This window comes from Pseudomonas sp. NPDC098740 (genome assembly GCF_044760065.1).
GTDB lineage: Bacteria > Pseudomonadota > Gammaproteobacteria > Pseudomonadales > Pseudomonadaceae > Aquipseudomonas > Aquipseudomonas rossensis.
The window spans coordinates 121,483-179,153 of sequence record NZ_JBIWAM010000006.1; the positions used below are offsets into that span (position 1 = coordinate 121,483).

General features: G+C 58.6%; 35 protein-coding genes and 1 pseudogene (2 of these 36 only partly in view). 18 read left to right on the top strand and 18 right to left on the bottom strand.

Annotated features, from left to right (window positions below; all coding sequences use genetic code 11):
- Positions 1 to 15: the end of a MepB family protein gene (locus ACIQU2_RS09790; protein WP_403140228.1), read on the top strand. 486 nt of this gene lie to the left of the window's left edge; 15 of the gene's 501 nt are visible here — the last part of the coding sequence; the start codon falls outside the window, past its left edge; its stop codon occupies positions 13 to 15.
- A 108-nt stretch (positions 16 to 123) separates the two neighbouring features.
- Here ACIQU2_RS09790 and ACIQU2_RS09795 read toward each other — a convergent pair whose 3' ends face one another.
- Positions 124 to 1,422, bottom strand: a complete 1,299-nt coding sequence (locus tag ACIQU2_RS09795; RefSeq protein WP_403140230.1) for a mechanosensitive ion channel family protein — start codon at positions 1,420 to 1,422, stop codon at positions 124 to 126.
- Positions 1,423 to 1,615: 193 nt separating this feature from the next.
- Between ACIQU2_RS09795 and ACIQU2_RS09800 the strand changes: the two genes are divergently transcribed.
- Complete coding sequence (locus ACIQU2_RS09800; RefSeq protein WP_008153197.1) at positions 1,616 to 2,962, top strand: DEAD/DEAH box helicase; 1,347 nt, start codon at positions 1,616 to 1,618, stop codon at positions 2,960 to 2,962.
- Between the two features lie 70 nt (positions 2,963 to 3,032).
- On the opposite strand, the gene ACIQU2_RS09805 is transcribed toward ACIQU2_RS09800, so the two are convergent.
- Positions 3,033 to 3,308: a hypothetical protein gene (locus ACIQU2_RS09805; RefSeq protein WP_403140231.1), complete on the bottom strand. Its 276-nt coding sequence runs from the start codon at positions 3,306 to 3,308 to the stop codon at positions 3,033 to 3,035.
- Between the two features lie 292 nt (positions 3,309 to 3,600).
- On the opposite strand from ACIQU2_RS09805, the gene ACIQU2_RS09810 reads away from it, so the two are divergent.
- From ACIQU2_RS09810 to ltrA, 8 genes and pseudogenes are all read left to right on the top strand, one after another.
- Positions 3,601 to 5,307: a ShlB/FhaC/HecB family hemolysin secretion/activation protein gene (locus ACIQU2_RS09810; protein ID WP_403140232.1), complete on the top strand. Its 1,707-nt coding sequence runs from the start codon at positions 3,601 to 3,603 to the stop codon at positions 5,305 to 5,307.
- Between the two features lie 25 nt (positions 5,308 to 5,332).
- On the top strand, positions 5,333 to 18,574 hold the full coding sequence (locus ACIQU2_RS09815; protein ID WP_403140235.1) for a hemagglutinin repeat-containing protein: 13,242 nt from the start codon (positions 5,333 to 5,335) through the stop codon (positions 18,572 to 18,574).
- Positions 18,575 to 18,590: 16 nt separating this feature from the next.
- Complete coding sequence (locus ACIQU2_RS09820) at positions 18,591 to 19,076, top strand: hypothetical protein (RefSeq protein WP_403140237.1); 486 nt, start codon at positions 18,591 to 18,593, stop codon at positions 19,074 to 19,076.
- 311 nt (positions 19,077 to 19,387) lie between these two features.
- On the top strand, positions 19,388 to 24,172 hold the full coding sequence (locus ACIQU2_RS09825; protein ID WP_403140239.1) for a hemagglutinin repeat-containing protein: 4,785 nt from the start codon (positions 19,388 to 19,390) through the stop codon (positions 24,170 to 24,172).
- Positions 24,173 to 24,615: 443 nt separating this feature from the next.
- On the top strand, positions 24,616 to 25,038 hold the full coding sequence (locus ACIQU2_RS09830; RefSeq protein WP_403140240.1) for a hypothetical protein: 423 nt from the start codon (positions 24,616 to 24,618) through the stop codon (positions 25,036 to 25,038).
- Between the two features lie 439 nt (positions 25,039 to 25,477).
- Positions 25,478 to 25,840 (top strand): hypothetical protein, encoded by a 363-nt coding sequence (locus ACIQU2_RS09835; RefSeq protein ID WP_403140242.1) that lies wholly within the window; start codon positions 25,478 to 25,480, stop codon positions 25,838 to 25,840.
- Positions 25,841 to 25,978: 138 nt separating this feature from the next.
- Positions 25,979 to 26,539 (top strand): hypothetical protein, encoded by a 561-nt coding sequence (locus ACIQU2_RS09840; RefSeq protein ID WP_403140243.1) that lies wholly within the window; start codon positions 25,979 to 25,981, stop codon positions 26,537 to 26,539.
- Positions 26,540 to 27,028: 489 nt separating this feature from the next.
- A pseudogene (gene ltrA, locus ACIQU2_RS09845) lies at positions 27,029 to 28,450 on the top strand (group II intron reverse transcriptase/maturase).
- 70 nt (positions 28,451 to 28,520) lie between these two features.
- Here the strand turns inward: ltrA and ACIQU2_RS09850 are convergent.
- Together ACIQU2_RS09850 and ACIQU2_RS09855 are read right to left on the bottom strand one after the other, a co-directional pair.
- Complete coding sequence (locus tag ACIQU2_RS09850) at positions 28,521 to 28,793, bottom strand: hypothetical protein (RefSeq protein WP_140684548.1); 273 nt, start codon at positions 28,791 to 28,793, stop codon at positions 28,521 to 28,523.
- Positions 28,794 to 29,128: 335 nt separating this feature from the next.
- Positions 29,129 to 29,863, bottom strand: a complete 735-nt coding sequence (locus tag ACIQU2_RS09855; RefSeq protein WP_403140245.1) for a DUF899 domain-containing protein — start codon at positions 29,861 to 29,863, stop codon at positions 29,129 to 29,131.
- Positions 29,864 to 30,039: 176 nt separating this feature from the next.
- Between ACIQU2_RS09855 and ACIQU2_RS09860 the strand changes: the two genes are divergently transcribed.
- Complete coding sequence (locus ACIQU2_RS09860; RefSeq protein WP_403140247.1) at positions 30,040 to 30,432, top strand: transcriptional regulator; 393 nt, start codon at positions 30,040 to 30,042, stop codon at positions 30,430 to 30,432.
- Positions 30,433 to 30,557: 125 nt separating this feature from the next.
- Here the strand turns inward: ACIQU2_RS09860 and ACIQU2_RS09865 are convergent, their stop codons facing one another.
- The 3 genes from ACIQU2_RS09865 to ACIQU2_RS09875 all read right to left on the bottom strand — a co-directional run bounded on the left by ACIQU2_RS09865 (position 30,558) and on the right by ACIQU2_RS09875 (position 32,632).
- A complete protein-coding gene (locus ACIQU2_RS09865) occupies positions 30,558 to 31,427 on the bottom strand; it encodes a DUF6279 family lipoprotein (protein ID WP_403140249.1) in 870 nt (289 codons plus the stop codon).
- 80 nt (positions 31,428 to 31,507) lie between these two features.
- Positions 31,508 to 32,224: a TorF family putative porin gene (locus tag ACIQU2_RS09870; protein WP_403140251.1), complete on the bottom strand. Its 717-nt coding sequence runs from the start codon at positions 32,222 to 32,224 to the stop codon at positions 31,508 to 31,510.
- Between the two features lie 219 nt (positions 32,225 to 32,443).
- Positions 32,444 to 32,632: a hypothetical protein gene (locus ACIQU2_RS09875; RefSeq protein ID WP_017337097.1), complete on the bottom strand. Its 189-nt coding sequence runs from the start codon at positions 32,630 to 32,632 to the stop codon at positions 32,444 to 32,446.
- 351 nt (positions 32,633 to 32,983) lie between these two features.
- On the opposite strand from ACIQU2_RS09875, the gene ACIQU2_RS09880 reads away from it, so the two are divergent.
- Positions 32,984 to 33,820 (top strand): S1 RNA-binding domain-containing protein, encoded by an 837-nt coding sequence (locus ACIQU2_RS09880; protein ID WP_134422134.1) that lies wholly within the window; start codon positions 32,984 to 32,986, stop codon positions 33,818 to 33,820.
- A gap of 129 nt (positions 33,821 to 33,949) precedes the next feature.
- Entirely contained in the window at positions 33,950 to 34,882 is a 933-nt protein-coding gene (locus ACIQU2_RS09885) for a DMT family transporter (protein ID WP_134422133.1), read from the top strand.
- On the opposite strand, the gene ACIQU2_RS09890 is transcribed toward ACIQU2_RS09885, so the two are convergent.
- Complete coding sequence (locus ACIQU2_RS09890; protein ID WP_403140254.1) at positions 34,827 to 36,008, bottom strand: MFS transporter; 1,182 nt, start codon at positions 36,006 to 36,008, stop codon at positions 34,827 to 34,829. The genes ACIQU2_RS09885 and ACIQU2_RS09890 overlap by 56 nt on opposite strands.
- Positions 36,009 to 36,111: 103 nt before the next feature.
- Here ACIQU2_RS09890 and ACIQU2_RS09895 point away from each other — a divergent pair, with 103 nt between their 5' ends.
- The gene (locus ACIQU2_RS09895) at positions 36,112 to 37,005 is read left to right on the top strand and encodes a putrescine utilization regulator PtrR (RefSeq protein WP_056742691.1); all 894 of its coding nucleotides are present in this window, start codon (positions 36,112 to 36,114) and stop codon (positions 37,003 to 37,005) included.
- 139 nt (positions 37,006 to 37,144) lie between these two features.
- Complete coding sequence (locus ACIQU2_RS09900; protein ID WP_007914492.1) at positions 37,145 to 37,273, top strand: PA1414 family protein; 129 nt, start codon at positions 37,145 to 37,147, stop codon at positions 37,271 to 37,273.
- 113 nt (positions 37,274 to 37,386) lie between these two features.
- On the opposite strand, the gene ACIQU2_RS09905 is transcribed toward ACIQU2_RS09900, so the two are convergent.
- The 6 genes from ACIQU2_RS09905 to speB all read right to left on the bottom strand — a co-directional run bounded on the left by ACIQU2_RS09905 (position 37,387) and on the right by speB (position 43,008).
- Entirely contained in the window at positions 37,387 to 37,638 is a 252-nt protein-coding gene (locus tag ACIQU2_RS09905; protein ID WP_134422131.1) for an acyl carrier protein, read from the bottom strand.
- A 55-nt stretch (positions 37,639 to 37,693) separates the two neighbouring features.
- Positions 37,694 to 38,419: an MBL fold metallo-hydrolase gene (locus ACIQU2_RS09910; RefSeq protein WP_140684406.1), complete on the bottom strand. Its 726-nt coding sequence runs from the start codon at positions 38,417 to 38,419 to the stop codon at positions 37,694 to 37,696.
- Between the two features lie 85 nt (positions 38,420 to 38,504).
- Positions 38,505 to 39,884 (bottom strand): sodium:solute symporter, encoded by a 1,380-nt coding sequence (locus tag ACIQU2_RS09915; RefSeq protein ID WP_134422130.1) that lies wholly within the window; start codon positions 39,882 to 39,884, stop codon positions 38,505 to 38,507.
- A gap of 190 nt (positions 39,885 to 40,074) precedes the next feature.
- Positions 40,075 to 41,586 carry a cytosine permease gene (locus ACIQU2_RS09920; protein WP_134422129.1) on the bottom strand — a complete coding sequence of 504 codons (1,512 nt, stop codon included), beginning with the start codon at positions 41,584 to 41,586 and terminating at the stop codon, positions 40,075 to 40,077.
- Positions 41,587 to 41,640: 54 nt separating this feature from the next.
- Complete coding sequence (locus ACIQU2_RS09925) at positions 41,641 to 42,048, bottom strand: nuclear transport factor 2 family protein (RefSeq protein WP_347805179.1); 408 nt, start codon at positions 42,046 to 42,048, stop codon at positions 41,641 to 41,643.
- A gap of 9 nt (positions 42,049 to 42,057) precedes the next feature.
- A complete protein-coding gene (gene speB / locus ACIQU2_RS09930) occupies positions 42,058 to 43,008 on the bottom strand; it encodes an agmatinase (protein ID WP_283190208.1) in 951 nt (316 codons plus the stop codon).
- A 368-nt stretch (positions 43,009 to 43,376) separates the two neighbouring features.
- Between speB and ACIQU2_RS09935 the strand changes: the two genes are divergently transcribed.
- Positions 43,377 to 44,270 (top strand): LysR family transcriptional regulator, encoded by an 894-nt coding sequence (locus ACIQU2_RS09935; RefSeq protein ID WP_007945995.1) that lies wholly within the window; start codon positions 43,377 to 43,379, stop codon positions 44,268 to 44,270.
- Positions 44,271 to 44,275: 5 nt separating this feature from the next.
- Positions 44,276 to 44,872: a tRNA-uridine aminocarboxypropyltransferase gene (locus tag ACIQU2_RS09940; protein WP_403140258.1), complete on the top strand. Its 597-nt coding sequence runs from the start codon at positions 44,276 to 44,278 to the stop codon at positions 44,870 to 44,872.
- Positions 44,873 to 45,011: 139 nt separating this feature from the next.
- On the opposite strand, the gene ACIQU2_RS09945 is transcribed toward ACIQU2_RS09940, so the two are convergent.
- The 3 genes from ACIQU2_RS09945 to ACIQU2_RS09955 form a co-directional block, all read right to left on the bottom strand.
- On the bottom strand, positions 45,012 to 46,391 hold the full coding sequence (locus tag ACIQU2_RS09945; RefSeq protein ID WP_403140260.1) for an HlyD family type I secretion periplasmic adaptor subunit: 1,380 nt from the start codon (positions 46,389 to 46,391) through the stop codon (positions 45,012 to 45,014).
- A 9-nt stretch (positions 46,392 to 46,400) separates the two neighbouring features.
- Positions 46,401 to 48,560: a type I secretion system permease/ATPase gene (locus ACIQU2_RS09950; RefSeq protein ID WP_403140262.1), complete on the bottom strand. Its 2,160-nt coding sequence runs from the start codon at positions 48,558 to 48,560 to the stop codon at positions 46,401 to 46,403.
- A gap of 131 nt (positions 48,561 to 48,691) precedes the next feature.
- The gene (locus ACIQU2_RS09955) at positions 48,692 to 50,050 is read right to left on the bottom strand and encodes a TolC family outer membrane protein (RefSeq protein ID WP_347805175.1); all 1,359 of its coding nucleotides are present in this window, start codon (positions 50,048 to 50,050) and stop codon (positions 48,692 to 48,694) included.
- Between the two features lie 592 nt (positions 50,051 to 50,642).
- On the opposite strand from ACIQU2_RS09955, the gene ACIQU2_RS09960 reads away from it, so the two are divergent.
- The gene (locus ACIQU2_RS09960; RefSeq protein WP_403140265.1) at positions 50,643 to 56,516 is read left to right on the top strand and encodes a retention module-containing protein; all 5,874 of its coding nucleotides are present in this window, start codon (positions 50,643 to 50,645) and stop codon (positions 56,514 to 56,516) included.
- Positions 56,517 to 56,861: 345 nt separating this feature from the next.
- Here ACIQU2_RS09960 and ACIQU2_RS09965 read toward each other — a convergent pair whose 3' ends face one another.
- On the bottom strand, positions 56,862 to 57,671 hold the 3' end of the coding sequence (locus ACIQU2_RS09965) for a hypothetical protein (protein WP_403140267.1). 1,752 nt of this gene lie beyond the right edge of the window; 810 of the gene's 2,562 nt are visible here — the last part of the coding sequence; the start codon falls outside the window, past its right edge — the gene reads right to left on this strand; it ends in the stop codon at positions 56,862 to 56,864.

Consider the following 57,671-nt stretch of genomic DNA (forward strand, 5'->3'; position numbering starts at 1 on the left):
CTCTTCAAAAAATAGACCCCTAACCCTGTGGGAGCGAGCTTGCTCGCGATAGCGGTGTGTCAGATACATTGATGTCGCCTGACACTCAGCCATCGCGAGCAAGCTCGCTCCCACAGGGGGCGGTTACATAAGGTGTTTTTCCGGCTCGGGAATGTGGCTTGCACCCAACACCGCAGGCAATAACCCAGCCCGCAAATCCCCGCCACTGGGCTGCTGATAAAGGCTCAAGCCAAACTCCGGCAACACCGCCAGCAGGTAATCGAAAATATCCCCCTGAATCCGCTCGTAATCCGCCCACGCGGTAGTGCGGGTGAAGCAGTAGATCTCCAGCGGAATCCCCTGAGAGGTGGTCTGCATCTGGCGGACCATGCAGGTCATGTTTGGCTGGATTTCCGGGTGACTCTTCAAATACGCCAGTGCATAGGCGCGGAACGTCCCGATATTGGTCATCCGCCGACGGTTGGCCGACATCGCCGCCACATTACCCTGGGCTTCGTTCCAGGCCTTGAGTTCAGCCTGCTTGCGGCTGATGTAGTCGGTCAGCAGATGCACCTGGGACAGCTTCTGCTCTTCGTCATCGCGGATGAATCGCACGCCACTGGCGTCGATGAACAAGCTGCGCTTGATCCGTCGTCCACCGGATTGCTGCATGCCGCGCCAGTTCTTGAACGACTCGGACATCAGGCGCCAGGTCGGAATCGAAACAATCGTTTTATCGAAATTCTGCACCTTGACCGTATGCAGCGTGATGTCGACCACGTCACCGTCGGCGCCGACTTGCGGCATCTCGATCCAGTCGCCGACCCGCAGCATGTCATTGCTGGTCAGCTGCACGCTGGCGACGAACGACAGCAGGGTGTCCTTGTAGACCAACAGAATCACCGCCGACATGGCGCCCAGACCCGACAGCAGCAATAGCGGCGAACGGTCGATGAGGGTGGCAACGATGATGATCGCGCCAAACACGTACAAGACCATTTTCGCCAGTTGCACGTAGCCTTTAATCGAACGGGTACGGGCATGCTCGGTGCGCGCGTAGATGTCGAGCAGGGCGCTGAGCAGGGCACTGACCGCTAACAGCAGGAACAGAATGGTGAATGCCAGCGCGACGTTTCCGAGGAAGATCAGACTGGTCTTGCCCAGCTCCGGCACCAGGTGCAAGCCGAACTGGATCACCAGCGAGGGTGTGATCTGCGCCAGACGATGAAAAACTTTGTTATGCCGAAAGTCATTGATCCAGTGCAACGCGGGCTGGCGACCGAGCATTTTGGTCGCATGCAGAATGAGGTAGCGCGCCACTCGTCCGAGGACCAGCGCAATCACCAGCAATAGCACCAATGCCAGGCTGGAATGCAGGAGCGGGTGCTGATCAAGGGCACCCCAAAGGTCTTGGACGTTGAGCCAGAGCTGTTTGATATCCATGGGTAAAAACGGTTCTTCTGTAGGACGCGACGGGGCGATTAGAGCATTTAAGACGCTTTGGGTGACGTTTGAGGACAAAAGACGCAATAAAAAAACCACTGTTTAGCGCCGTTTGTATAAAGAAACTCGGCCTGAGCGCTCGAAACCGTTACCCTATGCAGCTGTTTTTTTGTATTTCTTCGAGGTAGCACCCGTGTTTTCCCAATTCGCCCTGCACGAACGCCTGCTCAAAGCCGTGGCCGAGCTTAAATTTGTCGAGCCAACGCCTGTGCAAGCAGCGGCTATTCCGCTGGCGCTCCAAGGGCGTGACCTGCGGGTGACAGCGCAAACCGGTAGCGGCAAAACCGCTGCATTCGTTTTGCCGATCCTCAACCGTCTGATCGGCCCGGCTAAAGTCCGCGTCAGCATCAAGACCCTGATCCTGCTGCCGACCCGCGAGCTGGCCCAGCAAACCATCAAGGAAGTTGAGCGTTTCGCTCAGTTCACCTTCATCAAGTCCGGCCTGATCACCGGCGGTGAAGACTTCAAGGTCCAGGCTGCCATGCTGCGCAAGGTGCCGGACATCCTGATCGGTACGCCGGGCCGGATGATCGAGCAACTGAACGCCGGCAACCTCGACCTCAAAGAAGTCGAAGTACTGGTCCTCGACGAAGCCGATCGCATGCTCGACATGGGTTTTGCCGAAGACGTCCAGCGTCTGGTGGAAGAGTGCACCAACCGCCAGCAGACCATGCTGTTCTCTGCCACCACCGGTGGTTCGGGCCTGCGCGAGATGGTCGCCAAGGTGCTGAACAACCCTGAGCACCTGCAGCTCAACAACGTCAGCGATCTGAATGCGACCACCCGCCAGCAGATCATCACCGCTGACCACAACCAGCACAAAGAACAGATCGTGAACTGGCTGCTGGCCAACGAGACCTACCAGAAGGCCATCGTGTTCACCAACACCCGGGCCATGGCCGACCGTATCTACGGCCGCCTGGTGGCGCAGGAATACAAAGCGTTCGTCCTGCACGGTGACAAAGACCAGAAGGATCGCAAGCTGGCCATCGACCGTCTGAAGCAGGGCGGCGTGAAAATCCTCGTCGCCACCGACGTCGCCGCTCGCGGCCTCGACGTGGAAGGCCTGGACCTGGTGATCAACTTCGATATGCCGCGCAGCGGCGACGAATACGTTCACCGCATCGGTCGCACCGGCCGTGCCGGCAACGATGGCCTGGCCATCTCGCTGATCTGCCACGGCGACTGGAACCTGATGTCGAGCGTCGAGCGCTACCTCAAGCAGAGCTTCGAGCGCCGCACCATCAAGGAAGTCAAAGGCACCTACGGCGGACCGAAAAAGGTCAAGGCCTCGGGCAAAGCCGTTGGCGTGAAGAAGAAAAAGGTCGACGCCAAGGGCGACAAGAAGAAAACCGGCGCCAAGGCCCCGACCAAACGCAAAATCGCCAACCGCCCGAAGACCGACGCCCTGTCGCTGGTCAGCAAGGACGGCATGGCGCCGCTGAAACGCCGCAAGCCGGAAGCGCCGGCTGCTGAATAAGCAGTTCTAGCGACCAATAAAAAAACCGGACAATGTCCGGTTTTTTTATGCCTGGGATTCCTTAGATGGATCAACCCTCGGCTTTTTTCTCCGCCGATCCCAGCTCCTTCAATCGCTGATCGATCAACTGGCACTTGTCCGGCAAATCCTTGCTCGCCGTCCCCAGGTCCATCTTCTGTAACTCGGCGTTGATCTCCTTGGCCTTGGCCGGATTTTGCTCGGTGAGCTTGGTCACTTCCTTGGCCAATTGTTCGCGCTTGGCGGTGGCTTCCTCGGGTGTGCAGGCCCAAGCGGGGAGGGCGCAGGCGAGGGTGGCGGCGAGGGTGAGTTTCAGCAGGGTTTTCATTGGGGTGGGCCTCGGTTCCGTGTCGGGCGGTTAATCGGTTGAGGCCGCGAGGTTGTGAAAGTTCACTCGTGATCAGCCCCCCCGTGACGGTGCTCGGAAACGTCCTACCTCTTCCAGACGCTTTCGACATCACTTCAAGACATTTCCCGCTGTTGCGCCGGAACCGTCCGGTTTAGGTGTTTCCGCTCGTCAATTACGCTCGCTGGATCCAACCATTCATTGACGCCAGAATAGTGGCCATCTAATATCGCGCCACTATTGTGCTATCAGTCTCCATTTCGAGGGATCGAACATGTACCCACCCGCCCTCGTGGCGAGGTTGTGCCTGGCTTTGCTGTGCCTTTCTCCGCTGAATCTTGCTCACGCAGCCCCCACCCCCGGTGAAACCGACCTCATCCGCGAACGCCAGGATCGCCTGCTCGAAGAGCAGCGTCGGCGTCTCGAAGAGCTCAAGGAATTACCCGGCAAGGAAGCCAAGCCTGCCGCACCGACGGCACCCGCTGATACCCGTTGTTTTCCGATCAAAGACATCGAACTCAAGGGCGCGGACAGTCTCTCCGAGAGCGAGAAAAATCGTCTGCTCAAGCCGTACATCGGCCAATGCCTGGGTGTTACCCAGCTCAACGAACTGCTGAAAGTCATCACCGACCACTACATCGAAAAAGGCCTGGTCACCAGTCGTGCCTACTTGCCGCAGCAGGATTTGTCCGGCGGGCATCTAAAGGTGCTGGTGGTCGAAGGCAAGCTCGAAGGCTTGAAAGGCGCGGAGGGCAGCAAGCTGTCGGACCGCGAGCTGGGCATGGCTTTTCCCGGCAAGACTGGCGAGTTGGTCAACCTGCGGGAAATCGAGCAACTGGTCGATCAGCTCAACCGTTTGACATCGAACCAGGCGCAGATGGAGTTGGCGCCGGGCAAGAACGTCGGTGGCAGTGAGGTGTTGGTCAAGAACACCCCGCAAAAGCCTTGGCGTGCCGGGTTGTCCCGCAGCAACGACGGCCAGCGCAGCACCGGCGAGCAGCAGTGGGGCACGACGTTAGATTGGGACAGCCCGCTGGGCCTGGCCGATCAATTGATGCTGCGTGGTGGCCACGACGCTTTGAGCGATCACCAGCACACCTCCAACAACGCGATGCTCAATTACAGCGTGCCGTGGGGCTGGTGGAACTTCAACTACACCTACAGCCAGAGTGAGTACCGCTCGCAGGCTCAAGCCAATGGTTTCAATTTCAAGCAGACCGGTGACAGCGAAAACCATCAGCTGCGCGCCGAGCGGGTGATCCATCGCGATGCTGTGAGCAAGACATCCCTCAGCACCGGTCTCTCTTACCTGCGCACCAACAACTTCATCGAAGACAGCAAGCTCAAGCTGAGCAGCAACCGCATCAGTGAAGCGCAGTTCGGCATCAACCACGGTCGGCGAGTCGGCAGCGCGTTCGTCAACATTGACCTCGGCATGCAGGAAGGCATCGGCGCATTTGATGCTCAGGGTAATGGCGATCCAGGTCCCGGCGAACCGAACGCTCGCTACCGCAAATACACCGCGACTGCGAGCTACCTGCAACCGTTCAAGGTGTGGGGAGAGTCGTTCAGTTTCAGCAGCCTGATGACCGGCCAGCGCAGTGAAGACGTGCTGTTCAGCCCGCAGCGCACCAGCCTCGGTGGGCAGTCGTCGATCCGCGGTTACAAGGATCAATCCTTGTCCGGCGACAGCGGCGGCTACTGGCGCAACGACCTGCGCTGGAGCCGTCCGGTGACCCTGGAATGGCTCCGCCCGGCGTTCGCCGAATACGGCACCAGCCTCGGCTACGACCAGGGCGTGATTCGCGGCGATCGCTACAACGGCGATCAGCACGGGCGCATGTCCAGCAACTCCGTGGAGCTGTTCGCCCGGGGGCAGCACCTGGCCGCCAGCGTGACCTTTGCCCATTCCCTGGAACGTCCGGACACCCTGACCGAGCGCGAAGCGCCGATCTATTTCCGCGTGGATTTCTTCCTCTAAATTCTGCTTTAAACGAGATTCGATCATGGACGTTCGCCAACTGGCCTTTCTGGCCGGCCAACCCGCTGCTGCCGTAAAAAACCGTGAACACTTCTGGGGTATGCCCAAGCGCGGGTTGGCGTTCCTGTTGGCCAACGTGATGTTCTGGCAACCAATGTGGGCCCAGGCCGAGGGGATCGTTGTGGCCACGCCGGGCACCAGTCTCGGTCAGGCGGGCAACGGGGTACCGATCGTCAATATCGCCACGCCGAATGGCACCGGGCTGTCGCATAACCAGTTCCACGATTACAACGTCGGCACCCAGGGTGTGATCCTCAACAACGTCGCCGCGCAGACCGGTGCGACACAACTGGGCGGCATCATCGTCGGCAACCCCAACCTGACCAACCGGATCGCGGCGCAAACCATCCTCAACGAAGTGGTCGGCGGCAGCCCGAGCCAGTTGCGCGGTTACACCGAAGTGGCGGGACAGTCGGCGCGAGTGATCGTCGCCAACCCGTATGGCATCAGTTGCAACGGTTGCGGTTTCATCAACACTCCGCGCGTGACCCTCACCACCGGTAAACCGGTGCTGGACAACGGTCGACTGGACCGCTTCCAGGTCGATCAGGGCAGCGTCTCCATCGACGGCTCCCGGCTGAACGCCAGCAACGTCGACCGCTTCGAAATCATCACCCGCAGCGCGAAGATCAATGCCGAGATTCAGGCGAAGAACCTGACGATTGTCGCCGGTCGCAACGATGTCAATGCGCAGAGCCTCAATGCCACCGCTCGCGCCGATGACGGCAGTGCCAAACCGCAATTGGCCATCGACTCGTCGGCGCTGGGCGGGATGTACGCCGGGGCGATCAAACTGGTCGGCACCGAGTCGGGTGTCGGGGTGAAACTCGACGGCAAACTGATCGCCAGCGGTGGCGATATTCAGCTCGATGCCAACGGCCACTTGAGTCTGGTCGACACCTCGGCGACTAACGGCGCGGTCAATGTCAAAGCTGCCAGTCTCGATGCACGCGGTCCGGTCTATGCGGGCACGGCGCTAAACGTACAAACCCAAGGCAACCTGAGCAACCAGCAAACCCTCGCCGCCCGCGATAGCATCACCCTGAGCGCTGGCGGGCAGTTGACCAACAACGGCATCCTCGAAGCCGGGGTCAACACCGACGGCAGCCGCAACGCCAGCGGCGATGTGAGCCTGACCGCGCAGAGCCTCAACAACACCGGAAAAAGCGTGGTGGCCAGCCGTAATCTGACGGTGAATACCGCACAGACCTTGAGCAACCAGGGCGGCACGCTGAGCGGGCAAAGCACCAACATCACCGCCGGGACGGTGGATAACCAAAACAATGGACGGGTGTTGAGCACGGGCGCGCTGAACATCGCGGCCAATCAGGTGCTCAACGCCAAAGGCGTGATCAACAGCACGGGCAATTTGACGGGCGCTATCGGTCAGCTGAACAACAGCAACGGCGAGATTTCCAGTACCAGCATCACCCGGCTCAACGCGATCACACTGAACAACCGCAACGGCCAGGTCCTGGGTGACCTTGGCTTGAACATCGACCTCAGCGGCGCGCTGGATAACCGCGATGGTGTGCTGGGCACGGGCAAGGCGCTGGACCTTAAAGCCGCCAGCCTCGACAACCGTGACGAAGGCGTGGTGGTCAGCGGCGGTAGCCTCACCGCGCGCATCGGCGGTTTGCTGGATAACCGGAACAAGGGCGAAATCACCGCCAAAGGCGCAATCGATGTACGCACCGGCAGCCTCGATAATCGCGGGGGCAAAGTCACCGGCAAAGACACGCTGACCGTCAGCAGCGACTCAGCCGATAATCGCGGCGGAGTGACCCAGGCCGACAAGCATCTGAAACTGCAGATTGGCCAACTGGATAACCGCGACAAGGGCTTGATCAGCGGCAAGGCCGGCATCGCCTATGACGGTACTCGCCTGGACAATAGCGGGGGCCTGCTGAGTGCCGTGGGCCCGGTCACCCTCAAAGCCGATGAAGTGCAAAACACGGCGGGGCGGATCTCCAGCCAGAGCGACCTCACCGCTATCATCGGTCTGTTGCAACAACAAGGCGGCGCACTGGTCGCCCAGGGCAACCTGAGCCTGACCGGCGCCACCTTCGATAACCGCCAGGACGGTCTGGTCGCTGCGACAAAAGCGCTGAAAATCGATGTTCAGCAGATCGACAATCGCGCCGGCAAACTGTCCAGCACCTTGGGGCTGACCCTCAACGCGGAGCACCTCAACAACAGCGACGGTGGGCGATTGCTGGCTGGTGGCGATCTGGTGCTGAAAGTCGGCCACCTGATCAACCAGACCACCGGCCTGATCCAGGGCCGCAGCACCAGCCGCATTACCGGTACTCATCTGGACAACACCGACGGGGTGATCGACAGCCGCGAGACGCTGAACATCAAGCTCGACGAGGCACTCGACAACACTCGGGGACTGATCCGCAGCGACCGCTCCCTGACGCTCCAGGCCGGTCAGATCGACAACAGCGCCGCGAAGTTGAGCAGCGCCGATAACGTCTCTATCACCAGCAAGGGTGTGCTGTTGAACCAGGGCGGCACGGTCACCTCGGACAAAGCCCTGACACTGGCCACGGGCAGCCTCGATAACAGCCAGAAGGGGCTGTTGTCCGGCAAGGCCGCCACCCGCGTCACCACCACCCGCTTAGATAACCATCAGGGTGGACGGCTGATCAGTGGGGACACCCTGGAGCTCACCGCCACCGAGGTGCGCAACAGCGATGGCGCAACCATCAGCAGCGAGGGCAACCTTACCGCCAGCGTCACCGGCCTCAGTCAGCAAGGCGGGGAGCTGTTCAGCAAGGCCGGCCTGCGCCTGGACCTGAACCACGGGCAGTTGAACAATCAGGGCGGGTACGTCCATGCCACGGGCCCGTTGGTGCTCAACAACCTCAAGGACGTCAACAACCAGAAGGGCGAAATCTCCAGCGCCCAGGCCTTCACACTGGCTGCGCAAAGCCTCGATAACACCGGCGCCAAACTGATCAGCGAGCAACGCCTGAGTCTGCGTGTCGCACAGTTGTTGAATGATGCCAAAGGACTGATTTCTGCCAGCATCCTCGACAGTCACGGAGAACGACTGAGCAACACCGACGGGTTGATCAGCAGCCGCGGCGCCCTTGATCTGAACGTGGTCAACGGCTTTGATAACCAGCGCGGCACTGTCGCGGCTGATGGTGAATTACTGCTGGCGGCCGGCAGTCTCGATAACCGTGCAGGGCACATCACCGGTAAGCTGGATGTGCGCGCGACGGTCAACACACTGGACAATCAAAACGGTCAGATGATCGCCACCGGCGCCCTGGATCTCACCGGTTCGACCCTTGATAACCGTCAGGACGGACTGGTAGGCGCGACAAAAGCGCTGACACTCAAAATCGACGCCATCGATAACCGAGGTGGCGAACTCTCCAGCCAGACCGGCACCCTCACCGTTGACGGTTCGCACCTGAACAACAGCGACGCAGGCCTGATCGAGGCGAGCGATCTGCGCTTGAATGTTGGTGAGGTCCTGAACACCAACGGTGGCTTATTGAATAGCCTCTCGGGCCTGGCGCTCACTGGCCAGCATCTGGACAACCGCAACGGCCAGCTCAAGAGTCAACAGCACCTGAGCCTCGATCTGTCGGGTGACCTGCGCAATCAGCAGGGCAAGATCAACAGCCAGCGCGAGCTCAACCTCAAGGCGGATGCCATCGATAACAGCGGTGGCGCGCTCACCAGTGCCGAAGCCCTGGATCTCAGCGCCAAGGGTGCCCTCACCAACGTTGGCGGCAAGGTGGTGACTGATGCGGCTCTCGTGCTGCGTAGCGCCAGCCTCGACAACCGTGAGCACGGGGTGATCAGCGCCAAAGGCGTGGCGCAGGTTCATACCGGCGATTTCGATAACAGCCAGAACGGCAGCCTCGACAGCGGCGATACCCTGGACTTGCGCACGGCGCAGTTGACCAATCATCAAGGCCGAATCGCCAGCGAAAAGGCCCTGACTGCGAGTGTCAGCGGGCTTGATCAGCAAGACGGCAAGCTGTTCAGCAACCAGTCCCTGAGCCTGGACCTGAATCACGGGCAACTGAACAACCAGGGCGGTTTCATCCACGCGCCGGGTCAACTGCTGCTCACTCACCTCGACGGCGTCGATAACCGGAACGGAGAAATTTCCAGCGACGAAGCCTTTCATGTGGTCGCCAATCGACTGAACAACGATGGCGGCAAACTGCTCGGCAACCAGGCGTTGACGCTGCACATCCGCAATACCCTGACGTCGATCAAAGGCCAGATCGCGGCCGCTGCCCTGAAGGTCAGCGCTGCCAGCCTGGACAACACCGCGGGTAACCTCACCAGCCGCGGCGATCTTGAGCTCGCGGTGCACGGGACCCTGGTCAACCAGAACCAAGGACTTATCCAGGCCATCGACGGGCTGAACATCCGCAGTGCGGACCTGAACAATCGTGGCGGCAGCCTGTTGGGCGGCACCGCCGTTACCCTGTCGGCGATGGCGTTGGACAACAGCGCCGTTGGCCTGATCAACAGCAAGGGCACGTTGAATCTCAACGCGACCTCGTTGGACTCGAGCGCCTCGGGTGAAGTCTCGGCCAACGGCGACATGACCCTGAACCTGAATGCACTCACCCAGGTTGGTGGACGTTTGCTGGGTGATAGCGCCCTGACGTTGAACCTGGCCGGTGGCGATCTGGACAACCGCCAGGGCCGGTTGACGGCCCAAGGCCCGCTGACCATCAACCAGTTGCGCGATCTGAAAAACCAGAACGGCGAACTGTCCAGCCGGCAGGGGTTCGCGTTGCTCGCACGCAACGTGGACAACAGCGGCGGCAAGCTACTCAGCGACGCCCGACTCGGCCTCACGGTTGCCCAGTTGATCAACCAGAACGGTCTGATTTCAGGCTTGCAAGGCCTGGGGGTCGAAGCGACCAGCCTGGATAACCGCAACCACGGTACGCTCTCGAGCAAGTACGGCGACCTGAACGTCGACCTCAAAGGCACCGCGCTCAACAGCAATGCCGGGGCGCTGGTCAGCAATGGCACCCTCAAGCTCACCGCCGCCAGCCTGGACAACAGCAACGGCGGGGTGGTCTCCAGCCTCGGCAGTCAGCAACTGAACATCGCCGGTGACCTGAACAACGCCGACGGCGGGCAGATCGACAGCGATGGCACCCTCAACGTGCACGCTGCCAACCTTAACAATCACGCCGGCAAAATCAGCGCACTGCAAGACCTGGATATCACCGCGGGCAGCCTGGACAATAGCGCTGGCACGCTCTCGGGCAAGGGCGCTATCAACCTCGATTTGCTGGGCAACCTAAGCAACGTTCAGGGGGTTCTTAACAGCAATGGGGCGCTGCTGCTCAAGCACGCGGCGCAGATCGACAACCGTGGCGGCAAGCTGATGAGCCAGCGCCTGCTGACCCTGACCGCGGACAGCCTGGACAACCGCGATCACGGCACCGTCGCCGCCAATGAGCAAACGACGCTGACGCTCGCGGGCGCGGCGCGCAACAGCAATGGCGGTCTGATCTACAGCCGTGACGCTGGCCTGAGCCTCAAGGCCGCCAGCCTCGATAACGCCAAGGGCGCGATCCAAAGCCAGAAAGCCTTGAATCTGGAGATTCTCGGCGACGTCGATAATCAGAGCGGCAAGATCATCGTCCAAGACGAAGACCTGATGCTCAGCGCCACCAACCTGGACAACCGCGGTGGCGCGTTGTCGAGCATCAAGGGTGCGCTGGAGGCCAAGGTCTCCGGCGTGCTGCGCAACGGTTATGACCTGAACAACAACCGTCAGGGCGGGATGATCGAAGCCCAGCGCCTGACGCTGCGAGCCTTGGCCGGACTGGACAACAACGGCGGCCGCATCGCTGCGCGCACTGCCGATGCCTCCGTCCACACCGCTGACTTGAACAACCGCAACGGCGCACTTTTGTCCGGCGGCCAGATACGCATCAACGCTAACGGGCTGGATAACACGGCCGGTCAGATAGGCGGCCAACTGATTGATTTGAGCCTCAACGCCGCCCTCAACAACCAGCAAGGCATCATCGAAAGCGACAGCAATCTCGCGGTTCGCGCCAGCAGTCTCGATAACCGCAATGGCCAAGTGCGCGCCACCGGCGGCGCGGGCAAAACCGCGTTCCAGATCGGCGGCCTGTTCGACAACCGCAATGGTCGACTCGAGGTGGTCAACACCGACCTGAGCCTGGCCGTTGGTGGCTTTCAGAACGTCGGCGGTAGCGTGTTGCATTCCGGCACCGGTGAGTTCGACATGACCACCGCCAACATCCTCGGTGCCGGCGGCACCCTCGTCACCCGCGGCGGCATGACACTGAACGCGGACTCATGGTCCAACAGTAGCGTCATCCAGGCCGGGCGCTTGAAGGTCAACGTCAACAACTTCTACCAGAGCGCCAGCGGTCAGTTGCTGACCTCCGAGCGTCTTGAAGGTAGCGGCGGTAACTGGACCAACGATGGCCTGATTGCCAGTGACGGCAGCTTGAACCTGCAACTGACCGGGGTTTACGGAGGCAACGGGCGCCTTAGCAGCCAGGGCGATCTCACCCTGGGTGCGGCGCAATTGAACCTGCCAAGTGCAGCCAGCCTGGCGGGCGGCGGCGATACGCGCATCAACGTCGGCGGGCAACTGAACAACTTCGGCCGTCTGAGCTCACGCGGCGCGCTGATGATCGACGCGGGCAGTATCAGCAACCGCGGGACCCTCGCCAGCGGCCAGGGCATGACTCTAACAACCGGGGACTTGCTCAACGCCGGGATCAGCGCCACCGAACACAGCCTGATTTCCAGCGGCGGTGACATGCAGTTGTTGGCCAACACCTTCAACAACCGCTACGCCGAGGTCTACAGCATGGGCCGCTTGTTGATTGCGGCGAATGCCGGGCAAGCGCAATCGAGCCTGCTGGAGAACCGTTCGGGTTCGATTGAAAGCGTCGGCGACCTTACCATTCGGGCCATGACGGTCAAAAACGTGCGGGACATCCTGACCGTTTCAGGCCATGAGAAGTACTTTGCCGAAATTCATGAAATCCCTTGCGCGCCGTTTGGCAAATGCCATGTCAAGAGCAGCGGCGGGCGACGCAATGCGGTCTGGCAGGTCACTGAACGTGATCGACTGATCGTAAGTGAAAGCAGTGATGCATCGAGCATCATGAGCGGCGGTCGACTGAACATCGGTGCCCAACAGTTGAGTAACCAGAGCAGTTCCATTGCCGCCTCGGGTGACCTGGCGATCAATGCTGCGAGCATCGAAAACCTGGGGGTCGAGTCCAAGGACCTGGAAACGATCTCCATCAAGTACAACCACGTTTACGAGTTCAAGGGTGCGAAAAAGGCCGTCGCCAAATTCAACGCCAATAACAAAGGAAAAGTTTCCGCCACCTTTGAGGCGGACATGGCCGCCTTCAACAAACTGATGACAGGCGGCACGATCTCGGTCAAGAGCCATGACCTGCCGGGCAGCGGCCTGACCTACGACGCAATCATTCAGTCCGGTGCTGCCGTCCAGCTCACCGCCTCGCAAAACATCAACAACAGCGTGGTGCGCGGCTACTACGCGTACGTCGGTGGCGGCAAGAAAACCGGCGACACCAGCGTCGGCAGCCAGTATTCGACCCCTATCTACATCAACTCCCAGCTACCGCCAGATTTGGCGCAGCAACAGGTCAACCCGTTGACGTTGCCGGGCTTCAACTTGCCTGCCGGGCAAAACGGCATGTTCCGGCTCAGTGGCCAGGGTGCGAGCGCTACCGCGCCGACCCAGGCCAACGTTGCACCGCAAAGCTGGACCATGGGCAGCGCCAGCCTGAGCCTGGCGCAGCACACGCAACAACTGCCGGTCAGCCAGGGGCGCGTCATTCAAGTAGGTGACGTGGCCGCGGTGGCCGCCAGCGAGCGTCAGCTGGACGCCATTGCCCGGCAGAGTGTCGGCGTCGATGTCAGCTTACCGAGCTTTGTCACGACGATCCCGGCGGACGGCGCCAGCGCCAACCTGCCATTGGCTAACCGTACCAGCCTTGGCTCACAGAACCAGACTATTGCCCGGGTTCAGGGGTTGCCGTCGGCAATCCCCCCGTCCAATCCGCACAAGTACCTGATCGAAACCAACCCGGTGCTCACCGACCTCAAGCAATTCATGAGCTCGGATTACCTGCTGTCCAACCTCGGCTACGATCTGGACAAGAGCGCCAAACGACTGGGCGATGGCCTCTATGAACAACGCTTGGTCCAGCAAGCGGTGGTGGCCCGTACCGGCCAGCGATTCATCAATGGCCAGACCTCCGACGAAGGCTTGTTCAAATACCTGATGAACAACGCCATCGTCAGCAAGCAGCAGCTGGACCTGGCGGTGGGTGTCACCCTGACTTCGCAACAAGTGGCCGCGCTGACCCACGATATCGTCTGGCTCGAAGAGCATGAGGTCAACGGCGAAAAAGTACTGGTGCCCGTGCTTTACCTGGCCAATGCCAACCAACGCCTGGCCTCCAACGGCGCCCTGATCGCCGGCAAGGACGTGTCCCTGATTGCCGGCAAAGACCTGATCAATGCCGGCACCTTGCGCGCCAGCAACAATCTGTCGGCCTCGGCGGGCAACGACCTGGTCAACAGCGGTCTGATCGAGGCCGGCAATCGTCTTGACCTGCTGGCCGGCAACAACCTGGTGAACAAGACCGGCGGCATCATCGCCGGTCGCGACGTCAGCCTGACCACCCTGCGTGGCGACCTGATCAACGAACGCACCGTCACCTCGCACCAGAGCGCCAGCGGCGATCTGAAGGACCGTCACGACTTCCTCGACAGCGCCGCGCGCATCGAAGCTGCCAACGACCTGACCCTCAACGCCGGGCGCGACCTCAACAACACCGGTGGCGTACTGCAAGCCAAACGCGACACCACCATCAACGCAGGCCGCGATGCCAACCTCGTCGCAGTGGAAGAGCAAAACAGTGAAACCCGCAGCCGCTTCCTGCGCGAAACCATCACCCAACACGGCAGCGAAATCACCACCGGCCAAGACCTCAGCGTCAGGGCCGGTCGCGACCTGACCGCCATCGCCAGCCAGATTGAAGCCAAGCGCAACCTCAGCATGGACGCCGGGCAAAACCTCACCCTGGCGTCTGCGGCGGATGAGAGTCACTCGTTCTCCAAGAGCAAGAAAGTCACCAGTCAGCGGGATCATGTAAGCCAGGTGTCCACCAACGTCACGGCGGGCGGCAATGTGGCGTTGAGTGCGGGTAAGGATCTGGATTTGATTGCCAGTCGGGTGAGTGCGGGGGATGAAGCCTATCTGTTTGCGGCTAATAACCTGACGCTCCAGAGTGCAGAGGACAGCGATTACAGCTTCTACAGCAAGACCAAGAAAAGCTCATCGGGCAAGAAGAGTCGACTCGATGAAGTGGCCAGCACCACCAACATTGCAAGCGCAGTGACCTCCGGCGGCAACAGTACGCTGCTGGCCGGTAAAGACATGCTGATAAAAGGCAGCGAGATCGCGGCCGATAAAGGCGGTGTGCAACTGGTGGCCGGCAATGACATGCAGGTCGTTGCGGTCACTGATTCGAACAGCGCCCGCCACGAAAGCAGCTCAAGCAAAAGTAGTTGGGGCGGCTTGAAGTCGAGCAAGGTCAAGGATCAGCTTTCTGAGACGCAAACCACTGCTGTCGGAAGCGTGATCTCGGGCAATACTGTGGATGTCGCTGCTCGTCGTGATGTAACGGTGACTGGGTCGTCATTAGTCAGCACCCAAGACCTTAAGGTTGCAGCGGGACGCGATCTGACCATTAATGCAGCGGAAAATACATTCACCCGTAACGAACTGCACAAGGAAAAGAACCGTGACCTGACGGGTGTACTGACGGCCAATAACCTTGGCGTCGATGACATTACAGGCAACCAGCACCTGTCGGTCAGCAGTCAGAACCATACCGGCAAGTCATCCCAAACCACGTTGACCGGTAGCACAATTGGCTCCAGTGCAGGGAACGTCAGTCTGTCTGCGGGACGCAATCTTGGGGTCATTGCCAGTGATCTGGTCAGTACTCAAAACATGACCCTTAATGGCTCGAACGTGACCATTGCCGCAGGCATGGAAAGCGCGAGTCAGAGCAGCACCGACAAATCCAGCAGTCTCGCTGTTGGGCGAGTAATCGGGGGGGCTGTCGTCGATACTGCCAATAGCATTCGAGCGGCGGTTAAAGCGGCCAACGATGCCGACGACCCTCGACTCAAGGCAGTGAAGTTGGCTCAGGCAGCGCTGGCGGCCTACAACCTCAATGGAATGGCATCCCAGACTGCCGGAGAGAGTTCGGGTTTCAAAGACAAACAAGGTGGAACTGCCAGCAACGGTTCGTTGATAAAAATTGGTACAGAACTCGCCAACACTCATAGCAAAAGTACCAGCGAGTACACCAGCCAGACCGCCAAACAAAGCACGCTCAACGCCGGTAAAGACCTCACCATCACCTCTGCAGGCAACGCAGCAGGAACCCTTGGTGATATTCATGTTGTGGGTAGTAGCCTGAAGGCGGCGAATACCCTGTTGCTAGCAAAGAACGACATCACCCTTGAGAGTGCGCGGAACACCGCAGACTGGACCAACAACAATACCAACAACAAAACCAGCATTGGCGCCAGTTTCAATATCGGTCAACAAAATGGCTTCACCCTGGACCTCGGAGCGCAGATTGCCAAAAGCATGGGGACTGGGAGTTCAGTCACCCAGGTCAACAGTACGCTGGACACTGGATCGCTGTTGCTGCGTAGCGGCAACGACACCACCCTGGCTGGTGCTCAGGTGCGTGCTGACAGTATCCAGGCGTTGATCGATGGCAACTTAAATATTATTTCTCGTCAAGACAGCGAGACACAGAAAAACAAGCAAGGCAGCGGCGGTTTCGGCGCCAGCATTTGTATTCCTCCCTTCTGCTACGGTTCAACGGCGACGGCATCTGCAAGCCTTGCCGCGGGCAATATGAGCAGTGAATACAAGCAGGTTACCGATCAGAGTGGTCTATTTGCCGGTACGGGTGGTTACAGCCTTGATGTTGGCAAAAACACCACACTACAAGGCGCGGTTATTGCGAGCCAAGCCTCTGCCGACAAGAACCTGCTTATCACCGACCGGTTGATCGTCAGTGACATCAAGAATGTCAGCGAGATCAACAGCCAATCTGCTGGAGTGAGCGTCTCTGGCAGCTATGGTGGCGGAGCAGCAAGTGCATCAGTGGGCGGTTTGTCTGGTATTGCGCTGGAAGAGTCTGATCACAGCAAAACCCGCAGTGCGGTCAGCGAAGGCACGATCATTGTGCGCAACACCGAGGGCGCAAATGATCTGGTCGGGCTGAACCGCGATACCGCAAATGCCAACGATACGCTTGATAAACCTGACCAAAAAGCCATGGAAGAACGCATGGAGCTTGTAAGAAGTTCCATGGAACTGGTCAAAGGTGTCGGCGACGCAATTACTGCGGCAAAAATCAAAGAAGCTAACGATCCCGATAGCGAAACTTCAAAAGCAGCACGTCAGAAACTGCTCGACAACGGGGTAGTCGATCCGAGTAACGAGCAAGTCGCCAAACAAGTTCAGAATGATTACGGCGTCGGCAGCAGTTTCCAGAAAGCCAACCAAGCGGTGACGGCCATCGTTCAAGGGCTGATTGGCGGAAATATCGGCGGTGCTCTGGCGGGCGCTGCTGCGCCTTATCTGGCGCAAACGGTCAAGGACATGACGGATGGGGACGGAACAGCCAATTTAATGGCCCATGCGGTTTTGGGCGCAGTGATCGCCAGAGCAGGTGGTAATTCGGCGTTAGCGGGGGCGGCTGGCGCAGTCGTCGCCGAGGGAACCGCACGGCTGATCAGGGAAGAGCTTTATGGTGGACTCAGCAACGAAGAGCTGACGCAAGAGCAGAAGCAAACAATCTCTGCATTGGCCACATTGGCTGCCGGGATTGCGGGTTCAGTCACAGGCAAGGATGCGTTATCTGCTGTGGCATCAGCTCAGGTTGGGAGGAATGCCGTAGAAAACAATTTTCTGAGCCCGGCTGACCAGACGTTGCTGGATCAACTTCGGCAACAGCGGTTGGGCAGGGATACTCGCGTTTCCGTTGCTCAGAAACTGGTCGCGTTGGATAAGCTGGATCAAATCTCAAATGCACTGATGGAACGCTATCGTCGGCACCCTGAGACGATGTCCGATGCTGACAAGGTTCAGCTCAACAACTATCTGCAGGAATATACCTACGCACTGATAAATGCTTATGGCCCAGAGGTGGCGCAGGCAAAAATTGATTCTCTAACAAGAAGTGGGCCGTTAAAGCAAAGCGATACCGTCGCCTATGCGAGCTACAGCGCGGAAAAGCAGGCTTCGTTGGATAGACTGTACCCAGGCGGACTCGTTGAGCAGATGAGTCGCCCGCTGAGTCAAAACGAGCAGCTTTATCTCGACTCCCTTGGCACGCTGCGCATCAATCAGAACTACCAGGCGCTTGCTGATGTAGGCACTCCCGCGCTGTATGTGATGAGCGGTAGCTTGGGGCTGGGTATACGCTTGGTTGCTGCCGAAAGCGGAGCGCTTCAGATCGTGTACGGTGGGGTGCAAGCCTACAATGGCGACACGTGGGCTGCGGCCGGCAACATAGTGATGGGCGCTCTGAACATTGCTGGTTCAGGGGTGAATGGGGTTTTGAAGGGGGGGGGTGGTAGTGGTGCAAAAGGGACTGTCTCTAAAAATCCAAATGCAACCAGTGCGCTTACTGACTCAGAGGCGGGTACGCTGGTTGAAAGGAATGTTTTGGAGGCGAGTCCCAAAGTAATAAATCAAGCCGAACCAGAAGTCCTTGCAAAGGTTAATAACGGACGCAGCCCATATTCTGAGTTAAACGGTGCAATTGGGGAGGCTCGTGGCTGGAGTCAGGCTATTGAGTCAGGGCAAACACCTATTTCCGGACCTGGAAAAGCGTCACTACCAGGTGCAGATTACATTACGTATGATCCATCATCGCGATCTGTGATCGTCTGGGACGCCAAATATCGTGCTCCTGGCGGAAGCTATCCGACCTCCTTGTCAGATTCAAAGTTACAGGCCTGGCAATCAGAGATCATAAACTCTGTTAAAAATATGCCGGAGGGACAGGCCAAAATAGCCGCAGAGAACGCGCTTAAGGCTGGCAGGGTCGAAGGTCGAATATTCAAATGGCCACAATAGGTTTGAGGTATTTAAGATGCAAGAGTGGTCATCGCTGTGCAAGTTAAAGGTTGGGGACGCCGTCGATGTACGAGAGCAATGCGTTCTTGCCATGGAAGATGGTGCATACAAAATATCAGACGATCAGTATTTTTTAGCTGATGCTTTTTTTGATGAGGGAAAGGAAAAACTTCGTTTGCTATCCCTCTACTGGGCCTGCAGTGAGCCTGCATTTCGGAGAGCCTACTACAGGGATGTTGAAAATGATGACATGGCTGTACGCCCGCCGCCGTCTGAATTGCTTCCAATGGAGGCGGGTGGGACCTATAGTCAGATAAAAAATGCTCTTAGTTCTCTTGGTTCTGACAAGTTTATGGAGTACGCCTCTTATCGTGTGATGTCTGATGGCGCATTTGTTCATAAGAGCTTAGAAAGTTCATCGGCTGTTTATTATTTTCGCTTGCCTGATATTGTTGATGATGAGCTGCCTTACGCGATATTGTGGAAGCTTTTTAGTGCGTGAATTAGCGAGGAACAGCGCCCTGTTGCCGGGGTAAAGTGGTGCAAAAGGTGGTAAGGCAGTTCCTGATTTTTACACCAGAGTATCTGGAGAGACCATTCCTTCAGCGGCTTTGAGTGCATTTGCTGGGGTGGAGTAGCCTAAATCGCAATCTTCAGCTTTGCCTCGGCCAACGTTTCATCGATGGCCTCCGACGAGGGCCTGTTCAAATACCTGATGAACAACGCCATCGCCAGCAAGACGGGCTCAACCTGTCGCTCGGCGTCAGCCTGACCGCCGAGCAAGTCGCGGCACTGACCCACGACATTGTCTGGATGGAAAACGCCGAGGTGAACGGTGAACAAGTGCTGGTGCCGGTGCTGTACCTGGCCAACGCCGGCACCTTGCGCGCCGCCAACAACCTGTCGGCCACCGCCACCAACGACCTGGTCAACAGCGGCCTGGTGGAAGCCGGTAACCGCCTCGACTTGCTGGCCGGCAACAACCTGACCAACAAGGCCGGTGGCGTCATCGCCGGTCGTGACGTCACGCTCACCGCCACCCGTGGCGACGTGATCAACGAACGCACCGTCACCACCCACGAAAGCGGCAGCGGTTATCGCGACGAACGCACCGACTTCGTCGACAGCGCCGCCCGCATCGAAGCGGCCAACAGCCTGACCATCAAGGCCGGGCGCGACGTCAACAACACCGGCGGCGTGCTGAAAAGCGGTGCGGATACCACGATCACTGCCGGCCGTGACGTCAACCTCACTTCCGCTGAGCAGGTCGCCAGCGACGAGCGTGGGCTGCACCGTGATCAGACCATCACCCAATATGGCTCAGACGTTGATGTGGGGCAGGACCTCAAGGTGACTGCCGGCCGTGACCTGACGGTCATCGCCAGCCAGATCGACGCCAAACGCGATGTGAGCATGAGCGCTGTCGGCGACCTGACACTGGCCTCGGCGGCGGACGAACAGCATTCGTACAGCAAGAGCAAGAAGGTCACCAGCCAGGAGGATCATGTCAGTCAGGTGTCTACGACGGTCAATGCGGGGGGCAGTCTTGCCCTCAGTGCGGGCAAGGATCTGGACCTGATTGCCAGTCGGGTGAGTGCGGGGGATGAAGCCTATCTGTTTGCGGCTAATAACCTGACGCTCCAGAGTGCAGAGGACAGCGATTACAGCTTCTACAGCAAGACCAAGAAAAGCTCCTCGGGCAAGAAGAGTCGACTCGACGAGGTGGCCAGCACCACCAACATCGCAAGCGCAGTGACCTCAGGCGGCAACAGTACCCTGCTGGCCGGCAATGACATGCTGATAAAGGGCAGCGAGATCGCGGCCGATAAAGGCGGTGTGCAGCTGGTGGCCGGTAATGACATGCAGGTCGTTGCGGTCACTGATTCGAACAGTGCTCGCCACGAAAGCAGCTCCAGCAAAAGTAGTTGGGGGGGCTTGAAGTCGAGCAAGGTCAAGGATCAGGTTTCCGAGACGCAAACCACTGCTGTCGGTAGCGTGATCTCGGGTAACACCGTGAGTGTGGCGGCCAAGCGTGATGTCACGATCACCGGCTCATCTCTGGTCAGCACCCAGGATCTGACCGTACAGGCTGGTCGCGACCTGACCATCAATGCGGCGGAAAACACCTTCACCCGCGACGAATTCCATAAGGAAAAAAATCGTGATCTGAGCGGCGTACTGACGGGCAATAACCTTGGCGTCGATGACATCACTGGCAACCAGCACCTGTCGGTCAGCAGACAGAACCATACCGGCAAGTCCGCGCAAACCACGTTGACGGGGAGCACCATTGGCTCCAGCGAGGGGAACGTCAGTCTCACCAGTGGCCGTGAACTGAGCGTGATCGCCAGTGACCTCGTCAGCACCAAGAACATGAGCCTGATCGGTTCCAAGGTGACCATCGCTGCCGGTATGGAAAGCGCGAGCCAGAGCAGTACCGACAAGTCCAGCAGCCTGGCTGTAGGTCGAGTGGTTGGCGGCGTGATCGTCGATACGGTCAATACAATTCGCAGTTCAGTAAAAGCGGCCAATAACGCCGACGACCCGCGACTCAAAGCAGTGAAGCTGGCTCAGGCAGCCATGGCGTTCAACGATCTGGGAGGTATGGGCGGCGACGCCGAAGGCGCTGGCTCGGATTATGGAAAAAAACAGGGCTCTGCCAGCAACGGCTCCCTGATCAAAATTGGCACGGAACTGGCGAATACCCACAGCAAAAGCACCAGCGAGTACACCAGCCAAACTGCCAAGCAAAGCACGCTCAACGCAGGCAAAAACTTATTGATCATCGCCGATGGCGGTGCGCCGGGAGCAGCGGGTGATATTCATGTGATTGGCAGCAGCTTGAAAGCCGCCGACACCGTATTGCTGGCGAAAAACAACATCACCCTGGAAAGCGCGCAAAACACCGCCAACTGGGCCAATAACAACAGCAACAATAAAACGGCCATAGGTGCCAGCTTCAACCTCGGCGAGCAGAATGGGTTCACCCTCGACCTGGGAGCGTCCATCGCCAAGAGCATGGGGACCGGTAGCTCCGTTACCCAAGTCAACACGACCCTGGATACCGGTTCTCTATCCCTTCACAGTGGGCAGGACACGACCCTGGCTGGCGCGCAGGTACGGGCCGACAGCATCAACGCGTTGATTGACGGCAACCTCACCATCACCTCGCGCCAGGACACCGAGACCCAGAAGAGCAAGCAGGGCAGTGCCGGTTTCGGTGGCAGCATCTGTATTCCTCCGTTCTGCTACGGCGCCCCCGTGGCCGTGTCTGGAAGCCTGGCCGCCGGCAACATGAACAGCGAGTACAAGGCTGTAACAGACCAGAGCGGTCTGTTCGCCGGCAAGGGCGGTTACGATATCACCGTCGGTAACAACACCACCTTGCAAGGTGCGGTGATTGCCAGTGAGGCGTCTGCCGACAAGAACCTGCTCAGCACTGATCGTCTGATCGTCAGCGACATCAAAAATACCAGCGATATCAGCGCCCAGTCGGCAGGCTTTTCGGCTTCCTACGGCAGCAATGCCGGCTCAAGTGTGGGCGGTAGCGTTCCGCTGTCACTGAACGATTCGGACCACAGCAGCACCCGCAGTGCTGTCAGCGAAGGCACCATCATCGTGCGCAACGCCGAGGGTGCGAATGATCTGGTTGGGCTGAATCGCGATACTGCGAACGCCAATCAGACGCTGGACAAGCCTGATGAAAAAGCGATTCAGGAGCGGATTGATCTAATCCAGAGCACAGTCGCGCTGTCCAAAAACATCATCGGCAAAGTAGCCAATGCCCAGCAGCAAGCTGCCGGTGAGAGAGCCAAAGCAGCTCCGACTGAAAAGGAGCGCCAGGCAGCGCTTGATGATTACAACAGCTGGGGTGTGGGCGGCGACAAACGCTTTATGGCGGACATCGCCGCTGGCGTGATTGCCGCCGGCTTGGGGAATGTGGGTGGTGCGACGGCGATCGGCCTTGTAGCTAATACCACGGCGGCAGATACCTTCAGAAAAATAGGTGATTACGCCGATCAACAGCTTGCGGACGCGATACGTAACAAGGATACGACCCTGCAAGCGGCATGGGCTGAAGGTGGTTCAGCACGTGTCTTGTTGCATAGCCTGGCAGGTGCCGTACAAGGCTTATCCAGTGGCTCGGTGGTGAACGGTGCCCTTAGCGCAGGCGCGTCGGCAGCAATCATGCCGGCACTGGACGAAGTGCTGAAAGGTTATGATATCGGACTGGCAAGCCGGGATGCGTTCGGCACTTTAATAGCCGCAGGCTTGGGGGCGGCAGCCGGAGGCGGTGGTTCGGTTTCGCAGATGAGCGGTGCCGCTATTGCTGCCAATGTTGAGCAGTTCAACCGTCAGATGCACCCGGCAGAAATTCCGCTGCTTAAGGCTCAAGCGCAAGCATTGGCCAAGGACGCAGGTATCAGCGAAGCCGAGGCTGAGGCGCGCTTGGCCAGGGCCTTGGTGTACTACACCGATGCGGATTGGCGTAAGGTCATTGACTCCAAAGCGTCGGTACCCGATGACATCACGCTCAAGCATCTGGGCATTGCATTAGCGCCGTTGGCGGATAGTTACGATGTCATTGCAACGCTCAACGATTTTCCTGTGCTCACTGACAAAAAGAGTTACACGCCAGTAGAAACAGCTCGCCTGCTTCAAAATTACAGCGTTAACCACCCGGAAGCGTATGCGAATAACCGGCTGAACGGCGAGTATCTGAATCCAAACTTCAATTTTTTCCCGACAGCTGAGGACTATCGTAACCAGGATTTTTATAACAAGAATTTGAATTTCCGTGACGGTGTTGGCGACTTCATTGCTGGTTCAATCACGGGGTTGCCGAAAGGGTATTGGAATGCTGCGGCTGGTGCCGCCACCAATTTCTGGGCGCTGGGCAGTAGCCTTTTGAACCAGCCTGCGGATACAACGAGTCAGATCGCAAACGGTCTATTGTTCTCGATGGCGAGCCCCGATACGCTGTTGAGCAGCTACCGTGATAACAAGAATGACGTAGAGATACTGACTTATCTGTATCAGTTGCAAGGCGACACGGCTGCTAGCGCGGCGGTTCGAGCCAAATATGATGCGCAAATGGCAATTAATCTGTTGCCGGCTGGGCGGGTTGGGAAGCTGGGTGAGGTTGTTGGATGGGAAACAGGTGATGCTCTCCGCGCGCAAATCTTGAGCGCCATTTCGGATAGTCAGGCCGCCCGGCTCAGTTCAAATTTTGGTCAGTTCAGCAAGGCTGAAGGAAAACTTCAGGAGATTCTTGGTATTTGGCCGCCAAATGGTGGTGGTTATTCTCCTATACCGAATACGACGTTGGATGTTGGGATGTTGTTTGACCGTTATGGATATCCAGGTGGTAAATATCTTTCTCCGTTAGGAGCTTCGTTTGGTGAGCGCGCTTTGCCTTCCTCGTATGAGATTAGTAAACCGTATTTCCAATATGAAGTTATCCAATCCCTTCCTGGAGTCACCAAAGCAAAAGTCTTACCATGGTTTGGGCAGCCGGGGATGGGGACGCAGTTCCAGCTGGAAAACTCTGTTCAATGGTATATAGATAATGGATATTTAAAGGACCTTTCAAAGTGAAAAAGCAAGAATTGTCATCTAGTCTCCATGCTATAGGCGTTAGTAGTAATAGCTACTCTTTGGGGGAGATCCGTCACAGCGACTGTGTGTGTGTTGTTTTAGAGAGTGGCAAGTGGAAAGTTTACTACGTGGAACGTGACATCCCGGCTGAGCTTGCGGTGCTGGACACTGAAGAGCAAGCTTACGATTTTGTTTTCGAAACATTTTGTAAATGGCTTGGTTTGCGCAGACCGCATTAGGTTTGGTTGGTGATTAAATAAACCTGTCCCGAATGGCATAGAGCGGTGCGACTATTTATAAAGTTAATGGCGATGTAATAGTCGGCGCTGGAACTACCTTGGCAAGCCCACAGTTCGGGGTGGGTGGGGTCGGTCAAATGTTTATTCCAAATTTCGAAAATGTATTAGTGCCGTTATATTCAATTCCATTTAAGAGATAGCGCTATGCCAAAATTACAAAATCTCAAAGACGGATACATTTGCCTTGATGATGGCATATTGATTAAGCAAGATTTGTCAGCGGTTGCCGTTAGTGATCAGGGAGTGAAATTTGATCATGAGATCGATATGGGTAATGGTTGGGTACTGCGATCCAGTAGGCTTCATTTTATTCTAGGTCATGAGGTTAATGTGACTTTTAACTTTTTTAAAGATAGTCTGAAAATGTTCGGTTTCGCATTGGTGAATGAAAATGGGCATGACCTCGAAGAACTCAAGAAAAAACATGACGACTTGCTGAAGAGCCTGCTTGGTGAACCTCAGAAAAAAAATGAAGTTGTGGTGGCTTATGAGTTTACATGGGGGTCTATAACTTCTCAGAAGGATCCAAGAGGAGGCTCGTGTAGCATAGAGGTTTATTGGGTGTAAAGATGTACGTGGATGGGGCGCAGTCGTTCTTAAGAGTTAAGACTCTAACCAGTAGGGGATTCCTCAGGGACAGATCACGTTTTTCTTGAAGAGAGAGCAGTGCTCCTTCGATTTAAACGTGGTCTGTCCCTAATTCTTCCTCATGATAAAACACAGATCCGGTACCCGATTCCACTAGGTAACTGCGAAGGGGAATATGGCAATTTATATAGAGATGGATAAAGTTGTAGAAACTGAAGAATATGTTGAATACACGTTCGGCCGGAATTTGGAGGTTGGGATAATACGGCTGGGAAAAAGGATGAAGTTATTCGTGTGTTGAAAGAGTGTCCTCTGGATGTAAATGAGGAATGGTCGAAAAGAGCTGCTATGAAACTAATTCGTCTTTGGGAAAGTGGGAATTTTCCTGAGAAAACTCAGTGGGCTTCTTGAGGAAAGAGTGAAGAGAAAGGGCGGATTTATTTGTTTGGCTATGCGGCGGCAAAAAAATAAATCCGCCCTGTTTTTAGGTTGCCGACTTTTTTGTCCTTGTTTTGATATTTTTTTTAATGGTGGGTTAATGCTTGGGGGAATTCTCGAAGGTGAGTTGCCGTGCCAGATTTTTAGGGCCTTGATAGAGGCCGATCCTACCGTTGGTAATATACGTCTTAGTGAGATTTTTCATGAGGAGTTTATCGGGGTGGATAGTTTGGCTATGCAGCTTGTTTGGCATTGGAGTGGGCCAGGGAAAGCTGGAGGAATTAGTGATGAGTCACTAAACGCTGAGTTGTTGGCAATGTTGAAGAACGCAGGTTATTTGTAGGGGAAGAAAAGTGTACGTTGCATCGACCGGTTGAGCCCGCCGCCGATTTATTTGTTTGGCTTGTAGGGTAGCCAGAAAATAAATCTGTCCGTTTTTCGTTTTCTACACCCGACATACGCTTAATAAGGACATCCAGACGTGAAAACACACACACTACTAACACTGACCCTGATTCTCGCATTACCAGGCTGCCATTCCAGCATCAGAGACTCGTCCCCAAGTCTGCTGAAAGACGGCATCCAGCTGCGCCAGAACACGGTAGTTGTCGATGCGCAGCACGCCAAGGTCATCATGAAAGCGTCGGGCTACACATTTCCAGTAGAATTTTCGGTCCGCCGTGCGACAGATCCTGACCAACGATTTGAGGTACTTGGAACTGTGGTGGATTCCGGCCAGGGCAAGGTGTTCGGCTGGATCGCCAAACTCAACGAAGTGGCCAACAGCGCCACGGTTAAACGCTTCCCGCAGTTGGAAGTACAGGCCGATGCCGATAAGCCTTTCGAGGTGTCGGGATATTCGAATGGCAGGGGCGCTGGGGGTACCTATAGTTGCGGCCCGCTGAAAAGCACCTTTACACCAGAACGAAGCAAGGTCTATCTGGTGGAGTTCCAGTTTGTGGGTCAGCGCTGTGAGCAGCATGTTTACGATGTCACCCAGCCTCAGCAGCGTATTCCCGTGACGAGCGTACCTGCGGTGTGAAAGGGATTTATCTATTGCTCACAATATGAAACGGGCGACCCAAAAGGTCGCCCGTTTTCATTGTGCGCCAGGCATGGCGCGTTGCGCGTAAGCGCAACCAGCGTGGCTGTGGTGGCCTCGCTGGTGACTTGGAGGTGAAAGTCCTCTACACACCCGGCAAGGGGAAGTGTTAGCCAGAGGCAAGGGTGTCGCGGGTGACTGCGAATCTGAAGGAAGCCCGAGGCAAAATGCTGGCCTGACGAACAGGAAGCGGATAGAGGCGGCGCAGCGGGGTGAGGTGGCAATGATCACTAAAGCCCGATACTTGCACGGAACGCTGCGACGTAGATCCGACGGGCATAAGCAGGAAGGTCGCGCGAATTACCCTGGGAGATCTGTAGGTTTGCCGCAGGGCTACCGAGCGTCGAGAGGCGACGGGATGAATCTGCAGAAGTCAGCCGAGGCCGTAGTAAGTGACGAGTAACCCCGTCACCAAGGGCCGAACAGGTTATGCCGTCAGTAGGCGTCAGAGTCTCGTCGAATGTTGAAACGCAGAATGTTCTCCAAGAGGAAACTGTTACCCCAGATCCCGGACGGTATCCGAGGATGACGGCTGACAGGGCGAAAACATCGGCGGCGTCTGTGACGTGGACGAACGCGGAGCCGGACACGTTGATGGAGCGGGTGCTTGCGCCCGCCAATCTCAGACGTGCGTATCAACGCGTAGTCGGCAACAAGGGCGCACCGGGTGCCGATGACATGACGGTCGACCAGTTGGCGAACTACGTGAAACAGTATTGGCCGATCCTTAAGGTTCGGTTGCTGGCCGGTGAGTACCATCCGCAAGGTGTGCGCGCCGTCGACATCCCCAAACCCAAAGGGGGAACACGGTAGCTGGGTATTCCCTGTGTTGTGGATCGCCTGATCCAACAGGCTCTGCTGCAACAGCTCACATCCATCTTCGACCCTCTGTTCTCGGACTACAGCTACGGCTTCCGTCCGGGCAGAAGCGCCCACCAAGCCATCGAAACAGCCCGTGCTCATGTGGCGGCGGGTCACCGCTGGTGCGTGGAACTCGATCTGGAGAAGTTCTTTGATCGGGTCAACCACGATGTCCTGATGGTCTACATGGCGCGTCAGATCGAAGACAGGCGTGTGCTCACGCTGATCCGTCGTTATCTCGAAGCGGGGACGATGTCGGGCGGTATCGTCAGTCGACGGCAGGAAGGGACGCCGCAAGGCGGCCCGCTCTCGCCGTTGCTGTCGAATATCCTGCTCAACGAACTCGACCGTGAACTGGAACGGCGGGGCCATCGTTTCGTGCGCTATGCCGATGACGCGAACATTTATGTGTGTAGTCGTCGTGCTGGTGAGCGAGTGATGGAAGGTGTCGAGCGGTTCTTGAGACAGCGTTTGAAACTGACACTGAATCGAGAAAAGAGCCGCGTGGCAAGGCCTTGGATCTGTGATTACCTGGGTTATGGGATGAGCTCGCATTACCAGCCGAGGTTGAGAGTGGCGACAATGAGTCTGGGTCGCTTGCGCGACCGACTCAGAGACCTGCTGCGCGGAGCGCGGGGCCAGAAGATGGCGAGCGTCATCGAGCGGATAAACCCCGTATTGCGCGGCTTGACTGGCTACTTCAAGCTCAGCCAGAGCAAAGGTCCTCTCGAAAAGCTCGACGGATGGGTGCGTCGAAAACTTCGTTGTGCCGTGTGGCGTCACTGGAAGCAGTCCTCGACGAGGGCACGCAACCTGATGCGTCTCGGGCTCAGTGAGGTGATCGCCTACAAGTCAGCCTTCAACGGCCGAGGACCGTGGTGGAACGCAGGTGCATCCCATATGAATCTGGCTCTGCCAAAGAAGCGATGGGATGCACTGGGGCTTGTCTCGATACTGGATACGATCAACCGGCTTAGCCGCATAACCTGAACCGCCGTATACGGAACCGTACGTACGGTGGTGTGAGAGGACGGCGGCTGTAAAGCCGCCTCCTACTCGATCACTCCGCAACCTGCGCCCGCAACCGCCGACCAATCACATCCATCAAATCACAACCGTCACGCAACGGTATGGCCAGCAGTTTGGAAAAGTCCGAAAGCACCACCGTGTCGCAACCAATCTCGGCGCGAAAGGCGATGTTTTCCAGCACCTGAGTAACGGTGCGGATGCGGTAATCCGCCATGGCTTGCAGAACGTCAAGTGGGGCTTGGGTGTCGATGAGCAGGGAGGCCGGGATCAGGTCGATTCCGGTGAGTGGCATGTATCTATCCATGGGTGGAGCCTCTTGTCATTGATGAGGACTCTCTATGATCAGGTCGCCAAACCCGGTCGCCTTTTGGGCGACGGGCTGACTATAGTCCTCATCCTTCAAGCATTACAGGGGCTGGTTCTGAGCTTTGTGTAGGGTATTTACTCTGTTGCAGTCGGACGTCTGAATGCAATTTACACAGCACCACTTACCTCCTGTGGGAGCTCGCTCGCGAAAGCGGTGTATCAGTCGATATCCATGTTGAATGTTAGTCAGTCATCGCGGGCAAGCCCGCTCCCACAGGGGATTTGTGGTGTTAACGGGGACTGTGGTTAAGCCGGACCTCGTGAGAGCAGGCCTTACTCCCCATGGCAGCAACTGGCCGGTGCCTTGTCCTCATATCGATCGTGATGCCTTACCCATTCCATGATTTCCACCTCATTACGCCCCTTGGGCGTCAGGTCGAGATAGTTATAGGCGCCGACCAACATGTCTAGGCCTCGGGCATAGGTGGAGTAGGTGTGGAAAATCTCGCCAGCTTCATTGCGATAAAACACGCTCAGGCCAGGGAGTTCCTCTTCGGCGCCGTCGGATTTTTCGTAGTTGTAGGTGGCTTTTCCGGCCGCGACGTCTTCGGCTCGGGCCGAGACGCCGAAGTCGTAATTGAAGTCGCAACCTTCTGACGACACCCAATCGAATTTCCAGCCCATCCGCCGTTTGAAGGCCTGGAATTCGGCGAACGGTGCGTGGGAAACCGCCACCATGGCAACGTCATGATGGGCCAGGTGTTGGTTGGCGCCGTCGATGTGGTCGGACAGGAACGAGCAGCCGGAGCAGCCTTCGTCCCAGCCTTTGCCAAACATGAAATGGTAGATGACTAACTGGCTACGGCCCCCGAACAGGCCCGCCAGTTTCAATTCGCCGTTCGGGCCCTGAAAGTGGTAGTCCTTGTCGATTTTCACCCAGGGCAGGGCGCGGCGTTCGGCGCTGAGTTTGTCTCGCTCTTTGGTGAAGGCTTTTTCGTGGGCCAGGTGTTGCTTGCGGGCGGCGAGCCATTCTTCTCGGGAGACGACGGGATGATTCTGAATGTTCATTGGGATTCTCCTGCGGGGTGCTGGGAGGTGATTTACACAACCTAGTCGTTTGACCTACGCCAAATTCGACATACCGCCGGTCGGTGCTGTTCAAAACCTCGGCTGAACGGCTACGAACCGCGCCGGTCACACCCTATGAAGGCCATCTCACTCGCGGGCACTGGAGGTTGATCAGGATGACGACTTATAACTGGGATTTGATTGAACGCTTGCTGCACGAGGTGCAGAACAGCGCCGGCCACAGCTTCACGCCACGGCCCTACGCCGAGCAGTATGCGGCGGAGAAAGCGGCGGAGGGCGAGACGATTGAGAACCTGGATCACCTGAAAGCGGTGGCCGGTGAGTATGAAAAGTTACTGTTGGCGCGCGGCTATATTGAGCCTCGGCCTGAGGATCAAGGTGGCAACGGTTCGAATTACATTTTGACGATGCGTGGTTCGAGGTTGTTGAGCCTGATCGACAGCAGCATTCCGGGCAATGACCATCCGCGGCAGGTGTTGGATGAGCAGGAAGATGCGCTGGATGAGGTGGCGTTTGATGAGGTGGCGTCGAAGGCGCAGATTGCCTGAAGATCACATCAAGCCCCTGTGGGAGCGAGCTTGCTCGCGATGAGGGAATCACATTCAACATTGATGCTGAATGTTAGGCCGCTATCGCGAGCAAGCTCGCTCCCACATTTTATTTTGTGTTGCGCCTAACCCTTCTGCACCGCCTTCAGACACTTCAAATCATTGAAGTCCTTGCGCACCCCTTCTATTTTCTTCAACAACCGCTGGCGCTGTTCCGGCGTGCTTTCGGCCATCAAGTTCACAAATAGCCCCCGTGCCTGGGCTTCGGTGCTGGCGAAGGCCTGGCGATAAGCGGGCGTCCACAAGCTCTCGCGATTGACCAGAAGCGTCTCGATACGCTGTGGGAATTCTGGACTCTGGCGCTGCGCAACCGCTGCACTGAACTGCTTCTGCCAATGGGCGCGGTTGGCGATCCATTGCGTATTTTGGTCACCCAAACCGTTTGACCACGCGACAACGCGTAGCTGCTGGGTTGCGCTGAGCGGGCCGAGCCAGTCATTCAGGCGTTTTTCCATGCGCTGGCCACGTCCCTTGATCTGTTGATCGAGGGACGGTTTGAGGTAACGCTCCTGGCGTTTCTTCTGGTCCTTGGCGAAGGAGTCGTTCATCTCTGCGACTTGCTTGTCATCCAGCCCCTGTAGCAGCTCAATGGCCGACGGGGTGATTTCCCGGGCGGTCTGGGCGATGGCTTGTTTGGCTTCCTGGACGCGGGTTTGCAGCGCAGCGTCGGTGACCTGGTTGGTCTCGACCATGACCTGCAAGCGATCCAGCCAGTCGAGGTAGCCCGGCAGTTGCGTGGTGCAGTGCCAGCTCAGGTGTTCCTTGAGGCGCTCGTTGAACCAGCCTTTCTGCTCGCCGTTCATGTCCAGGTAGTCGCTGAGCGTCCACGGAATGATCACGTCGAGGTTGCGATAGGCCAGGCCCACGCGGCTGCACGCGCCGAGGGCGAGACTGAGGGTGATAACGATGGCGAGACACTTCAACCAGCGCGACATGGGCGAATCCTTTGCGAAGGCCTGGCTTTTTTAATGGGCTTCTCTATGTGAACGCAGGATGAGCCTCGCAGTTCAGCCGATCAATAAAAGGCGCGTTCGGCCTTGAGGGTGATTAGCCCATCGCATTGGCTGTTGTGCCCGGAATAGGCGGAGCAACTGTTGCCGCTCAAGCTGGAGTCACTGTAGATCAGGTCCAGATCGACGCCCATGAACGGGCGGGAAAATTGCACTGACCAGTCGGTGAAACTGCCTACATACCCACCGTCGACGGACACCGGTGTGTTGAGCTGGTGAGTGGTGTATTTCATGCTGATCCCGATGCCAAACGGCTGATTGCCGCCAAGGTCGGCGAATACGGTGCTGTTTTGTTTGTCCGGGTCGTTGCTGAACGCTGCGCCGAAACGGCTGCCCAGGAAGGTCAGGCCACCGAATAGCTCCTGGCTGTCGAGGGTGTCCACTTTCGGATGGCTGTAACGGATCATGCCGACTTCGTACCCGAGGGTATTATCGAAAGGCTGTTTAAAGCCCATGTAGGAGTCGACTTCAAGGTTGGCCCCTGGCGTTAAACCCATGCTCGGTGCCCATTGGCCCACGTAGAAACCGCTGTCGTGACTCAGGTCGAGGCCACCGTGGAACGAGCCGGTGCTGGACGGTTTGACCAGCCCCTGGGCCATGCTGCGGCTGGGGGTGGTGCCGAGTTTGAGATCGAAGTCGCCCAGTTCACGCTGAAAGATTTGCGCATTGGCGACTGAACACGACAGCAGGGTGCCGAGCAATAAATAGGAGGGTTTGAGCATGCGTCACTCCATGACAGCGAGGTGCAGGCACTAAAAACCTACTGAAACGCTTGATCTAGACGTGTGCAAGCATACCGGCGAATGCTCGGAATCGAGGGCCGTTCGTCGATTTTTGAAATATTGGTTTGTTTGCGGGGGTGTTGCGAGGAGGGTTCCAGTCCAAGCGCTTCGAAGCTCAAAGCGCTTAGGGACCAGGTGACGCGGCGGATCTTGGGGAAGTTACTTCTTGCCCAGGGTGATCTGCTTGGACGGGCCGAACGTCTGGCCGCTGACGCCTTTGGCAATTTGCTGGATCTCTCCGCCGGACTTGAGGAACGCAGCAATCTGGTTGTTGATCGATTCGCTGGTTTCAACGGCTGGAGCTGGCTTTGCTTTGCTGTTGGATGCTTTTACACGCATGGCGGCCATTAACCTATAGAAAATTAACTTGGCCAGGCATCGTACAGGAAATACTTGACAATTGCTTGGTAAATATCCCCCCGAAACACACGGGGCAGATGAAGAATTAATCACAAGTTATTATTCTGAATAGGCCTCTAAGCTGCTGTTTTAACTAAGAACGATCGTGAAAAATTACAGTTTTCCGTCTGACGGACAGGTGCGACAATCGCCAGATCGGCCTGACGAGCGGCCAGGCGTGTGCGGTAAAACCCAGGAAAATTAAGCCCTTCAGAGGATTTTCTTGCGCCACCGGGCTGGCCAGCGAACGCGGCCCGCAAAACCGGGTAGAATGCCGCCCACGCAATGAGGGTATTGGAAATGGCTTTAGTCGGGCGCTACAACAGTTTGCAAGTGGTTAAACACACTAACTTCGGTTTATATCTGGACGGTGGTGCGGATGGCGAAATCCTCCTGCCTAATCGTTATATTCCCAAAGATATTCCCAGCGAAGATGAAGACTGGCTCAACGTTTTTATTTATCTGGACAGCGATGACAAACTCATCGCAACTACCGAAAAGCCGAAAGTTCAGGTCGGTGAGTTCGCCAGTTTAAAAGTCGTTGAAGTCAACAGCATCGGTATTTTCCTGGATTGGGGCTTGTCGAAGGATCTGTTGCTGCCGTACTCCGAAGAAAAACGCCAGATGACCGCCGGCGAGTATGTCGTGGTACACGTCTACCTCGACAAGCACACCCGCCGCATCACCGCGACGGCGCGTCTGGACCGCTACCTCGACAAGACCCCGGCCAATTACACCCCTGGCCAGGAAGTTGATTTGCTGGTTGCCGAAGCCACCGATATGGGCTTCAAGGCGATCATCAACAACAAGCATTGGGGTCTGATTCACAAGAACGAAATCTTCAAGTTCATGCGCGCCGGTAAAGAAGAGAAGGGCTTTATCAAAGAAGTCCGTGCCGACGGCAAGATCAGCCTGAGCCTGCAACCGGTCGGCGAAGAAGCCGCCACCAGCCTGAACTCGAAGATTCTCGCCAAGTTGCGCGACAACAATGGCAGCCTGCCGGTCAGCGACAAGAGCGACCCGACGGTGATCAGCAGTATGTTTGGCGTGAGCAAGGGCAACTTCAAAAAGGCCATCGGTGCGTTGTACAAGAACGGCCAGATCGTCATTCATGCCGATCGCATTGAACTGAGCTGACCTCGCGCCCACCCTCATGTAACGCGATTGCATAGGGTTGGACTGTGATGAAAAAGTCCCGGCTCTGTGTCGGGGCTTTGCTTTTTACTGTCGAGTGACTGCCATGTTTTGTGTTGTCGAGGTGTTCCGGTGAGCGCCACCCGGCGCAGCGCCGATGGGTTTGCCCTGCAAGTGATGATTGGGTTGTGCCTGATCTGGGGTATTCAGCAAGTGATGATCAAGTGGGCGGCGCCAGACATCGCGCCGGTCATGCAAGCCGCCGGGCGCTCGGGTATTTCCGCGTTGCTCGTAGGATTGTTGATCTGCTGGAAGGGCGGCTGGGATCAGGTGGGCAACACCTGGCGCGGTGGACTACTGGCTGGAGCGCTTTTTGGCCTGGAGTTCTTCTTCATTTCCGAAGGCCTGCAACTGACCACGGCCGCGCACATGTCGGTGTTCCTTTACACCGCGCCGATCTTCACCGCATTGGGCGTTCATTGGCTGTTGCCGAGTGAGCGTTTAAGGCCGGTCCAGTGGCTGGGGATTTTTCTCGCCTTCGTCGGGATAGCTATCGCCTTTGCCGGTGGAGTGTCGTGGGACAACCTCGATCACCGCATGTTGATGGGCGATGCGCTGGGCGTACTGGCCGGCGCGTCATGGGGTGCAACCACGGTGGTGGTGCGCGCTTCGCGCCTGTCGGAAGCGCCGGTGACCCTGACGCTGTTCTATCAATTGATTGTCGGTTTCGTTGGTCTGTTGCTGATCGCGATCCTCAGCGGCCAGGTCACCCACGTCAGCCTCACCACCGTGGCGGTGGCCAGTGTGTTGTTCCAGGGATTGGTGGTGTCGTTCTTCAGTTACCTGACCTGGTTCTGGCTGTTGCGCCGTTATCTGGCGGCGAACCTGGCGGTGTTTTCGTTCATGACGCCGCTGTTCGGCGTCACGTTCGGCGTGGTGCTGCTGGGCGAAGAGCTGAGCTTCAACTTCGTTGTCGGCGCGGTGCTGGTGTTGTTGGGCATCACGTTTGTCAGCGCTGAGCAGTGGGTGCGCCGTCGCTTGCGCAAAGCCCTTGGGCAGAGCTGACCGGACGCAATAACAGACCGCCAGCGACAATCAAACCGCTGCCGGCGAACACCAGCGCGGGCTGCAAACCACCGCTGAAGTGGCTGCTCAATGCGGCCAGCAACGGCCCGCTGAGCTGGCCTACGGCAAAGCATGCCGTCAGCAGTCCGGCGTTGCGCTGGGTGGCGTGGGGCGCCAGCTCCCGAGAACGTTGCATCACCAATTGCATGCAGGCCAGGAACGGCGTGCCGCAGAGGATCACGCCCAAGGCCAGGCCTGGGCCGCTGCCCAACAAGCAGGCGAAGACCCCGGCGGCTTGCAGCCACAACGTCGCCATCAGCCAATAGCGAGTGCCCTGCGGGTGTTGTCGACGCAGACTCTCCAGCACCACCCCGATGGCCGAAGCAAGACCGAAGCAAGGCCAGAACAGATCGGCCTGCCATTGGCCATGGAACTGCGCGTTGGCCATTTGCGAGAGGAAAGTGGCCGGAATGATGTAGCCCAAACCGTACAACCCATAGACCACGCCTAAACGGCCGATGCCATGATTGCCCGAGCCAGCGACGCTGGGGGCGGCGACCACGGTCGTGGCCGGTTGCGGCAGGAACGGCAGAATCCCCAGCAACATCGCCAGCCCGACGCCGGCATATACCAGCCACAAGGCTGCAGAAGTCTGCCCAAGCAGGTTCGATCCCAAGGCCAGCAAGCCCGTCAGAAAAATCCCCAGGCCCGGTCCGGCAAATACCAGGGCGCCGAGCCGTGGACGACCGGCCGCCGCGGCCAACGGCTGACTCAACGCGGTGATCATCACCAGCACCCAGGCGCTGGCCACGCCGGTGCCGAACCGCAGCACCAGATGGGACCAAAACCCGTTGGCCCAGAACGAGGCCAACGTCAGCAATACACAGAGCCACAAACCGCCCAGCAAGCGCCGGCGGACTTGCTCGGGGCGGCGAGAGAACATCGCGTCCACCGCACCGACGAAGTAGCCGAGGTAGTTGGCCGCGGCAATCAGACCGGCGGCGGTCAGGTCAATCTGGCCTTCACTGAGCAGGTGCGGCAACTGAGGCGTGAGGGCGAAACGCCCGATGCCCATGGCCATCATCAGGGCGATGAAACTGGCGAGTAAGCGAATCAGAGGGGACATGGTCTGAATTCCAGCAGAGGATCAATGACCGTCAGGCTAGGACTGATTGACTTTCTTTTAAAATGAATAATAGTGAGTAACTTGTTCTGATTTGGAGAATGGCGTGGAATTCAGCCAATTGCGGATTTTCCAGGCGGTAGCGGAGGAGGGTTCCATCACCCGCGCTGCCGAACGCCTGCACCGGGTGCCGTCGAACCTGTCGACCCGGCTTAAACAGCTGGAAGAGCAACTCGGCGTAGAACTGTTCGTGCGTGAACGTCAGCGTTTGCAGTTGTCGCCTGCAGGAAAAGTCCTGCTGGACTACACCGCCAAGCTGTTCAATCTGCGCGACGAAGCTCAAGCGGCGGTGCAGGGCGGGCAACCGGCCGGGGACTTCGTGCTCGGCACCATGTACAGCACGGCGGCGATTCATCTGCCGGGGTTGTTGGCGCGTTATCACCGCACTTACCCGGCGGTGAACCTGCAAGTGCAGTCCGGGCCAAGCGGCGAATTGCTTGAAGGTTTGCTCACCGGGCGTCTCGATGCGGCGTTGGTGGACGGTCCGCTGGAGCTGGCCGGTCTGGACGGCGTGCCGTTGTGCGACGAACGGCTGGTGCTGATCAGCGAGGCCGATCACCCGCCGATCCTCAGCGCACTGGATGTGGAAGGGCGGTCAGTGTTTACGTTTCGGCAAGGTTGTTCCTACCGCATGCGGCTGGAAGCCTGGTTCTCCCATTACCACGCGGCCATGGGCCGGGCGATGGAAATCGAGTCTTATCCGGGGATGCTTGCCTGCGTGATCGCCGGCTCTGGCGTGGCGCTGATGTCGGAGTCGATGCTCGCCAGCCTGCCGGGTCGCGAAAGCGTGGCGGTACATCCGTTGGCCGAGCCATTTGCCAGTGCCACCACGTGGCTGATGTGGCGCAAAGGCATGGTCGGGGCGAATTTGAACGCGTGGCTTGAGCAGCAACAATTGGTCTATCCGTCAGCGCCGAGTCAGGCTCGGGCGATGGCTTGAACTATCGGTCAGGTATTTTGATCAATTCAGTAACAGATCATTGCGACTTTGGGCGAGCATTACGTAGGACTTCGGACTATTATCAGTGCGAAGTGGCTACAGAATTTTGGCCACTCGGCACTACCCTGAAGGGGGCACCATGAAAGAGAAAATCCAAAACTGGCTGCACGACCTGGGTGTTGCACTCGGTTTGATCGAACCACCTCTGCAACCTGTGCCTATTCGCACTGACGACGAACAACGCCGACGCCAGCAGCGCCGCCGGTAACGCGTCAAGGCCTAAAAGATCGCAGCCTTCGGCAGCTCCTACAGGGAGTAGCGCCCATGCTGCGATTGCCCGTGTACCTGTACCGCGTTCGGACGATCTTGGCGGTCTACAGGTCAATGCCGCCCAATCTCGATCAAAAACCGGCTCAAGTCATTCGCCGTCCTGGCGGTCTTGAGCATCTGATCTTCCTCCGCCGTAAACGCTGTCAAACCCAGCTCATCTTCCAGATGGAAGATCAGCTCTTCGATATCTTCTTTATCCAATCCCAATTGCGCGAGGCTCGCGTTGTCGTCGAAGTCATCCTGACCCTCCAGCAGGCGGCGGATGAAACGATGCACGGCAGCACGAACGGCAGCTCTTTTCATGGGGGTTCTTCGAGGGCGTTATTGTTGTTGTCCCTGGGGCTGAGTACAGCAGGCTTCAGGCGTGCAAGCGCTGCCACTCGTCAATCATCGTGCGCAAATGTTCCCCGGAAAAACTCCCGAAATGCCCGCCATGCACCGTGCGGATCGGCAACTCGCGCAAACGCTGCAGGCTGCGGGCGTAGTCGTCGAGGTTGGAGTGGTAGGCGTCTTCGATCAGTGGCCCGTCGTAGATGATGTCGCCGCTGAACAGGGTCTCGGTCGCGGCTTCGTAAAGGCTGATGCCGCCCGGTGAATGCCCCGGCGTGTGCAGCACTTGCAGCGTGCGGTTGCCCAGATCCAGTACGTCGCCTTCTTCAATCAGGCCGGTGGCTGGAGCAGCTTTGACCCGATACTCGGCGTAGCACAACGGGCAATCCGGGTGCGCCTCGAACATCTCGTCGCCGACAAACGCCGTGCTCAGTGTGTTCTCGCCGTCCGGTGACGCGAGGATCTGCGCTTCAGCCGGATGCACCAGCCGCTCGGGGAATTCGTGATGGCCGGCGATGTGGTCGAAATGGCAATGGCTGGCCACCGCTACCAACGGCCGTTCGGTGATCCACGGCAGTTGCTCGCGCAGGCTGACCAGCCCGGAACCGCTGTCGAGCAGCAAGTCTTTGTCGCGGCCCTGGATGTGCCAGAGGTTGCAGCGATAGAAGGGGCGGATGTAAGGCTCGTGAATCAGGCGAATGCCGTCACTGAGCTGTTTCACCTCGAACCATTGATCGCGAGAAACAATCTTCATCAAAGGTTTTCTCCAGACGAAAAAAAACGGGTGTGGCAACCGACGCCACACCCGTCGAAGAAAGCATCAAGTCGTTATGTTCAGCTTAGGCGGCGCTGGCCACCACTGCAGGGCGACGGGACAGCAAGCTGACCACCACGAAACTCACCAGACCTACGCCGAGGCTGTAGTAGATCGGGGTGTTGGCGTCCATACCATCCTTGATCATGAACACCAGCGCGGTAGCAAAGCCCAGGCCCATGCTGGCGATAGCGCCGGCGGTGGTTGCGCGTTTCCAGAAGATCGCACCGATCAGCGGGATCAGCATGCCACCCACCAACAGGTTGTACGCCAGGGTCAGCGCGCTGATCACGTCGTTGACCACCAGCGCGATGCCGAGTACCACGATGCCGGTCAGCAGGGTGAACAGGCGGTTGATGCGCAGGCTCGACTGTTTACCGCCACGCAGTTTCGGCAGCAGGTCTTCGGTCAGGGTGGTGGCGGCGGCGAGCAGGCCGGCGCTGGCGGTGGACATCATGGCCGCCAGGGCAGCCGCAATCACCAGGCCACGGATACCGTCCGGCAGGGACAGTTTGACGATGGCGGCGAAGGCGTTGTTGACGTTGTCCAGGTCCGGGATCAGCACATGAGCGGCCATGCCGATCAGGGCGCAGGCCAGTCCGTAAAGGATGCAGTAGAAGCCTGCGAATGTACCGGCGACCTGAGCCACTTTGGCGCTCTTGACGGTGAACACACGCTGCCAGATGTCTTGGCCGATCAGGATCCCGAAGAAGTAGATCATGAAGTAGGTGATGATGGTGTCCCAGCCAATCGTGGTGAAGCTGAAGGCGGTTGCCGGCAGTTTCAACACCAACTCATCCCAACCACCGACGCGGTACAGGCAGATCGGCAACAGGATGAACATCAGGCCCACGGTCTTGATGACGAACTGGACGATGTCGGTCAGGGTCAGGGACCACATGCCGCCGATCGCCGAATAAATCACCACCACACCACCGCCGACCAATACCGACAGCCAGAACGGCAGGTCGAACAGCACTTGCAGCACGGTGCCAATGGCCAGGATCGAGACCACGCCGATCATCAGCGCATACGCCAGCATGATCACCGCGCTCGCGGAGCGGGCCATCGGGTTGTAGCGTTTTTCCAGGACCTGGGTGACGGTGTAGATTTTCAGCTTCAGCAGCGGTTTGGCGAGGAACAGGTTCAGCGCCACGATCCCGCAACCCAGTGCGGCGCACAGCCAGAAACCTGAGATGCCATGGACGTAGCCCAGGCGCACGGTGCCGACGGTGGACGCGCCGCCCAGAACGGTGGCGGCCATGGTGCCCATATACAGGCTCGGGCCGAGGTTACGACCGGCGACCAAAAAGTCTTCGTTGGTCTTGGCCTTGCGCATGCCGTAGTAGCCGAGTATCAGCATCGCGGCGGCGTAGATGAGTACGACGAATAAATCCAATGCCATGTTGGCGTGTCTCCGATTGTCTTTTTTATGGTGAGGCGAAAATCAATCCCTGGGGGGAGCATTAATCTCTATGGGAGCGTGGCTTGCCCGCGATGGGGGCGCCGCGGTCTGTCAGGCAGACCGCGTCATCGTTCATCGCGGGCAAGCCCGCTCCCACAGGAAATGCGTTGACCACAGGTAATGCGTTCAATCAGGCGACTTGTCGCACTGCCGGTTTAGCGAGCGAATCCGTGCCCTTGCTGCGTGGATCGTTTGGACCGAACACCGCGGCCGATTCCGGGAACAGGCTCAACAGCGCCAGGTACACCAGCGACGCCAGGCCAAGGGTGACCGGCAAGCTGATGTCGATGCCGCCGGCCAGTTCACCGAGCGGACCCACGAACTGCCCAGGCAGGTTCACAAAGCACAAGCCCACCGCAGCGCTCGGGATCCAGGCACCCAGACCACGCCAGTTCCAGCCGTGCGTGAACCAGTAGCGACCACCTTTCTCGCCGCGGGTGAACACTTGCAAGTCATCCGGGCAGTAGAAGCCGCGACGCACCAGCAGACCGATGATCATGATCACCATCCACGGGGTGGTGCAGGTGATGATCAGCACGGCGAAGGTCGACACGCTCTGCACCAGGTTCGCCGCAAAGCGTCCGATGAAGATGAAGGCAATCGACATTACGCCGATCAACAACGTGGCCTTGACCCGCGACAGTACCCGTGGGAACACGCTGGACATGTCCAGCCCGGTGCCATAGAGCGAGGTGGTGCCGGTGGACATGCCGCCGATCACCGCAATCAGGCACACCGGCAGGAAGAACCAGCTCGGCGAGACGGCCAGCAGGCCGCCGACGTAGTTGTTGGCGGCGATGTAGTCCGGTGCCTTGATCGCTACGATGGTGGCGGTGGCGAGGCCGAAGAGGAAGGGAATCAAGGTTGCGATTTGTGCTGCGATCACCGCCAGCATGATTCGGCCTTTCGGGGTTTCGCGCGGGATGTAGCGCGACCAGTCACCGAGGAACGCGCCGAAGGAAATCGGGTTGCTCATGGCCACCAGCGCGGCGCCGATGAACGCTGCCCAGAAACCGGCCTGACCCATGGCTACGGTGCCGGCGAACTGGCTGTCGAAGGTCGGGGCGAAGGCGAAGATGCCGAGCAGGAACAGCAGGCTGGCGGCCCACACCGCGATGCGATTGACCCACAGCATGAAGCGAAAGCCGTAGATGCACACCGTCAGCACCAGGATCGCGAACAACCCGTAGGCCAGGCCCAGCGTCAGGTCGGTTTCCGGAAGGCCGATCAGGCGTTTGGCACCACCCACCAATGCATCACCCGAGCTCCAGACGGAGAGCGAGAAGAATGCGATAGCGGTCAGAAGCGACAGGAAGGAGCCGACGATCCGCCCGTGCACGCCGAAGTGCGCACCAGAGGAAACGGCGTTGTTGGTGCCGTTGAGCGGGCCGAACAGGCCCATCGGCGCAAGGATCAGCGCACCGAGCAACACGCCCAGCACAATCGCCCAGACCCCGGCCTGGAACGACAGGCCGAACAGCACGGGAAAACTGCCGAGCACTGCTGTGGCGAAGGTATTGGCGCCGCCGAAGATCAAGCGAAACAGGTCGCTGGGTTTGGCGTCGCGCTCATGATCCGGGATCTGTTCGACCCCGTTTGTTTCAATGCTGCTAAGGCTTTTTTCTTTGTTGTTGTTATTCATGATCTGCTCCGATCATAAAGGCGCGCTCATCGTGTGTGAGCGTCACCTGTTTGGCTAAGGGGTTGGCAGCCCTTCCGGCATCGCGGACAAATGTTCGTGGCAGGCCAGCCATAGGCCTTGTTGTTGTCGGCGAAACACAATCGTCTCGCGCTCCTGGCTGAAGTGTTGCTCCCCTTGCATGCGCAGCTCGGTGGCCACGTCATGGATGAAAATCGCCACGTCACCCTGCAGGCTGACGAAGGCGTTGCTTGAGGTGCACGAGAGCACCTCGAAGCCATCCTCGGCTCGCCAGGTGTCCCACAACGCCTGATAGGCATCGCGCGACAGCAGGGGCTGCTCGAGGGTGTAGAACACGAAGCTCGCGTCGGCGCTGAACGCACCGAAGTAGGCTTCGCGATCATTACGGGCAAAGGCTGTTACCAGATCGGCAGCGGCCTTGAGTACCTGATCACGTTCGTTCATGACCGATCCTCAGCGGTGGACCACGCCAGGCAGTACGCAGAGCATTTCGTACAGCAGGTTGGCGGCCAGCAGCGAGGTGTTGCCGGTGGTGTCGTAAGCGGGCGAGACTTCTACCAGATCGCAGCCGACCAGGTCGAGGCCCTGGCAGCCGCGAACGATTTCAATCGCCTGAATGGTCGTCAGACCACCGATTTCCGGGGTGCCGGTACCTGGCGCCCAGGCTGGGTCGATGCCGTCGATGTCGAAACTCAGGTACACCGGACCGCCGCCGACTTTCTCGCGAACTTCGGCCATCAGCGGGGCCAGGGATTTGTGCCAGCACTCTTCGGCCTGAACCACACGGAAACCCTGGTTGCGGCTCCAGTTGAAGTCGTCAGCGGTGTAGCCCTGAGCGCGCAGGCCGATTTGCACCACGCGGTCCGGATCCAGAAGGCCTTCTTCGACAGCGCGACGGAAGGTGGTGCCGTGGGCGATTTTCTCGCCGAACATGTGATCGTTCACATCGGCGTGAGCGTCGATGTGCACCAGGCCGACCTTGCCGTGCTTCTTATGGATCGCACGCAGGATTGGCAGGGTGATGGTGTGGTCGCCGCCGAGGGTCAGGGGGATCACATTGTGTTCGAGGATTTTGTGGTAGGACTCTTCGATGATCCGTACGGCGTCCAGCAGGTTGAACGTGTTGATCGCCACGTCACCGATGTCGGCAACCGACAGCGAGTCGAACGGTGCAGCGCCGGTAGCCATGTTGTACGGGCGGATCATCACCGATTCAGCGCGGATTTCGCGAGGCCCGAAACGGGTGCCGGGGCGCAGGGAAGTACCGATGTCCAGAGGGACGCCAACGAAGGCAGCATCCAGACCGGCAGCGGTTGGCAAATGGGGGAGTCGCATCATGGTGGCGATGCCGCCGAAGCGCGGCATTTCATTGCCGCCCAGTGGTTGGTGAAGAATCTTGTCCACGGGTAGGGCCTCATCGTCGTTGTTTTATTTATGTCGGTTGCGCAGGTCGGGGAGACGCAGGCACCGCTGTGGGTCGATTCTGCGAAATGTAGTGGGCGGGAAGAATCGTTACGGGCAAATACTTAGTTCAGATTTTTCTAAACTAATGGCTCGGGCGGCGATAGACTTGAAGCCACGCGCAGATCCTTGGTGCCTGTCATTCAAGGTGAGAACACATGCAACCCCTGTGGGAGCGAGCTTGCTCGCGATAGCGGTGGGCCAGTCAACATCGAGGTTGACTGTCAGCCCCTCATCGCGAGCAAGCTCGCTCCCACAGTGGTCTGTGTTTCTCAAAAGTAATGCGCGTTTCGTTGCAATTGGAGAGCCCCATGGCCAACGCGTTACCCGACCTGAAACTTTTGCGCATCTTCGTCAGCGTGGTTCGCCATCAGGGGTTTGCCAACGCCCAGCAAGAGCTCAACCTCTCGACCTCGGCCATCAGCACTTACATGAGCCAGCTCGAAGCCGCCCTCGGCCTGGTCCTCTGCCATCGCGGCCGGGGTGGTTTCAGCCTGACCAGCAAAGGCGAACTGTTCCACCAGGAAACCCTGCGTCTGCTCGGCGAACTCGAAGGCTTCGAACAATACGCCGCGGCGCTCAAGGGCGAACTGCGCGGCACCTTGAACCTCGGCGTCATCGACTCCACCGTCAGCGACAAGGCCTTGCCGTTCGCCGAAGCCATTGGCGCCTACAGCCAGGAACACCCGGCCGTGCATTTGCATTTGTCGGTCATGAGCCCTTACGAACTGCAACTCGGTGTGCAGGACAACCGTCTCGACCTGGCCATCGGCGCGTTCTCCACGCGCATGAGCGGTTTGGTCTACATGCCGCTGTACCGCGAACAACACTGGTTGTATTGCAGCAGTCGTCATCCGCTGTTCACCGAGCGGCGCATCCCTGAACAAGTGATCACCCAGCAGCGTATGGTCGGCCGTGGTTACTGGAGCCAGGCGGAACTGGCACGCCACGGTTTCAAGCACAGCGCAGCGACGGTGGAAAGTATGGAGGCGCAACTGATTCTAGTGCTGTCGGGCGCCTACATCGGTTATCTGCCGGAGCACTACGCGCAGGCTTGGGCGGATAAGGGCGATTTGCGAGTGCTACTGCCGGCGACTTTCGGCTATCAGGCGCCGTTTTCGATGATCGTGCGTCGTGGCCGCAGCCGCGAGCCGTTGATCCAGACCTTTCGCGATTTGCTCAAAGCGCAACTGAATCAGGCTTGAAAACTATGTCCAGAATCCAATGTCCGCGCTGCCTGCGTCCGCAAACCCATTGCCTGTGCCCGCTGATTCCGAGCCTCGACAGCCGCACCCGAGTGCTGTTGTTGCAGCATCCCAGCGAAGTGAACCATGCGCTGAACACCGCACGGTTGGCGGCGTTGGGGTTGAGGAATGCCGAGCTGATGGTTGGCGAGGTGTTCGAGGATTTGCCGGTATTGTTGAATCAGCCGGGTTATCAGGCGCGGCTGCTGTTTCCCGCCGATGATGCGCAGCCGTTGCAGGCTTACACGGCAAATGATCAGCCGCTATTGCTGGTCGTCCCGGACGGCACCTGGCGCAAGGCGCGCAAGATGCTGCACCTCAACCCGCTGCTGGCGGCGCTGCCGAGGGTGACGTTGGCGCAGGGCGGGGTGTCGAGATATCGATTGCGCAAGGCACCGGGGCCGGGTGCGTTGTCGACGGTGGAGGCGATTGTTCAGGCGTTGCAGACCCTCGAAGCGCCGACCACTTTCGAACCGTTGTTACGACCGTTCGAAGCGTTGATCGAGGGGCAGATTGCGGCGATGGGGGAGGAGACCTTTCGGCGCAATCATGGGCCGAAATGATCATTGCCTGTGCGGGCCTCATCGCAAGCAAGCTCGCTCCCACAGTTGACCGAGTTCTTCCAGAAGAAATGCGATCCACTGTGGGAGCGAGCTTGCTCGCGATATAGGTAGTCCAATCACAGAAAATCCGGGCCAGAGACTAACGTTCGCGCATCGCCTCGGTCCGGGCTTTAAGCACCGGTTTGAGCAAGTAATCCAGCACGCTTTTCTCCCCGGTAATGATGTCCACCGTCGCCACCATCCCCGGAATGATCAGCAACGGTTTCACATCCCCGCCCAAGTGATTCTTATCAGTCCGCACCTGAATCAGGTAGAAGCTGTTGCCCTTGTCATCCGTAATCGTGTCCGCGCCAATCAACTCCAGCTTCGCACTCAGCCCCCCATAAATCGTGTAGTCGTAAGCACTGAACTTGACCATCGCTTTCTGCCCCGGATGCAGAAACGCCACGTCCTGCGGGCGGACCTTGGCTTCGATCAGCAAGTTGTCTTCAATGGGCACGATTTCCACCATGTCGCTGCCCGGCTGGACCACGCCGCCGATGGTGTTGACCTTAAGTACTTTGATAATCCCGTGAACCGGCGACACCACCGTGGTGCGGGTTACGCGGTCATCGATAGCAATGCTCGATGCCGTAATTTTCGACAGGTCGGTGCGTTTTTCATTCAGCTCTTTCGCCGCGTCGGAGCGGAAGGATTGTTCGGACTCATCAATCTTGCTTTTGATCTCGTTGATCGCCGATTCCGCACGAGGAATCGCCAGGGTCGTGGCGTTCAATGAACCGCGAATCTCCACCGCACTGCGTTTGAGTCGCAAGATTTCCACCGGCGAAACCGCCCCGGTGCCCACCAGCGGGGCGGACATGTTCATTTCTTGCTGCAGCAGCGCCAGGCTTGAACTGTATTGGCCCTGTTTGGAGCGGAACTCTGCCAGTTCCTGGGTTTTTTGCCGAAGCTGCTCACTCAAGGTGCGCTGTTCGCTGGCCAGTCGACGTTGCCGTTGTTCGTGCAGCGAGCGCTCGTCTTCGGCCACTTGCGGCGCCTTGGCGATCACTTCCGGGGACAACTTGAACGGCCGGCCTTCCGCTTCGGCCGACAGTCGTTCGACCTGCGCGGTCAGCGCATAACGATCCGCCTCGCTTTCGCCCTTGTTCGACAGGAATCGAGTGTCATCGAGGCGCAGCAGGGTGTCGCCCTTGTTCACCATTTGCCCTTCGCGCACGAAAATCTCAGTGACGATGCCGCCTTCCAGGTTCTGGATCACTTGGACTTTGCTCGACGGAATCGCCTTGCCTTCGCCCATGGTCACTTCCTGCAGCACCGCAAACTTGGCCCAGACCACCGCAGTGATAATCAGCGCAGCCGCCAGCCACACAGTGATCCGCGACCAGCGTGGGGAATCCTGCAACGAGGCGCCCGCGGTTTCCGGCATGAATTCGCTTTCGGCGCTTTTGCTGAAACTGCCGAAGTAGCCGCGCGGCTTCGAATTGGAGAGCGGGGTGTCGGATGATGAACGGGCCATGGCTAGCTCCTAGACAGCCGCAGAGCCGACACGGCCCTTGCGCAGTGCATCGATGACCACTTCTTTCGGACCGTCGGCGACGATCCGCCCGTTGTCCAGCACCACCAGCCGATCCACCAGGCTGAGCATCGAGGTGCGGTGGGTCACCAGCAGCAGGGTTTTGCCCTGGACCCAGCGGTGGAGTTTTTGCCGCAGAACGTCTTCGCTACTGTTGTCCATGGCACTGGTGGGTTCGTCGAGCAACATGATCGGCGGATCCAGCAACAAGGCGCGAGCCAGCAACACCGCCTGACGTTGCCCGCCGGACAGCAGTTGTCCGCGTTCACCCACTGGCCGGTCGAAGCCTTGGGGATGCTGACGCGCCAGCTCGGTGACACCGGTCAGTTCGGCGACTTCGAGCATGCGTGAATCGCTGATGTAGCGGGCGCCTAGGGTCAGGTTGTCGCGCAGGCTGCCGGCCAACAGCGGCAGGTCATGGGCGACATAACCGATTTGCTGGCGCAGGTCGGCGACGTCCAGTTGCCGCAGGTCCAGGCCATCGAGCAGCAGCTGGCCTTCTTCCGGTGCGTAGAAACCCATCACCAGCCGCGCCAACGTACTTTTGCCCGAGCCGCTGCGGCCGATGATGCCGATCCGCTCGCCGGGTTTCACGCTGAAGCTGATGTTGGCCAAGGCCGGAGCGTTCTGGCCGTTGTAGTGGAACGTCACACTGCTGACGTCCAGCGCGCCTTGCAGTTGCGTGCGTTCCAGCGGCCGTTGTTTGGCGTCGCGTTCCTGCGGCAAGGACATCAGCGCATCGGTGCTTTTCATGGTCAGTTGCGCTTGCTGGTAGCGGGTGATCAAACCGGCAATTTGCCCCAGCGGCGCGAGCACCCGGCTGCCGAGCATGTAGGTCGCTACCAGCGCACCGACGCTGAGGTTGCCGGCAATGATGCTGTAGACGCCGGCGACGATGGTCGCCATGCCGGAGAATTGCTGGATGAACAGCGTGCCGTTGGTGGCCAGCGCCGAGAGGTTGCGCGCATGACTATCGAGGCGGGTGAGGGCGCCGTGGGTGCTTTCCCATTTGTGCTGGCGTTCGCTTTCGGCGCTGCAGGCCTTGAGGGTTTCCAGGCCGCCGAGGGTTTCGATCAGCAGCGCCTGGCGTTCGGCGCCCAGGGTCAGGCTTTTCTGTACGGTGTCGCGCAGGCGCACCTGGATCACCATTGCGAAGATGATCGTGATCGGAAACGCCAGTAACGGAATCACCACCAGCCAGCCGCCGAGCAGGCCGATCACCACCAGCATCAGCACGGCAAAGGGCAGGTCGATCAGGCTGGTGAGGGTCACGGCGGTGAGGAATTCCCGCAGGCCCTGGAAGTCGTGAATGCTTTGGGCAAAACCACCAATGGTCGCCGGCCGTGCTTTCATCGCCATCCCGGTAATGCGTTCGAACAACGTGGCCGAAAGGATCACGTCGGTTTTCTTCCCGGCGGAGTCCAGCAAGTGCGCGCGAACCACCCGCAGCGCCAGTTCGAAACCGGTGCCGATCAGCAAGCCGATGGACAGCACCCACAACGTCGACGTGGCCTGGTTCGGCACCACCCGGTCGTAGGTCTGCATCACGAACAGCGGCACCATCAGCCCCAGCAGGTTGATCAGAAAGCTCGCCAGAATCGCATCGCTGTACAGCCATTTCGACAACTTCAAAGTGTCGCGAAACCACGCTTCAACCCGCGGCACCAGCGGCGAGCGCAAGTCTTCGAGTTCATGCCGCGGCCGCGCGAACAAGGCTTGGCCGCTGTAATTCTCGGCCAGCTCGTCCGTGCTGACCCATTGTTCACCGCCGTCGGCTTCGCTCGGCAAAATCAGCAACTGTCCGTCATCGCCGAAGCGTCGTAGAACGGCCGTACGGCCGTTGTTGAGGATCAGCATCACTGGCAGGTTGAGGGCGGAAATGTCCGCCAGTTCACGGCGCAGCAATCGCGCCTGCAAACTGGCCCGGGCCGCTGCGCGAGGCAGCAGGTCCAGGCTCAAACGTTGTTTGTTCAGGGGGAGCCCGGCACTCAGGCTGGCGCGGCTGACCGTCGCGCCATGGAGTTTGCAGAGGATCAGCAGACCGTCCAGAAGCGGGTCATCGAAGCTCAGGCGCGGATCGACACTGATGTTGCCGGGTTCCATGCTGGTCACATTGATCGCTCCCGTTGGCATAGGTATCTACACATCTCTCTGTAGGAGCTGCCGCAGGCTGCGATCTTTTGATCTTGTTTTTTTCAGGATCAAGATCAAAAGATCGCAGCCTGCGGCAGCTCCTACAGGGGTTACTTCAGTTCGGGCAAACGGGCTTCGTTTTTTACTTCCGTGGAGGCGATCGCATCGGCGGGCAACACCACCCGTTGTTTGCTCAGCAACTGCCCCATGTTCGCCAGCACGCGGTACATCGAGAACTCCTCGGTGTAGCGCACTTCGGTGTAGCGGCGGTTGGCGTTGTAGAGCTCGTTTTCACTGTCCAGCAGGTCGAGCAGGGTGCGTTGGCCCAGGCCGAACTGGTCCTGATACGCCACGCGCACGCGTCGGCTGGTATCCGCGTATTCGAGGGCGGTCGGGGTTTGTTTCTTGGCATTGACCATGGCGTTCCAGGCCAGGTGAATGTTCTCGTTGAGTTGGCGCAGGGCATTGTTGCGGATGTCCATCGCCTGGTTGATCTGGTGCGCATTGGAGGCCAGGCGAGCCTTGTCACTGCCACCGCGGAACAGGTTGTAGTTCATCACCACGCCGACTCGCCATTCGTTGTCGTGGCCTTCATCGCCCTGCACATTGTTGTTCGCACCCACGGCAGCTTCGGCGTCGAAGCGAGGGTAGAACGGCGACTTGGCAACTTCGTACTGGCTCTCGGCCGATTGCACATCGGCCTGGGCGGATTTCAGGTACGGGTTGTTTTCCAGCATGCTTTGCTGGGCTTCCTGCAGGGTGGCGGGCAGTTCGCCGCGGGTCGAGGGCGGGGCTTCGAGTTCATCGGGCAGGCGCCCCACGACGGCGTAGAAGTTCGACTCGGCATCCGCCAGATCGACTTCAGCGGTATCGAGGTTGTTTTGTGCCAGTGCCCGGCGAGCGACGGACTGGTCGGAGTCGGCGGTGCTGCCGATACCACGCTGGGTGCGCAGACCGATCTGATCGTTGACCCGCATGTGAGCTTGCAGATTGTTCGTGGCCAAGGTCACCAGTTCGCGGCGCTTGAGCACTTCGAGGTAGACCTCGATGGTGCGCAGGGCCAGATCCTGAGCGGTGCCCTGAGCGTAATAGGCCCGGGAATTGACCACGCCTTTGGTGCGCTGGACTTCGTTGGAGGTGTTGAAACCATCGAAGAGCATCTGCCGCAGACGCAATTCCGATTGGGTGTAGGTCAGGATTTCGGTGTGGTGATTACCGAATGCCCGGGTGCTGGTGTTATCGCTGTACCCGCGCCCGTAGGCGGCATTCAGATCAACCGATGGATAAAATCCTCCCTTGGCGACTTTCACTTGCTCATCGGCCGAGAGGCGGCTGTCTACACGCGACGCCAGCTCCGGGTGGGTCGCGATGGTGCTCTGGATTGCCTCCGTCAATGACATGGCTTGAGCCTGAGAAGTGCAGGCCATGGCCAGTAGAATTGCGCTGCAGAGGGGGGTTAATACGCGCATGGGTGCCTCTCCCTGATTCCTAATGGTGCTTATTAGTCGCCAAATATTTGACGGCATTTATAGTGAAAACCGTTTCATGCTTGTAACAACAGAGCTAAGAACATTCTGGGGAAAAACATAGAAGAATTTTTCATAATGCTTATGCCAAAAAAAACTTATGCGCTCCGCAAAATCCAGCACATTGTTCACTCCGAAAGCCCTTGATTTACGAGCGTTAGGGCGCTCATCAGGGCTTGAGGAAAGTTCCAAACCACATATCGACATAGGGCGGGGAAGTGCTGGAGGGGAGGGAGGCGGACGGTTTTGAGGTGACGGTTTTTTGTCACCTTAGTGGATCAAAACCGTTACGCATCGCTCAAAGGGTGACTTGTTGCGCAAGTGGATCCCGATGCCATTGATTGCAGAGGGTTTTTATCCCGCAGCAGACACGTCGCCCGCGAGCGGCACGCTTGGCGAGAACGGCGCCAGGGCAGCGGCTTACTTCAGGTAACCGCTGCCAGCAGGCGATTCCGCCAGACAACCCGTTGGAGCCATGAGCACGTTCTTCGCAAAAACAGGATGCCGACAGCGGTTGGCAGCGGAGGAAGTGCACATGGCTACGCTCATCGGTATTGTCAGTAAGGTCATTGGTCAGGTGTTCGCGGTTACGAGCGATGGCACCCGACGCGCGCTGGTCGAGGGGGACCGGTTATTCGCCAGCGATCAACTGGTCACCGGGGCCGAAGGCGCGGTGGCGGTGAATCTGCAGAATGGCCAGGAACTGACCCTCGGGCGTGGCAGCAGTATGGAGATGACGCCTCAGTTACTCGCGCATCAGGCACCCCATGTAGACACCGCTGAAGCGGTGACGCCGACTCAGGCGCAACTGACCGATGTCGAGCAACTGCAAAAAGCGATCGCTGCCGGCGACGACCCGACCCAGACCGCTGAAGCTACGGCGGCCGGACCGGGTGCGACCGGCGCACCTGGTGCACTGGGTGGCGGCCACACGTTTGTCATGCTTGAAGAGGTGGGCGGGCGGGTCGATCCAACTATTGGTTTTCCTACCGCAGGCTTCAACGGCATTCCCGTGGTTCCCCTGGAACGGCTGGCCGGTGACCCGGACAACGGCGACAACGGTGCAGGTGGTTCAGGCGGTTCAGGCGGTTCGGGTGGTTCAGGAGATTCAGGAGATTCAGGAGATTCAGGAGATTCAGGAGGTTCAGGAGGCACAGGCGTTCTTCCTGTAACACCGGTTGTTCCTGATGTGCCGAACAATCCGGTGACCCTCACCGGCCTGTCGGTGGCAGGGGGCGAATTGACCCTCAATGAGGCCAACCTAGCCGACGGTTCGGCCCCCAACCCTGGGGCACTGACCAAGACCGGCACGTTCAGCGTGTCTGCTCCTGACGGGCTGACCAGCCTGAGCATCGGAGGGATCAACGTGATCAGCGGTGGCGTTGCCGCAGGCTTCCCGCAATCGATCACCACCCCGTTGGGCAACACCCTGACCGTCACCGGCTACAAGCCGGCCACGGGGGTTGTGAGTTACAGCTACACCCTCAACGACAATGAAACCCATCCGGCCGGTGACGGCGCCAACAGCATCACCGAGAATTTCGACGTCGTCGCCACCGATACGGACGGCAGTTCGGCGACCGGGCAAATCAACGTCAACATCGTCGATGACCTGCCGACCGCCCATGCCGACTCGACCTCGGTCGCCGAAGGCGGCATCGTCAGTGGCAACGTGCTGTGGAACGACGTCCGCGGTGCCGATGGTCCCGCCGCCGGGGGCGGAGTGGTAGGCGTGCGTGCCGGTTCAGACACCTCGACTTCGGCCATCGGTGGCCTGAACAGCCAGATCAATGGCACCTACGGTTACCTGACGCTGGACGCCAACGGCAACGCTGAATACCACAGCAACCCCAACGCCGTGAACGGTCCCGGTGCGACCGACGTGTTCACCTACACCTTGCGCGATGCCGACGGTGATGAAAGCACCACCACCATCACCATCGACGTGAACAACAGCGGCATCAGAGCGATCAGCGACAACGACGTGACCGTGTATGAAAAAGCCCTCGACCTGAACAAGGACGGTCAGGATCTGGCCGCCGGCACCGTTACTGGCAGCCAGCCGGGCAATACCGGCGAAACCGCCAGTGGCACCCTGGTCGGTTCGGTCAGCGGCGCGGTCGGCGCGATCACCTACACCCTGGTCGGCAGCGCCACCGGCACCTACGGGCAGATCCTGCTCAATCCCGATGGCTCCTACACCTACACGCTGACGTCGGCGCCAAGCACCACGCCGCAGGCGAACGATGGCGCCAACACCTTGAGTGAAAGCTTCACCTACAAAGCCACCGACGCTCTGGGCAACAGCACCACCAGCACCATCGTGGTCAAAATCGTCGATGACCTGCCGACTGCTCATGCTGACGAGACCTCGGTCGCAGAGGGCGGCATTATCAGCGGCAACGTGCTGTGGAATGACGTCGGCGGCGCCGATGGCCTCGCCGCAGGGGCGGTGCTCGGCGTGCGTGCCGGCTCAGACACCTCGGCCCCGGCCGTTGGCGGCCTGAACACTCAGATCAATGGCACCTACGGTTACCTGACGCTGGACGCCAACGGCAACGCCGTCTACCACAGCAACCCGAACGCCGTGAGCGGCCCCGGCGCGACCGACACGTTCACCTACACCCTGCGCGATGCCGACGGTGACCAAAGCACTACCACTATCACCATCGACGTGCGCAACAGCTGCATCAGAGCGGTCAGCGACAGCGACGTGACCGTCTACGAAAAAGCCCTCGACCTGAATCAGGATGGCCAGGATCTGGCGCCCGGCATCGTTACCGGGAGCCTGCCGGGCAACACGGGCGAAACCGCAAGTGGCACCCTGGTCGGCTCCGTCACGGGCGCGACCGGCGCAATCACCTACACCTTGATCGGCAGCGCCACCGGTACCTATGGGCAAATCCTGCTCAATCCCGATGGCTCCTACACCTACACGCTGACGTCGGCGCCAAGCACCACGCCGCAGGCGAACGACGGCGCCAACACCTTGAGTGAAAGCTTCACCTACAAAGCCACCGACGCTCTGGGCAACAGCACCACCAGCACCATCGTGGTCAACATCGTCGATGACCTGCCGACCGCCAATGCCGACTCGACCTCGGTCGCCGAAGGCGGCATCGTCAGCGGCAACGTGCTGTGGAATGACGTCGGCGGCGCCGATGGCCTCGCCGCAGGGGCGGTGCTCGGCGTGCGTGCGGGTTCAGACACCTCGGCCCCGGCCGTTGGCGGCCTGAACACTCAGATCAATGGCACCTACGGTTACCTGACGCTGGACGCCAACGGCAACGCCGTCTACCACAGCAACCCGAACGCCGTGAGCGGCCCCGGCGCGACCGACACGTTTACCTACACCCTGCGCGATGCCGACGGTGACCAAAGCACCACCACCATCACCATCGACGTGCTCAACAGCTGCATCAGGGCGGTCAGCGACAGCGACGTGACCGTCTACGAAAAAGCCCTCGACCTGAACAAGGACGGTCAGGATCTGGCGGCCGGCACCGTCACCGGCAGCCAGCCAGACCGCACGGTTGAAACCGCCAGCGGCACCCTGGTCGGCTCGGTCAGCGGCGCCAGCGGCGCGATCACTTACACCCTGGTCGGCAGCGCCACTGGCACCTACGGCCAAATCCTGCTCAATCCCGACGGCACCTACACCTACACGCTGACGTCGGCGCCAAGCACCACGCCGCAGGCGAACGACGGCGCCAACACCCTGAGCGAAAGCTTCACCTACAAAGCCACCGACGCTCTGGGCAACAGCACCACCAGCACCATCGTGGTCAAAATCGTCGATGACCTGCCGACTGCTCATGCTGACGAGACTTCGGTCGCAGAGGGCGGCATCGTCAGCGGCAACGTGCTGTGGAACGACGTCGGCGGCGCCGATGGCCTCGCCGCAGGAGCGGTGCTCGGCGTGCGTGCGGGTTCAGACACCTCGACTTCGGCCATCGGTGGCCTGAACAGCCAGATCAATGGCACTTACGGATACCTGACGCTGGATGCGGCGGGCAACGCGGTCTATCACAGCAACCCGGACGGCGTGAACGGTCCCGGGGCGACCGACGTGTTCACCTACACCTTGCGCGATGCCGATGGCGACGAGAGCACCACCACCATCACCATCGACGTGAACAGCAGCTGCATCACAGCGGTCAGCGACAACGACGTGACCGTCTACGAAAAAGCCCTCGACCTGAACAAGGACGGTCAAGATCTGGCGGCCGGCACCGTCACCGGCAGCCAGCCAGACCGCACGGTTGAAACCGCCAGCGGCACCCTGGTCGGCTCGGTCAGCGGCGCCAGCGGAGCGATCACTTACACGCTGGTCGGCAGCGCCACTGGCACCTACGGCCAAATCCTGCTCAATCCCGACGGCACCTACACCTACACGCTGACGTCGGCGCCAAGCACCACGCCGCACGCCGACGATGGCGCGAACACCCTCAGCGAAAGTTTCACTTACAAAGCCACCGACGCCCTGGGACATTCCACCACCAGCACCATCGTAGTGAACATTGTCGATGACCTGCCGACCGCCAACCCCGACGCAGCCTCGGTAGCGGAGGGCGGCATCGTAAGTGGCAACGTGCTGGTGAACGACTTCAGCGATGCCGATGGGGTTGGGGTGGTCGGCGTGCGTGCCGGTTCAGACACCTCGACCTCGGCCATCGGCGGCCTCAACAGCCAGATCAATGGCACCTACGGTTACCTGACGCTGGATGCGGCGGGCAACGCGGTCTATCACAGCAACCCGGACGCCGTGAACGGTCCCGGTGCGACCGACGTGTTCACCTACACCTTGCGCGATGGCGATGGAGACGAGAGGACCACCACCATCACCATCGACGTGAACAATAGCTGCATCAGCGACAACGACGGCGACCTGGCCGGTTCGACGTTGACGGACCCAGTCATTGCGAACGCGCCACCGGTGGCGGTCGATGACCACGTCATCACCAACGTGCTATCGGGCAACATCGTGGTGCCGGGCGAATTGCTGCTGGCCAATGACACCGACCCGAATGGCGATCCGCTGACCGCTTCGCCGACCACCGTCAGCACTGGTTGGATTGCCAAAGGCGCGGACTTCACCGGCACCCATCAAAACTTCAGCTTCACCGGCGGTAACGCGCAGGCGGTGACCCTCGCCCGCAGTGCATTCGTCGCCAACACGGCAGCCATGACGGCGGTGTTGGTAGTCAGCGGGGCGCTGGGAGCGGTCAACAACCCCCACGATGAGGACCGCATCACCGTCGACCTCAAACAGGGTGAAACCCTTAACCTGGACCACAACCTGGCGGCCGGTCATGTCGCCATGGAGTACTCAATCAACGGCGGCGCATGGATCGCCCTCGCGGACGGGCAAACCCTCACCGCAACGTCGGACAGCACCTACCAGATCCACATCACCAACATCGACAACGATGGTCCGGGCAACAGCGGGAGGGGAGCGGAAAACTACCAACTGACTATGACCGTCAACTACGCCGGAGCCGACATCACGCCAGATGTCCACGGCACCTACACCGCCAGCGACAGCCATGGCGGCAGCGACAGCGCCGCCGTGACCATCACCTATCAGGACGGCCACACCCTAACCGGCACGGCGGGCGATGATGTACTGGTGGCGGGCGCCGGTAACAACGTGATCAATGCCGGCGACGGCAACGACGTACTCACCGCCGGTTCCGGCAACAACGAAATGCACGGCGGCGCCGGCAATGACTTGCTGTACAGCGGTGCGGGCAACGACCTGCTCGACGGCGGCACCGGCGTCGACACCACGAGCTATGCCCACGCTACGGCCGGCATCACCGTCGATCTGAACCTGCTCACCCCGCAGAACACCGTGGGCGCCGGGACCGACACCCTGACGGCGATCGAAAACCTGACCGGCTCCAACTTCAACGATTCCCTGACGGGCGACAACAACAGCAACATCATCAACGGCGGCCTGGGTAACGACATGCTCAACGGCGGGGGCGGCGATGACTTCCTGATCGGCGGCCTGGGCAACAACACCCTCACCGGCGGCAACGGTGCCGACACCTTCCAGTGGCTCAAAGGCAACAGCGGCCACGACGTGGTCACTGACTTCACGCCGGGCATCGACAAACTTGACCTGTCGCAACTGCTGCAAGGGGAAAACGGCACTGCGGCGTCGCTGGATGACTACCTGCACTTCAAAGTCACCGGCAGCGGCGATTCACTGGTCACCAGTATCGACGTCAGCGCCATGGCTGGCGCCGCGCCGAACCAGACCATCGACCTGGCGGGTGTGAATCTGGCCAGCCATTACGGCGTAACGCCGGGGGCGGGTGGGGTGATTGCCGGTGGACACGACACGGCGACCATCATCAACGGGATGCTCAATGACCATTCGTTGAAGGTGGATACGGTGTGATCTGAAGACTGAAACGACAAAACCCGCGATCCCTGTGGAAAGGGATGGCGGGTTTTTTTGTTGTTTGTGGGTTCGTCGTTCAGTTCGGAATCCATCCCTCACCCTCTCCCAGAGGGAGAGGGGACTGACCGTGCGTGGCTTAAGTTATGAAACACACTCAAAAACCTGAGTTCCACGCGATTTTTCAGGTCGATTTAACTCGACCAAACAACTTGGGCCGGTAAATAAATGCGTCCACTTTTCCTCCTGGCCGAAAAACTGCCGCCGAAATGCTGCAGACCCATGCGGTAACCGGTGTTGAGCGGGCTGTTCAAATTAAATAGTCCATTCTCTTTTTTCAGATAATTACAAGGCACCGAAGGAAAAATTATCCATAAACAAATAATCGTACGCGTGACACTCCATCGATCGGATATGACGTCCTGGGGGCGCTGGAAAACTAAAAGAACCGAAATCAGTGGGGTTGTACGTTATTTGTGAAACTGGCTTGTCAAAACCGTCCAGATAGACAATGGTGATGGGTCTGTGAACATATATCAGATGAAATGAAATACGCGAATAGTTACTCCAGAATTTTAAGCGAACCAGTTGATATCCCGACTCGACTGCATGGCATAGTCCGAGAGCTCTACTGGCGGATGTGTCAAATATTCCGCAGGAGTCATTGCCATTGACCAGTGTCACTCTCATGCTTTGAAGGTCGAAAGATCCGCCACGGCTGATTTTATACAATGGAGCGCTTTGAAAGTTTTCGCTGAAGACTTTAGTTCCTACGATAACGGTATAAGGTGGGACCGAGACTGGTTTATCTCCATAGTTACCTCTGGCCGTGAGATTACAAGTGCCTAACGGTAGCGTAACCGAACGTTCCCATTGACCATTAACGTCGGTATCTACTGTAGCAATTAGAGCGCCATTGTTTAAAATTTCAATTTCTTGTTTGATGCTCCCGGCCCCCTTCACTGTCAAGACACTATCAGTGGTTCTCTCATTACGGTTTACTGGTACACCTTGGAGATCATTAATAATCGTGATGATCGGTTGCATTAGCTCGAGGTTTTTGACCCTGTAGATCTTGTTCGGAAACTTTGTGGCAGTCTGTGCATCGAGCACACCGTTAAAGTTCACTCGAAAGGTAAGGGTCATTTCACTGCC

Coding starts and splice junctions, on each gene's coding strand:
- ACIQU2_RS09940 (WP_403140258.1), top strand. CDS start 44,276: ATGTCCAGAATCCAATGTCCGCGCTGCCTGCGTCCGCAAACCCATTGC.
- ACIQU2_RS09890 (WP_403140254.1), bottom strand. CDS start 36,008: ATGTCCCCTCTGATTCGCTTACTCGCCAGTTTCATCGCCCTGATGATG.
- ACIQU2_RS09870 (WP_403140251.1), bottom strand. CDS start 32,224: ATGCTCAAACCCTCCTATTTATTGCTCGGCACCCTGCTGTCGTGTTCA.
- ACIQU2_RS09875 (WP_017337097.1), bottom strand. CDS start 32,632: ATGGCCGCCATGCGTGTAAAAGCATCCAACAGCAAAGCAAAGCCAGCT.
- ACIQU2_RS09850 (WP_140684548.1), bottom strand. CDS start 28,793: ATGGATAGATACATGCCACTCACCGGAATCGACCTGATCCCGGCCTCC.
- ACIQU2_RS09915 (WP_134422130.1), bottom strand. CDS start 39,884: ATGGCATTGGATTTATTCGTCGTACTCATCTACGCCGCCGCGATGCTG.
- ACIQU2_RS09945 (WP_403140260.1), bottom strand. CDS start 46,391: ATGGCCCGTTCATCATCCGACACCCCGCTCTCCAATTCGAAGCCGCGC.
- ACIQU2_RS09920 (WP_134422129.1), bottom strand. CDS start 41,586: ATGAATAACAACAACAAAGAAAAAAGCCTTAGCAGCATTGAAACAAAC.
- ACIQU2_RS09900 (WP_007914492.1), top strand. CDS start 37,145: ATGAAAGAGAAAATCCAAAACTGGCTGCACGACCTGGGTGTTGCACTC.
- ACIQU2_RS09960 (WP_403140265.1), top strand. CDS start 50,643: ATGGCTACGCTCATCGGTATTGTCAGTAAGGTCATTGGTCAGGTGTTC.
- ACIQU2_RS09880 (WP_134422134.1), top strand. CDS start 32,984: ATGGCTTTAGTCGGGCGCTACAACAGTTTGCAAGTGGTTAAACACACT.
- ACIQU2_RS09955 (WP_347805175.1), bottom strand. CDS start 50,050: ATGCGCGTATTAACCCCCCTCTGCAGCGCAATTCTACTGGCCATGGCC.
- ACIQU2_RS09860 (WP_403140247.1), top strand. CDS start 30,040: ATGACGACTTATAACTGGGATTTGATTGAACGCTTGCTGCACGAGGTG.
- ACIQU2_RS09820 (WP_403140237.1), top strand. CDS start 18,591: ATGCAAGAGTGGTCATCGCTGTGCAAGTTAAAGGTTGGGGACGCCGTC.
- ACIQU2_RS09925 (WP_347805179.1), bottom strand. CDS start 42,048: ATGAACGAACGTGATCAGGTACTCAAGGCCGCTGCCGATCTGGTAACA.
- ACIQU2_RS09825 (WP_403140239.1), top strand. CDS start 19,388: ATGGAAAACGCCGAGGTGAACGGTGAACAAGTGCTGGTGCCGGTGCTG.
- ACIQU2_RS09815 (WP_403140235.1), top strand. CDS start 5,333: ATGGACGTTCGCCAACTGGCCTTTCTGGCCGGCCAACCCGCTGCTGCC.
- ACIQU2_RS09855 (WP_403140245.1), bottom strand. CDS start 29,863: ATGAACATTCAGAATCATCCCGTCGTCTCCCGAGAAGAATGGCTCGCC.
- ACIQU2_RS09865 (WP_403140249.1), bottom strand. CDS start 31,427: ATGTCGCGCTGGTTGAAGTGTCTCGCCATCGTTATCACCCTCAGTCTC.
- ACIQU2_RS09810 (WP_403140232.1), top strand. CDS start 3,601: ATGTACCCACCCGCCCTCGTGGCGAGGTTGTGCCTGGCTTTGCTGTGC.
- ACIQU2_RS09795 (WP_403140230.1), bottom strand. CDS start 1,422: ATGGATATCAAACAGCTCTGGCTCAACGTCCAAGACCTTTGGGGTGCC.
- ACIQU2_RS09830 (WP_403140240.1), top strand. CDS start 24,616: ATGCCAAAATTACAAAATCTCAAAGACGGATACATTTGCCTTGATGAT.
- ACIQU2_RS09805 (WP_403140231.1), bottom strand. CDS start 3,308: ATGAAAACCCTGCTGAAACTCACCCTCGCCGCCACCCTCGCCTGCGCC.
- ACIQU2_RS09935 (WP_007945995.1), top strand. CDS start 43,377: ATGGCCAACGCGTTACCCGACCTGAAACTTTTGCGCATCTTCGTCAGC.
- ACIQU2_RS09910 (WP_140684406.1), bottom strand. CDS start 38,419: ATGAAGATTGTTTCTCGCGATCAATGGTTCGAGGTGAAACAGCTCAGT.
- ACIQU2_RS09905 (WP_134422131.1), bottom strand. CDS start 37,638: ATGAAAAGAGCTGCCGTTCGTGCTGCCGTGCATCGTTTCATCCGCCGC.